The 57671-nt window shown below is 72.3% G+C and carries 36 protein-coding genes (1 of these 36 running past the window's edge); 18 read left to right on the top strand and 18 right to left on the bottom strand.

Features of this window, described 5'->3' with window-relative positions; translation table 11 throughout:
- On the bottom strand, window positions 1-94 hold the start of the coding sequence (locus ABGB05_RS31225) for a helix-turn-helix transcriptional regulator (RefSeq protein WP_347657527.1). 326 nt of this gene lie to the left of the window's left edge; the window shows 94 of its 420 coding nt (coding positions 1-94); its start codon is at window positions 92-94; its stop codon lies off the left edge, out of view.
- A gap of 206 nt (window positions 95-300) precedes the next feature.
- Here ABGB05_RS31225 and ABGB05_RS31220 point away from each other — a divergent pair, with 206 nt between their 5' ends.
- The gene (locus ABGB05_RS31220) at window positions 301-1173 is read left to right on the top strand and encodes an SDR family NAD(P)-dependent oxidoreductase (protein WP_347657526.1); all 873 of its coding nucleotides are present in this window, start codon (window positions 301-303) and stop codon (window positions 1171-1173) included.
- A gap of 460 nt (window positions 1174-1633) precedes the next feature.
- Here the strand turns inward: ABGB05_RS31220 and ABGB05_RS31215 are convergent, their stop codons facing one another.
- The 5 genes from ABGB05_RS31215 to ABGB05_RS31195 form a co-directional block, all read right to left on the bottom strand.
- The gene (locus tag ABGB05_RS31215; protein ID WP_347657525.1) at window positions 1634-3562 is read right to left on the bottom strand and encodes an ABC transporter ATP-binding protein; all 1929 of its coding nucleotides are present in this window, start codon (window positions 3560-3562) and stop codon (window positions 1634-1636) included.
- Entirely contained in the window at window positions 3559-4101 is a 543-nt protein-coding gene (locus ABGB05_RS31210) for a TlpA disulfide reductase family protein (protein WP_347657524.1), read from the bottom strand. The genes ABGB05_RS31215 and ABGB05_RS31210 overlap by 4 nt, the downstream gene beginning before the upstream one ends.
- Before the next feature lie 107 nt (window positions 4102-4208).
- A complete protein-coding gene (locus ABGB05_RS31205; RefSeq protein WP_347657523.1) occupies window positions 4209-4712 on the bottom strand; it encodes a MauE/DoxX family redox-associated membrane protein in 504 nt (167 codons plus the stop codon).
- An 84-nt stretch (window positions 4713-4796) separates the two neighbouring features.
- Window positions 4797-4994: a hypothetical protein gene (locus ABGB05_RS31200; protein ID WP_331213171.1), complete on the bottom strand. Its 198-nt coding sequence runs from the start codon at window positions 4992-4994 to the stop codon at window positions 4797-4799.
- A gap of 137 nt (window positions 4995-5131) precedes the next feature.
- Window positions 5132-5569, bottom strand: a complete 438-nt coding sequence (locus tag ABGB05_RS31195; RefSeq protein ID WP_347657532.1) for a S26 family signal peptidase — start codon at window positions 5567-5569, stop codon at window positions 5132-5134.
- A 353-nt stretch (window positions 5570-5922) separates the two neighbouring features.
- Between ABGB05_RS31195 and ABGB05_RS31190 the strand changes: the two genes are divergently transcribed.
- From ABGB05_RS31190 to ABGB05_RS31180, 3 genes are all read left to right on the top strand, one after another.
- Window positions 5923-6282 (top strand): ribonuclease domain-containing protein, encoded by a 360-nt coding sequence (locus tag ABGB05_RS31190; RefSeq protein WP_347657531.1) that lies wholly within the window; start codon window positions 5923-5925, stop codon window positions 6280-6282.
- Between the two features lie 94 nt (window positions 6283-6376).
- A complete protein-coding gene (locus ABGB05_RS31185) occupies window positions 6377-6790 on the top strand; it encodes a barstar family protein (protein ID WP_347657522.1) in 414 nt (137 codons plus the stop codon).
- A 185-nt stretch (window positions 6791-6975) separates the two neighbouring features.
- Window positions 6976-7482: a hypothetical protein gene (locus tag ABGB05_RS31180; RefSeq protein ID WP_347657521.1), complete on the top strand. Its 507-nt coding sequence runs from the start codon at window positions 6976-6978 to the stop codon at window positions 7480-7482.
- A gap of 57 nt (window positions 7483-7539) precedes the next feature.
- Here the strand turns inward: ABGB05_RS31180 and ABGB05_RS31175 are convergent, their stop codons facing one another.
- Together ABGB05_RS31175 and ABGB05_RS31170 are read right to left on the bottom strand one after the other, a co-directional pair.
- Entirely contained in the window at window positions 7540-7998 is a 459-nt protein-coding gene (locus tag ABGB05_RS31175) for an NUDIX hydrolase (RefSeq protein ID WP_347657520.1), read from the bottom strand.
- Window positions 7995-9173, bottom strand: coding sequence for a hypothetical protein (locus ABGB05_RS31170; RefSeq protein WP_347657519.1), 1179 nt, complete (start codon window positions 9171-9173; stop codon window positions 7995-7997). Before ABGB05_RS31170 ends, ABGB05_RS31175 begins: the two co-directional genes overlap by 4 nt.
- A 195-nt stretch (window positions 9174-9368) precedes the next feature.
- Here ABGB05_RS31170 and ABGB05_RS31165 point away from each other — a divergent pair, with 195 nt between their 5' ends.
- The 4 genes from ABGB05_RS31165 (at window position 9369) to ABGB05_RS31150 (ending at window position 14854) form a co-directional block, all read left to right on the top strand.
- A complete protein-coding gene (locus tag ABGB05_RS31165; RefSeq protein WP_347657518.1) occupies window positions 9369-9947 on the top strand; it encodes a hypothetical protein in 579 nt (192 codons plus the stop codon).
- Window positions 9941-10477 (top strand): hypothetical protein, encoded by a 537-nt coding sequence (locus ABGB05_RS31160; protein ID WP_347657517.1) that lies wholly within the window; start codon window positions 9941-9943, stop codon window positions 10475-10477. The genes ABGB05_RS31165 and ABGB05_RS31160 overlap by 7 nt, the downstream gene beginning before the upstream one ends.
- Before the next feature lies 1 nt (window position 10478).
- Window positions 10479-13166, top strand: coding sequence for a right-handed parallel beta-helix repeat-containing protein (locus ABGB05_RS31155; RefSeq protein WP_347657516.1), 2688 nt, complete (start codon window positions 10479-10481; stop codon window positions 13164-13166).
- A 206-nt stretch (window positions 13167-13372) separates the two neighbouring features.
- The gene (locus ABGB05_RS31150; RefSeq protein WP_347657515.1) at window positions 13373-14854 is read left to right on the top strand and encodes a helix-turn-helix domain-containing protein; all 1482 of its coding nucleotides are present in this window, start codon (window positions 13373-13375) and stop codon (window positions 14852-14854) included.
- Here ABGB05_RS31150 and ABGB05_RS31145 read toward each other — a convergent pair.
- The gene (locus ABGB05_RS31145) at window positions 14793-15110 is read right to left on the bottom strand and encodes a YbaB/EbfC family nucleoid-associated protein (protein ID WP_347657514.1); all 318 of its coding nucleotides are present in this window, start codon (window positions 15108-15110) and stop codon (window positions 14793-14795) included. The two genes, ABGB05_RS31150 and ABGB05_RS31145, sit on opposite strands and share 62 nt — an antisense overlap.
- Before the next feature lie 378 nt (window positions 15111-15488).
- Here ABGB05_RS31145 and ABGB05_RS31140 point away from each other — a divergent pair, with 378 nt between their 5' ends.
- The 5 genes from ABGB05_RS31140 (at window position 15489) to ABGB05_RS31120 (ending at window position 29163) form a co-directional block, all read left to right on the top strand.
- Window positions 15489-16166 carry a response regulator transcription factor gene (locus tag ABGB05_RS31140; RefSeq protein WP_347657513.1) on the top strand — a complete coding sequence of 226 codons (678 nt, stop codon included), beginning with the start codon at window positions 15489-15491 and terminating at the stop codon, window positions 16164-16166.
- Between the two features lie 203 nt (window positions 16167-16369).
- Window positions 16370-16723, top strand: a complete 354-nt coding sequence (locus tag ABGB05_RS31135; protein ID WP_347657512.1) for a WXG100 family type VII secretion target — start codon at window positions 16370-16372, stop codon at window positions 16721-16723.
- Window positions 16724-16773: 50 nt separating this feature from the next.
- Window positions 16774-17088, top strand: a complete 315-nt coding sequence (locus ABGB05_RS31130; RefSeq protein ID WP_347657511.1) for a WXG100 family type VII secretion target — start codon at window positions 16774-16776, stop codon at window positions 17086-17088.
- Complete coding sequence (gene eccD, locus ABGB05_RS31125) at window positions 17066-18460, top strand: type VII secretion integral membrane protein EccD (RefSeq protein WP_347657510.1); 1395 nt, start codon at window positions 17066-17068, stop codon at window positions 18458-18460. The genes ABGB05_RS31130 and eccD overlap by 23 nt, the downstream gene beginning before the upstream one ends.
- 215 nt (window positions 18461-18675) lie before the next feature.
- On the top strand, window positions 18676-29163 hold the full coding sequence (locus ABGB05_RS31120; protein ID WP_347657509.1) for a TcdA/TcdB catalytic glycosyltransferase domain-containing protein: 10488 nt from the start codon (window positions 18676-18678) through the stop codon (window positions 29161-29163).
- Window positions 29164-29245: 82 nt separating this feature from the next.
- Here ABGB05_RS31120 and ABGB05_RS31115 read toward each other — a convergent pair whose 3' ends face one another.
- The 4 genes from ABGB05_RS31115 to ABGB05_RS31100 are packed head-to-tail and all read right to left on the bottom strand — an operon-like array spanning window position 29246 to window position 40489.
- Window positions 29246-35611: a hypothetical protein gene (locus tag ABGB05_RS31115; RefSeq protein WP_347657508.1), complete on the bottom strand. Its 6366-nt coding sequence runs from the start codon at window positions 35609-35611 to the stop codon at window positions 29246-29248.
- A gap of 58 nt (window positions 35612-35669) precedes the next feature.
- Window positions 35670-39695 (bottom strand): type VII secretion protein EccCa, encoded by a 4026-nt coding sequence (gene eccCa / locus ABGB05_RS31110; protein WP_347657507.1) that lies wholly within the window; start codon window positions 39693-39695, stop codon window positions 35670-35672.
- 30 nt (window positions 39696-39725) lie between these two features.
- Window positions 39726-40190, bottom strand: coding sequence for a hypothetical protein (locus ABGB05_RS31105; protein WP_347657506.1), 465 nt, complete (start codon window positions 40188-40190; stop codon window positions 39726-39728).
- Entirely contained in the window at window positions 40187-40489 is a 303-nt protein-coding gene (locus ABGB05_RS31100) for a hypothetical protein (protein WP_347657505.1), read from the bottom strand. Before ABGB05_RS31100 ends, ABGB05_RS31105 begins: the two co-directional genes overlap by 4 nt.
- 227 nt (window positions 40490-40716) lie before the next feature.
- Between ABGB05_RS31100 and ABGB05_RS31095 the strand changes: the two genes are divergently transcribed.
- The 3 genes from ABGB05_RS31095 (at window position 40717) to ABGB05_RS31085 (ending at window position 46055) form a co-directional block, all read left to right on the top strand.
- A complete protein-coding gene (locus tag ABGB05_RS31095) occupies window positions 40717-41460 on the top strand; it encodes a hypothetical protein (RefSeq protein WP_347657504.1) in 744 nt (247 codons plus the stop codon).
- Window positions 41461-41640: 180 nt separating this feature from the next.
- Complete coding sequence (locus tag ABGB05_RS31090; protein ID WP_347657503.1) at window positions 41641-45072, top strand: AAA family ATPase; 3432 nt, start codon at window positions 41641-41643, stop codon at window positions 45070-45072.
- 71 nt (window positions 45073-45143) lie between these two features.
- On the top strand, window positions 45144-46055 hold the full coding sequence (locus ABGB05_RS31085; protein WP_347657530.1) for an alpha/beta hydrolase: 912 nt from the start codon (window positions 45144-45146) through the stop codon (window positions 46053-46055).
- On the opposite strand, the gene fxsT is transcribed toward ABGB05_RS31085, so the two are convergent.
- From fxsT to ABGB05_RS31060, 5 genes are all read right to left on the bottom strand, one after another.
- Window positions 46033-49977 carry an FxSxx-COOH system tetratricopeptide repeat protein gene (gene fxsT / locus ABGB05_RS31080; RefSeq protein WP_347657502.1) on the bottom strand — a complete coding sequence of 1315 codons (3945 nt, stop codon included), beginning with the start codon at window positions 49975-49977 and terminating at the stop codon, window positions 46033-46035. The genes ABGB05_RS31085 and fxsT overlap by 23 nt on opposite strands.
- Before the next feature lie 3 nt (window positions 49978-49980).
- Window positions 49981-51204, bottom strand: coding sequence for a TIR-like protein FxsC (locus tag ABGB05_RS31075; protein ID WP_347657501.1), 1224 nt, complete (start codon window positions 51202-51204; stop codon window positions 49981-49983).
- A gap of 130 nt (window positions 51205-51334) precedes the next feature.
- Window positions 51335-52168 carry an AAC(3) family N-acetyltransferase gene (locus tag ABGB05_RS31070; protein ID WP_347657500.1) on the bottom strand — a complete coding sequence of 278 codons (834 nt, stop codon included), beginning with the start codon at window positions 52166-52168 and terminating at the stop codon, window positions 51335-51337.
- On the bottom strand, window positions 52165-54486 hold the full coding sequence (locus tag ABGB05_RS31065; RefSeq protein ID WP_347657499.1) for an FxsB family cyclophane-forming radical SAM/SPASM peptide maturase: 2322 nt from the start codon (window positions 54484-54486) through the stop codon (window positions 52165-52167). The genes ABGB05_RS31070 and ABGB05_RS31065 overlap by 4 nt, the downstream gene beginning before the upstream one ends.
- Window positions 54487-54513: 27 nt before the next feature.
- Window positions 54514-54687 carry a hypothetical protein gene (locus ABGB05_RS31060; protein ID WP_347657498.1) on the bottom strand — a complete coding sequence of 58 codons (174 nt, stop codon included), beginning with the start codon at window positions 54685-54687 and terminating at the stop codon, window positions 54514-54516.
- A 492-nt stretch (window positions 54688-55179) separates the two neighbouring features.
- Here ABGB05_RS31060 and ABGB05_RS31055 point away from each other — a divergent pair, with 492 nt between their 5' ends.
- On the top strand, window positions 55180-56400 hold the full coding sequence (locus ABGB05_RS31055; RefSeq protein ID WP_347657497.1) for an ROK family transcriptional regulator: 1221 nt from the start codon (window positions 55180-55182) through the stop codon (window positions 56398-56400).
- A gap of 149 nt (window positions 56401-56549) precedes the next feature.
- Window positions 56550-57671 (top strand): VCBS repeat-containing protein (locus ABGB05_RS31050; RefSeq protein ID WP_347657496.1); only part of this gene is annotated, 1122 nt, incomplete at its 3' end.

Below are 57671 nucleotides of genomic sequence, written 5' to 3'. Positions count from 1 at the left end.
GTAGGCCGACGTCGTCCGGCCGGATACGTGCACGACTGGCGCGCAGAAACTCGGCAAGCGGATTGCTCACGCTGGACTCCGGGCGCTTGGACATGAAACCCAATCTACCCCCGGGCCTCGGCGGATACCTGGGACTGTCTTTCCCATGATGAACTTTCCCATGAAGAACCGAACCTGGCCGGCCCGATGAACCACGATGACACTTGGACGCATCAGCAAGCCACCACTTGCCCGGACAGCAACAAAGCCCATTGAGGGCACGGATGTCCGGGCCGGGACTAATGGGAGAGGAAGCCCTCCATGTCGAGAACGATCGTGGTGACCGGTACCGCAACTGGAATGGGCCGGGCCATCGTCGAGAAGTTCGCCTCCGAAGGCTGGAACGTGGTCGCGACGGTCCGCAAGGAGGCCGACCTGACGGTGCACGATGAGTTGGAGCGGGTCAGGACGCTGCTGCTGGACGTCGATGACGAGCAGGCGGCAGGGCCCTTCGCGCAGACCGCGGTGGAGCAGTTCGGACAGGTCGACGTCTTGGTCAACAATGCGGGTTTCTACCAGATGGGGCCGGTGGAGGTGAGCAGCATGGACCAGATCCACCGGCAGTTCCAGACCAACGTGTTCGGACTGATCGCGCTCAGCCGGGCCTTCCTGCCGATCTTCCGCGCCCAGCGCTCCGGAACGATCATCAACATCTCCTCGTTGACCGCCGAGCAGGGTTATCCGTACAGCGCCGTCTACGCCGCCTCCAAGGCAGCCGTGGCGGCGCTCAGCGAGGGGATGAGCCTGGAGGTGGCCGCCTTCGGCATCGCGGTCAAGGCCGTCCTGCCCGGACAGCACTCCACCCGCATTTTCACGAAGATCGACATTGCGCAGGACGTCCCTGCGGACTATCAGGCTGGAATCGATGCGTTCTTCTCCAAGAACGCGCCAACCGGCTCCGACCCGTCGATCACCGCCGACGTCGTGTACCGAGCCGCCGTCGACGGGGACAACACCAAGGTGCGTTACTACTCCGCGCCGGACTCGGCAGCCATTCCCAGGGCCAAGCAGATCCTGGGCACCGACGGCTACTGGGCGGAGTTCCGTAACGCCGTCCTCGCAAAGCCCAGTCCGCTGTTCACCGCGCTGATCCCGGCTCCGGGCGAGCATCCGATCGATTGGCAGATCTCCTGACCACGCGCTGACTCCGCCTGGGGCAGTAGGCGGCTCGATCGCTTGGCCGGTCCCGGCAACCGGGACCGGCCAGCGGCCGTCAGCCATGGCTCCCACAGAGTTGACAAGAGTCGTTGCCTGGTCCGTGTACAACGACTGCGACCGGGCGGCGACCTGGATCGCCTGCGGCGAGCCAGAAGGTGAACTGACTCCCTGAGACCGGACACCTCCTGACTTGGCATCCTGCCGAGGAGGAGGAACCGCTGTGGCTCGAGTGCCCGCAGCAACCCCGCCACGGCGTCCCGGCATTGGGTAAGGGGAGGACAACGACCCGAATCGTTGCCAAACGCATCCGGACTGACCGGGACCCGGCGCGGACTCGCCGGGACGGAGGGGATGCTCGTCGCACGAGCACCCACCGAGCATTCAACCGACCGCAAAGGACAGAAAGGCAACGGCGTCTGACCCATGTTCTCGCAGGTCAAGCGTCCTTTGATGTTGCGCGCCCGAAGGGATTCGTACCCCTAACCTTCTGATCCGAAGCCCGATAGCCCCGGGCCTGGAGGTGGAACAGCCTCGCGTAGCGCCCACCGGCCGCCATCAACGACTCGTGGGAGCCCTGCTCCACAACCCGGCCGCCGTCCAGCACCACGACGAGGTCCGCGTCCCGGACCGTGGAGAGCCGGTGCGAGATGAGCAGGCTGGTACGCCCCTGCCGAAGCGCGCGCAGCCGCAGGTGCACCTGGTGCTCGGCCTCGGCGTCCAGTCCGGCGGTCGGCTCGTCCAGGATCAGCAGGTCCCGTCCGTCGCGCAGCAGTGAACGGGCGACCGCGACCCGCTGCCACTGTCCGCCGGAGAGCGACACGCCGATCCGGGGGTCCTCCGCCGCCGCGTCGTCCAGGAAGATCCGCGACAGCAGGGTGTCGTATCCGGCGGGCAGTGCGGCGAGCGTGGCGTGGCAGCCGGCCGACCGGGCGGCCGCCGTGACGGCCGCCCGGTCGGCGAGCCGTTCCAGGTCTCCGACGCCGATGTTCTCGGCCGCGGACAGGTCGTACCCCATGAAGTCCTGGAACACCACGCTGAGCCGTCTTCGTAGCCCGACCACGTCGAGCTCGCGCAGGTCCGTGCCGTCCCACCGGACGCCGCCCCGGACCGGGTCGTAGAACCGGCACAGCAGCTTGACCAGTGTGCTCTTGCCCGCTCCGTTGAGTCCGACCAGGGCCACCGTCGACCCGGCCGGGATGACCAGGTCGACGCCACGCAGGATCCAGGGCTGGCCGTCCGCGTACCGGAACCACACGTCACGCAACTCGACGCCGTGCCGTAGCGGGCCGGGTTCCACCGCCCCGGCCGGTTCCGGCAAATCCGGTGGCGCACCGACGACCGCCCGGTAGTGGTCGAAGAGCAGCAGTGCGTGGTGCATGCCCGCGCCCTGCGCCACCATGCCGCCGAGCGCGGTCTGCACCCCGGCCACCGCCGCGACGAAGAGCGTGACGTCGCCGACGGTGAGCCGGCCCCCGGCGGCGAGGGTGATCGCCCAGGCCAGCCCGCCGGCGGCCACCGCGGCGGCGAGCAGCGCCAGCGTCGCCTGCCCGAACATCTCCCGGCGATCCATCGTGTTCCGCTCGCGGTTGACGTGCCGCAACTCCCGCAACAGTCTGGCGGTGAAGAATTCGCCGAGGCCGAACAGGCGAATCTCCTTGGCCGCTTCGAGGCTGGTCAGCAGGCGTGCGTAGAACAACTCCCGCCGCTCGGCGTGCCCCAGACGCCAGGCCAGTGCGGCGCGTTGCCGGCTCAGCCGGATCTCCACCCAGGTGGTCGGCGCCGCCGCCACCGCGACCACCAGCACCATCGCCGGTGCGACGGCCAGCAGGGAGCCGAGGAACCCGAGCAGCGTCAGCGCCCCCTGCGCGACGCCGAGCCCGCCGCTGACGCAGTGCGCCGGCCCCAGCCGTCCGGCGCTCTCCGCGAGTTGCAGCCGGTCCCGGAACCGGGGATTCTCCAGTCGGGCCAGCCCGGCGAAGGAGTTCACCGCCGTGTAGAGGCGGCCGGTGACGAGCAGCCGGAGCGCCCGGCTGCTCACCCCGTCGACGTACCCGGTCAGGTGTGGTTGGGCTGCGACGATCGCACCCACCACGCCGAGCGCGGCGGCCAGCATCAGCAGGTCGCCGAGGTGCCGCCCGGCCGCACCGGAGGCGAGCCGGTCCAGCACCAGTTTCGTGAGCCAGGCCAGCGCCACCGGACCAGCACCGGCCAGTAGGGCGAGCAGCACCTTGGCCATGGTGGCCAGCGGCGCCGCCCGCCAGGCCAGCAGCAGGGCGTCGCGCAGATAGCGCCCGGCCGTGGCCGAGCCGAGACGCGCCGACGACGGCCCCGCCTGCCACGCGTCCGGGTCGGTGGTACGGGTCATACCGCCGACAGTTCGGGCAGCCGGTCTACCACACTGCCGCTGGCGCTGATCCGGCCGTCGCCGTCCAGCACGCAGAGCGCCGGATATCCCTGCACCCCGAACGCCCGGTGCAGCGGCCCGTCCTCGACCTCGACCACCACCCGGGCGACCGGTTCGAGGAGGGTCACCAGGTCGTGCACGGTCTCGGGGGTACCGACGGCGACCGCGAGCACCCGTCCGGGGCCGGCCGCCGTCGCCCGCTCGACGAACCGGGGCGCCTGCTCCCGGCACGGGGCACAGCTCGGCGAGAAGAAGCCGACCAGGGCTGTCCCGACCAGGGCGTCCCGGTCGAGCGGCTCGTCCGCGGTGCTCAGGACCGGCTCGAACGGAGCGGGCTGGGCGCCCGGCGCCAGCATGATGTCGGAGTTGGCCGGCCCGGAGGCCAGCGTGTCGAGCCGGCTGGTGTGTTCGCGCAGTCGCCGGATGACGCCGTACGTGAAGATCAGGTTGGCGACGGCGACGATTCCTAACAGGATGTTCGCCACGACGAGATACAGCACGACAGATCTCCCTCGGTGTCGGTCAGGCGGGTGGGTCGGTCAGGCGGGTGGGTCGGTCAGGCGGGTGGGTCGGTCAGGCGGGTGGGTCGGTCAGGCGGGTGGGTCGGTCAGGCCCACAGCTCGACCAGGTCGTCGAAGTGGATGACAAAACTCGCCAGGAGTACGGCGGCCCCCACGGATAGGAGCACGCCGGCGGCGTCGGTCGACGGCGCCGTGCCGGGCGACAGCGCCGCGACCAGGCCGAGCCCGCCGACCAGGAGCAGCAACAGATTGCGTACGACGTGTCGCCGCCCGATGCGCGCCCGGCCCGCGCCGAAGCACCGGCAACGCACGACCAGCCGACGCCGGACGACCAGCACCACCCCGGCGGTCAGTACGCCGAGCAACCCGCCGGCCAGTCCGAAACCCCAGACCGGCGCCACCAGCAGCAGCGGTGGCACCAGCACCTCGGCGGCGGTGAGCAGGACCGCCGCCGGCACGGTACGGCTCACCAGCGGGGCGAGTGACCGGGCGAACTCGTCGAAGGCGGCACGTGACCGAAGTTTGCTCAGCGCCGACCAGGCGAACACCACGGCCAGCAGCATCCCGCAGGCGATCTCCAGGTACGCCATCCCGCCGATCCCCTCGCCTCGGTCCGTGACGCCGGAATCGGCGACGCCGACCGGAGGGCCGGCGCCGCCGATGCGGTGACCGTCTCAGCAGCCGGTCGGCCCGGTGCGGGCCTGGCAGCTGCAGCTGTAGGAGGTGCCGGAGGCGCAGCACCGCTGGTAGTAGAGATAGCTGGACCGGCAGTAGCAGTACTCACCCCACCAACAGGGCTGCGCCTGCGCCTCGACGCGCGGCACGGCCATGGTCACCATCCTGTCGGCGACCCGGCGGACAAGTTTCTTCATCCCCGACCTCCTTCGATGTTGATCTGCCCCCACGCTAGGCACCGGCGATACACCGGCCGTACAGCGCGCGCATAGCGGTCCCGGAGAGGCAGGTCAGCGCCGCCACGGCAGTCAGGTCATGGTGCGTGGCACGGCACTCAGATGCGGCGGAGCACGGCACCGAGGAGGCGGTCGGCGGTCACGTAGCCGTAGTGACGCGAGTCGTAGCTGGCGCCCGGGTTGTCACCGATCGCCACGAGGCGACCCGGTGGCACCACCTCGTCGTCGAGCACCGCCAGCGCCGGCCCCGCCTCACGCGGCACCGGGTCACCCGGCAGCGCGACCGCCCGCTTGATCAGCCACCCTTCGGCCGTGTCCACCCTCCCCGGGTCCGGCAGCGCCGGTCGGGTCGGTGGACGGGAGGGTGCCGGTGTCTCGGCGAAAACCACCAGGTCCCCGGTACGCAGCGCGACCAGCGGGCGACGGCGGACCAGAACCCGGTCGCCCTCGCGCAGCGACGGTTCCATGCTCGGGCCGCGGACCGTCACCACCACGAACCGGCGACGCAGTACGACCACACCGACGACCACAGCCACCGCGACCCCGGCCGCGACGGCGAGTACGCCGAACCACGCCCCGTCCACCATCGGGCACAACTGTAGCCCGCCGGCCGGGACGCGGGCCCGTTTGCGGGGGCACGTCGAGGAGTGCGGCTGGTGGCGCCAACACGCGCCGAATTCATTGCATAGTGCCGATGAATTCGCCGATGGGCACTGACCGAGCGATCGACAAGGCTCCACACTGGAGCCGGACCCGCCCAGGACGCGGGTCCACGCATCTCCCCCGCCGACCGGCTCTGGAGGTCCCGTTGACCGTCTCCGCCCCACTCCCCCACCCCGTCCGGGTCCGTTTCCCCCGGCTCCTGCTCCTGGTCGCGGCCATCGCGACGATGCTCGTCGGACCGGCCGTGGTCGTGCCGACGTACACGAGTTCCGCCTCGGCCGCCGTCTACAGCTCGTGCACCATGGCCCGCTGCGCGGACGCCCGTACGGCGCGCAGCGGCTGGGCGGCCAAGGGGTTCCCCACCGCCCGCAACTGGTACTCCTGGAGCGGCGGGCTCGCCAACTTCGCCGGCGGGCAGTTCTACAACCGTGAGGGGCAACTGCCGGCCGGCGCCACCTACCACGAGTACGACGTCTACCCGCGGACGCAGGGTGCCGCGCGGGACGCGTACCGGATCGTGGTCAACCGGAGCACCGGGGTCACCTGGTTCAGTCCGAACCACTACACCGACTTCTACCGGCTCTGACCTGATCGTCGTGGGTCGGGTGGACCGGCGTCCGCCCGACCCCGACACGGGGGTGACCGGCCCGAGACGACGATTCCGACTGTGGGAGAGCTTCATGCCGGAGGACGACCGCCTGCCTCGGTGGCTGGGGGTGACGACCGTCGCCGCCCTGACGACGGACGCGACGGTGCTGGACGGCGCCGCCTGCCGGACCCGGGCCGGCCTGTACGCGGAATGGGCCCGGGTACTGCACTTCCCCGACCACTTCGGGCACAACTGGGACGCGTTCGCCGACAGCCTCCGCGACACCCTGCCGGTCACCGGTACGACGCTCGTCCTGAGCGACGCCGGACAGCTCCTCGTCGACGAGGCACCCGCCCAGCTCGGTACGCTGCTCGCGATCCTGGACGAGGTGGCCGCCGCGGATCCCTCGTTCCGGGTGGTCCTGCAGACCGCCCCGGTCGGAGCGGCCGACCTGGTCCGGCGGCTCAGTCGCGGTTCTCGTTCACCCAGTTCCGGCCCAGGGTGAACGCCTCGACCGGGGCGCCGGTGCCGGCGCCGGGCGACGCGCCGACAGCCGGCACCGACGGCGGTGATGCCGGGGCGTTGTACGGTACCCAGCACTCCGTCCGCGAACGCTGGTAGGGGAACATGAGCGCCGCTCACCGGCCCACCTTCAAGACATCGATTTTCCTGAGCTACCCCAAACCCTGCATGGACCAGCAACAACGGTTCATCGACCGGCTCTGCGACCACCTGGACAGCCGGGGCTTCGCGCCACGCACCCTGGGCGTCACCGACTACGACATGGACGCACCGCTGAAGGCGATCCGTCGGCTGATGCGCGAGTCGAACGGCTTGATCACGGTCGCCTTCCGCCGGACGTACGTCGAACACGCGGTGGGCAACCATCGGACCGACCTGGCCGGCCGCGAGAGTCACGACCTACGGGAGGTCTGGTTCACGAGCCCGTGGTCGCACATCGAACCCGCCATGGCGTACCAGTTGGGCCTGCCGATCCTGATCCTCAAGGAGAGCAAGGTCGTCGCGGACGGACTTCTCGAACGCGGGGTTGTCGGGACGTACCTGCCGGAGTTCGACGTCGAGGACCCGGCCGAGGAGTATCTCGAGTCGCCGGAGTGGCGACAGCTGATCGGGCAGTGGGAGGGCCAGGTCCGCCAGGTGGTCGACCGCAAGGGCAACCCGCCGCAGCTCTACTGATCCGGGTGCCCTCGGGGCACGGGAGCAGACGGCCACCTTGTGGCGGGCGGTGGCCGGTCAGCCCGGGTCCGACTCGACGTACCGGGTCAGGCCGTCGGCCCGGGCCCGCAGCAGCTCGGTCAGCAGCACCCGTCGCGACGCCGGCAGCAGCGACCGGGCCACCTCCGGCGCGAAGAAGCCGTGCCCGGCCAGTTCGCCGGGGTCCAGTTTGATCGCCGCCTGCCGGTCGGGCGGCAGCAGAGCACCGTCGAAGACGAAGAACAGCGTGCCGTCCGGACCCTCCGCCGTCCAGGCGACGACCAGCAGGGCTCCGATCGGGACGTCGAGCCCGAGCTCCTCCCGTACCTCCCGGACGCAGGCGACCCGGGGTGTCTCGCCGGCGTCGACGCCGCCGCCGGGCAGGTTCCAGAACTCCTTGTACGTCGGATCGACAAGCAGGATCCGGTCGGCGTCGTCGAAGAAGGCCGCCCCGGACACGACCCTCGGCCGGGCGGGCGTACGCCCCGGCCCGGTCACCCTCTCGGATCCCCCGCCGCCTCCCCGTCGGACGCGACCCCACCGTCGGACGCGGCCTCCTCGGACGCGGCGGCGCCGAGCGTCGCGCAGGCCTGCTCCGCGACCCGTTCGAGCTGCTTGGTGGCCTCCACCGAAAGGCCCCGCTCGGTCGCCGTCCAGGAGATCCACGCCCGCGCGACCTCCGGCAGGACGTGTACGACGTCCGGGTCGCCCACCGCCTCGGGCCCGAGGCTGGACAGCCCGAGCACGGCCTGGACCCGGCGGGGACCGAGCTGGAGCGGGTGGCAGGCGGCCTGCTCGACGAAGTGCGCGACCAGCAGGTCGACGGCCCGGGTCGTCGCCCCGGTCCGGGGGAGCCCGGACGCCGCGTCGGAGTCGAGGAAGTTCCGCTTCAGGAGTTCGACCTCGACGTTGCCGGGGAACGGCTCCGGTGGCGCGGCGGCCGGACTCAACGCCCGGGCCCGGGCCAGCGTCAGGGCCCGCATCTTCCGGTACGCCTGCGGCAACGGCCTGAGCTTGTACTCCGGGTTCTCCGACAGCTCGTCCGAGGTGGCGATCGCGTCCTCGATCAGCCGGCGGGCGTACGCCGGGTCGAGCGGTTCGCTGACGATGCCCTCACCGCCGCCGTCGGCGCCGCCGAGGATGCCCCGCAGCGCGTCGACGTCCATGCTGAGGGTCAGCTCCCGGACCATGCCGCCGCCGAGGGTCCGGTCGATCAGCATCAGGATGCCGTGCGGGTCGTCGCCGTCGTAGGAGAAGGCGCAGAGCAGGATCGCCGTCTCACCGAACTCGTCGTGCGCCCACCAGCAGCCGTCGACGCGTACCCGGCCGAGGGTGTCCGTCCAGGACGGCTCCGGCTGCCCCTCGGCGACGAGCCGGTCGGCGTTCAGCCGGGCGAGGTCCCGCTGGGTGTCGACCGGACTCATCGCCTGGAAGGCGCGCAGTGCCGCCACCGCCGTCGGGGTGCGCCGTCGACCCAGTTCCTGGATGACCCTGGCGTCGGACTGCACCGCGACGGCGAGCGGCAGCGAGAGGCCCTCGGCGCTCTCGTGCGCGAGCAGCTGCGTCATCCCCTGTTCGACGGACCAGGGTCCGCCGGACATGATCGAGAAGTTCCACTCCAGGAAGTTGGCGCTGGCGGAGGTACGGATCAGGTCCGGCTCGCTGTCACCCATGTGGCGATTGTCGCAGTCGATCCCCCCGGAAGCGACGACCGTCGCCGTACGCGCCGTCGGGGTATCCGGCCGGCCGGCGGCGTCCCTGAACGGGAACATGCCGGGACATCCGTCCGGTGCGTAGACAGGGTGATGGTGGGTCGGGTCCGTCGAGGACCCGCTGGATCGTGAACTTCAGGGGCGAAGGGAAGACGGATGTCGCAGCCGACCGAGGCGTCGACGGCGGAGAAGGAGACCGGCCCGGCAGCGGCCGCCACGGCGGAGAAGGCAACCGCGACCGGGAAGGCGGGAACCGTGGAGCAGGCATCCGCCACGGCCGAGCAGGTGGGCACCGCGAAGCAGGCGGGCGCCACCGGGGCGCAGCCGGACCGGACGCCCGAGCCCCTGGCCGAACCCTCGCCGGAGGCGTCGCCGGTTGCCCGGCCGCGCAGCGCCCGGGGCGGGTTCGTCGGCGCCTTCACCCGTACCGTCCGCCGCGACCAGCCACGCTCGCCGATGGGCCAGGTGGCGATCAGCGCCCTGATCATCGTGGTGCTCGCGGCCGTGGTGGTGGCCAGCGGGGCACTGCTGCGCGGCGGCGACAAGCAGACCCGGACCGCCGCGGAGTCCAGCGCGGCTCCGTCCCCGTCCGGCACCCGGACGCCCGGCACCACACCGGTGGCCGGCCGACCGGGGGCAGCGGCTCGACCGCCGGTGGCGACTCGACCGGCTCGTCGGCATCCTCCACCGACTCCAACACCAACACCGTCCGGACCACACCCAAGCCGGTGGTGACCTACACCGGCGTCGCCGGCCGGGGCTGCACCAGCCCCGGTACGACGTACACCGAGCACGGCTGGTACACCAACGGCGACGCCGGCTGGTGGACACTCGCCCACGGCAGCTACACCGGCAACGGCTGCAACGGCCAGTTCACCGACATGCCGATGTCCGGCGACGCCAACCGGGACACGGCGGGGCAGGCCATCGTCTGGGGCTTCAAGGTCGGCAGCCGGGCGCAGCAGTGCACGCTGTCGCTCTACGTACCCACCAGCGCCAGCTCGCGCGACGTGGCCGCGACCAACGCGCACTTCGCCGTCGTACACGGCACCACGATCGACAACACCACCTACGTCAACCCGTCCGGCGACAAGTACGTCAACCAGGGCGCCCACCACAGCAGCTGGGTCACGCTCGGCACCTGGCCGGTGCACAACGGCATGATCGGCGTCAAGCTCACCAACCGTGGCAACCCGTACGGTTACCCGATGACGTACCCGCACCTGGCCGGGGGTGCGGTCAAGGCGCGCTGCGTCGCCGAGTGACGTGCGGACGGCCTGGGAGCGGGTGGCGCCCCGCGGTTGGGGCGCGCATCGCAGCATCGGCGCGGCGGTTCGGTCGGCCGCGCCCGGGGCCACGATCTCGGTCCAGCCGGGCGAGTACGTCGAGCGGCTGATCCTGGACAAACCAGTGGTGATCCGGGCCGAGGGCGGCCCGGGCACTGTCCGGCTGACCGGTGCCGGTGGTCCGGCGGTCACCCTGCTCGCCGAGACCGGCGGTCTGCACGGGCTGACCGTCGAGGCGACCGACGGCGCGGTGGCGGTGCTCGCCGAGCGGGGCGCGGTCACCGTGGAGGGCTGCGAGATCCGGGGCACGGTCCAGGTGGTCGGTGACGCCGCTCCGGTGCTGCGGACCTGCCGGGTGACCGACGCCGGAGTGGTCCTCGACGACGTGAGCCGGGCCCGGCTGGTCGACTGTACGGTCACCGGCGCCCCCGGCGTCGGCATCCTGGTCCGGGGCGACGCGGAACCGGAGCTGACCGGCACCCGGGTCAGCCACACCGGCGCCGACGGGCTGGTCTTCGCCGGTGCCGCCCGTGGTCTGGTCGACGACTGCGAGGTGAGCCGACCCGGTGGTGCCGGTCTGGTGCTGCGCGAGCAGGCGGCGCCGACGGTACGCGGCACCCGCGTCCGCGATCCACGTGGCGACGGGATCCGGGTCGAGGGTCCACCGCCGTTGGAACCGGACGGCGACGGCGGGCCGGCGGCGTCGGCCCCGGCCGCGACCGGGGCGAGCACCGGCGGTCCCCTGCTGGAGCGGGTCGAGGTGGCCCGGGCCGCCGGCTTCGGCGTCTGGTTCTCCGGGCGGGTCGGCGCGGTGCTCCGCGACGCCACGGTCACCGACCCCGGACGTACCGGGGTGCTGGTCGCCGACGCCGCCCGGGTCCGGGTCGACGGCGTCACGGTCAGCCACGCCGGGAGTTCCGGCCTCGCCGTACGCGACCGGGCCGAGCTGGCGGCCGACCGGGTCACCGTCGAGCGGGCCGGCGCCAACGGGGTCCTGGTCCGCGACGACGCGAGCGCCCGCCTCACCGACCTGCGGCTCGGCGCCACCCGCTACACGGCGGTGCACGTCGGCGGCCGGGCCGAGGTCGTCGTCACCCGCGCCGAGCTGCACGACACCCCGGAGTTCGGGGTACGCGTGGTCGAACGGGGCCTGGCCGCACTGGACCAGGTACGGATCCGGGCCGCCGAGATGGGCGGTTTCGACGTGGCGGACCGGGGTGACCTGACCGCGACCGGTTGTACGGTCGTCGGCGGCGCGACCGGGTCGACGCTGGCCAGCCGGCACCGCCCACTGCTGCGGGACTGCGAGTTCGCCCGGAACGGGCAGACCGGGGTGCTGGTCGCCGCCGGCACCGGCGCGTTCCTCTCCGGCTGTGTCATCCGGGGCAGCGGCGACGTCGGGCTGCGACTGGCCGACCACGGCACCGCCTGGGTCGACGGGTGCACCATCTCCGACACCGGCGGCACCGGCCTGGTGGTCGGCGCCGGGGCCCGCCCCACGGTCCGGTCCAGTACGGTCTCCGACACCGGAAAGAACGGCATCTACCTGCATGCGGAGGCGCACGGAGCATTCGACGACTGCGTGGTGTCCAGGGCCGGCTACCCTGCGTTGCACGTCGGCGCCGGCGCCGATCCGACGTTCCGGCGGCTCCAGCTGACCGAGACGGCGCGCGGGGTCAGCCTCGACCCCCGGGCCGAGGCGAGCTTCGCGGAGTGCAGCTCCTCCGGGGTCGCCGCGGACGACCTGCCGGCGTCGGCCCGCCCGGCACGCACCGCCGTACTCGTCGGCGCGGCGGCGTCCGGCGGGCCGGTGCCGGGCCCGACCGCCGGCCGGGACATCCCGGCGACGGCCGGCGAGTCGCTGCCGGAGCTGCTGGCCGAGCTCGACGGACTGGTCGGGCTCGCCAGTGTGAAGCAGGACGTGAGCCGGCTCGTGAAGGTCATGCAGATGGTCCGGCAGCGGCAGGAGGCCGGGCTGCAGCCGCCGCCGCTCGGCCGGCACCTCGTCTTCGCCGGCAACCCCGGTACCGGCAAGACCACCGTCGCCCGGCTCTACGGGCGGCTGCTCGCCGCGATCGGACTGCTTGCCTCCGGTCACCTGGTCGAGGCGGACCGCTCCATGCTCGTCGGCGAGTACGTCGGGCACACCGCGCCGCGTACCCAGGCGGTGTTCCGGCGCGCCATCGGCGGGGTCCTCTTCATCGACGAGGCGTACTCGCTGGTGCCGACGGGCCAGGGCGGTGACTTCGGTCAGGAGGCGATCGTCACACTGGTGAAGCTGATGGAGGACCACCGCGACGAGGTGGTGGTGATCGCCGCCGGCTACCCGTCGGACATGGACCGCTTCGTCGCCTCCAACCCGGGTCTCGCCTCCCGGTTCACCCGTACCCTGACCTTCGCCGACTACACGCCCGAGGAGTTGGTCCGGATCGTCGGCCAGCAGGCCCGCGCCCACCAGTACCGGTTGGCGGAGGCCACCGGCGTCGCGCTGCTGGAGCACTTCTCGGCCCTGGAACGGGACGTCCGCTTCGGCAACGGCCGGGCGGCCCGGCAGACGTTCCAGGACATGACGGAACGCCAGGCCCAGCGGGTCGCCGAGGTCGCCGACCCGACCGAGGACGACCTGATGCTGCTCGTCCCGGCGGACCTGCCGGACCGAGTCGCCTGAGGGTGCCGTCAGTCCGCATCGCGGGAGGAGTTAACTGGTCGGAGGCCGTTTCACTGTGCGTTAACTCGCGCGGCCCACGCTCGTCACAAACCCCGGCCATTGTGATTAACCGCCCAGTGGGCTCACTACCGTCGGTGGCCGCGACTACGATGCCTGAGCGGGGTTGGACTGATGGCAGAACATTCGGCAGAGAAACGGCAGCGGTGGTGCTGATCTCCTCCATGTCGACGCGGGACGGGTCGACGCCCTCCCACCAACGGCTACCCGTGGCGGCGGACGCGGAGCTTCCCGCGATGATCACGCCCCGGACGACCTTCGGCAGACTGCTCCGCGAGGCACGACTGCACGCCGGCCTGACCCAGGAGGAACTCTCCCTCCGTTCCGGTCTCGGCGTCCGTACCGTCGGGGACCTGGAACGCGACCGCATCGCGCGGCCACACCGGCGGACCGTCGACGCGTTGGTCGGCGCGCTGGATCTGCGGGGCGCGAAGGCCGAGACGTTCCGGGCCGTGGCCCGGCCGGTCCGCGAACCCCGGACCGGCCCGGACGAAACCCGGTCCCAGCCCGAGCGGGCGGAGTCCTGGGGCCTGCCCGCCGACCTGTGCGACTTCGTGGGCCGGGAGGCGGACCTCGACCGGCTGCTGCTCTGGGCGGAGCGCACCACCGACCTCGGCTCCGCGCCGGTGCTCATCTCCGGCCCGCCCGGCGTCGGCAAGACCTGCTTCGCCGTGCACGCCGGTCACCGGCTCGTGGAGCACTTCCCGGACGGCCAGGTCTTCGTGGACCTGCAGGGTCTGGGCCCCCGGCCGCGTCAGCCCCACGAGACGCTGGGTCTGCTGCTGACCGGTCTCGGCGTCCCCGAGGCCGAACTCCCCACGTCGGTGGAGCACCGGACCGGCCTGTTCCGCGCGCTGTCCCGGGACCGCGCCCTGCTCGTCGTGCTCGACAACGTCGCCGACGAGGCGCAGATCCGGCCGCTGCTCACCGGCGAGGGCCGGGCCCGGTTCGTCGTCACCAGCCGCCGCACCCTGGCCGGGCTGCACGCCGGACAACGAATCCAGCTGAGCCGGTTCAAGCGTGGGGAGGCGCTCACCCTGCTCGGGCTGATCAGCGGCTGGCACCGGCTGGTCGCCCAACCCGACGAGGCGACGCAGGTGGCCCGGTTCTGCGGTCACCTTCCGCTCACCCTGCGCATCGCCGGCAACCGGATGGCCGTACGTCCACAGTGGGCCTTCGGCGATCTCGCCTGGCGGCTGCGCGACGGACGCACCCGGCTGTCCCGGCTGGTCGCCGGCGACCTGGCGGTACGCCCCGTCCTGGAGAGCTCGTACCGGCTGCTGAGCCGGGACGCGCAACGCCTGTTCCGGCGGCTGGCCCTGACCTCGGACGGCATCGCCTCCGTACCGGTCGCGGCGACCCTGCTGGAGTCGGACCCCGACCGCGCCGAGCAGACGGTCGAGGAACTGGTGGACGCGAGCCTGCTCGCCCCGACCTCGTCGCCCTCGCGGTACCGGCTGGAGGATCCGCTCCGGCTGCTGGCCGAGGAACTGCTTCAGGTGCAGGAGCGGGTGACCTTCGTCCCCCGGCTGCTCAGCCAGCTGATGACAACGCCGGGACAGTCCGCCGTCAGCTCAGCTCCTCAATCATCTTCTCCATCGTGCCCGCCATCGGAGCGGTACGACGGGTGAGCAGTTCGGTGGAGCGGTCCTCGCAGTCCCGCACCGCCGCCAGCACCTGATCCGCCAGGCGGGTCGGCTCCTGCTCCATCGCCCCGGGGGCGATGGTGAGGGCGGCGAGCTTGCCGGAGCGCATGGTGGCCCGTACCGCGCCGTCCGGTGAGCTGCCGTACACCTCGACCGCCTCGAACTCCTCGCGGGCGCGCTGCACGTCGCTGCTGAACCGGGCCAGTTGCTCGGTCAACTGGCGGAAGTCGGGCATGGTCATGGACAAGTTGTATCCGCCGGTGACGGCTACCGGACAGTACCCGTTCTGGGACGTCGTGACGGGGCAGACGAGGGCCGGTCCACTCGCTATCGTCGTGGACGAGTTCGGTGAGCGGCCCGGCACATCCCGTACAGCCCGCCACCGACAAGCCGGCGATCCGCCTGCGGCCGGCCGCCCGGAGAGTGGGCGGATTCACCGGCAGATTCGGCAATTTTCGGATTTCCGCCACTGATCCCGCCTGGGCAACCCGGGCTTCTCGATCTTGCATGGGACGGGGGACACCGTTTTGGTGTCCAGCCCGCCGCCGCACCACCCGCCCCGACCGGACGGGCCGCGGCAGCGGCGAGGTGTCGGAGCAGACCCGCGGGGGAAGCAGTCATGAACAGCGTCGACGTCCGACCGGACGACGCGCGGCACAGCGGCGGGGGGCCGCTCCCGCTCGCCGTCGTGTCCGGCAACACCATCATCCGCAGCGGTCTGGCCCACGTGCTGGCCGAGGCGCCCGGGGTGGCGGTGCGGTACGGGGTGGAGAGCGTCACCGCGCTCCCGACCCGGGACGACCCGCCGGCACTTGTCGTCCTCGACCTCTACCCGCAGCGCAGCACCCGGATCGGGGCGAGCTTCTGGGCGCTGCTGCCACCGGGCAGCCGAGCCATCGCCCTGTGCCGGCCGGACGACCCGCCGAACCTGCCCGCCGCGCTGCAGGGCGGGGCACACGCCTTCCTCACCCGGGAGTCGGAGGCGGCCGAACTGCTGCTCGCGGTCGAGACCGTACGCCAGGGCGGCCTGCACGTCTCCGCCGATCTGCTCGGCCACCTGGTCCACCAGACCACTCCGGAGCCGGCCGGTCGGGAGCCCCAGCTGGCCAGCCGGGAGATCGAGACGCTGCGGTGGGTGGCAAAGGGCCTGACGCACGGACAGATCAGCCGCCGGATGGGGCTGACCGAGTCGACCGTCAGCACCTACGTCAAACGGATCCGGACCAAACTCAACGCCGGCAACAAGGCCGAACTGACCCGGCGGGCGATCGAGCTGGGCTACGTCTCAGCCCGGTGAGCAGGCGGCGCGGTGGACCGGCCCGGCGGGTGGTCCCGGCGGGGACATCCGATTGGTAACTCGCGGGGCCGTGGCCACGGTGTGAACCTGGACTGGGTCCGTCGGCCCGCGCCGCGGCAGCGCCCGGGGTCCCGACACCACCCGGGTACGGCCCGACGGTCCCGCGAGCACCAGGAATCGACCGTACTCCATATGGAGCAGCCATGACCATGCCAGGCTTTCGCGTCACACCGGAGATGGTGCACGGCGCCTCGATCAACTGCAGTCAGACCGCCGACCAGGTCTGGCAGCAGCTCGCCGTACTGCGCAACTACGTGGTCGGCCTGGAGGCGACCTGGCACGGCATCGCCCAGGACACCTTCCAGCAGCTGATGACCGACTGGGACATCTACGCCCGGATGATGCACGACGCGCTGACCAACATCAGCCTCGGCCTGCAGGGCAACTACGTGAACTACACCGACACCGAGGCGGAGAACGTCCGCAACCTGCAGCCGGTCAACGGTCAGCTGATGCCGGGTCAGGCCGGCTTCGACCTGCCGCCGGCCCGGTTCTGACCCGCCGATCCGCCCGTCCGTCCACATCGTCGCCCCCGAAGGAGACCCCAATGCCCGGCGGCATCGACTCCCGCGAAATCGCCGTACCCCTGGACCTGGAGCACGCCGGTCCGTACCTGAACAACATGGCCCAGACCATCGAGGACGAGCTGATCAAGCTGCGCAACCAGCTCCAGCCGGTGCTGGACAACTGGGACGGTGAGAACAAGCGGTACTACGAGGGCCTGCAGCAGGAGTGGAACGTCGCCGCCGAGGGACTGCTCGGGCCGGAGGGCGTTCTCGGTCAGATCGCCCGCGCGATGAACATCACCTGGCAGAACTACACCGACTGCGAATGGGCCAATGTCGAAACCTGGAAGCACTGAGGTCCAGCCCCGCTGCCTCGTCACCGTCGTCGGCACCGGCAAACGGGTCGACCTGGCGGTACCCGCCGACGCGCCGATCGCCGAGTACGCCGACCTGCTGGCACGGCTGGTCGGGCAGGACTCCGACGAGGCGCTGCCGCCGACCTGGAGCCTGGCCCCGGTCGGCTCGCCGCCGCTGCCGGTGACCAGCTCGCTGACCGGCGCCGGCATCGTCGACGGCTCCGTGCTCTATCTGCGCGACGTCCTCGACGGCGAGGCGGACGAGCCGGTCGTCCGCAGCGTCTGGGAGGTGGTCTCGGAACTCGGCAAGTCCGGCCGCGGCCCCCGGTGGGACATCCGGGCCCGGGGCCGGGCCGCGATGCTGCTCGGCGCCGGCTGGATGCTCGTCTTCCTCGGCTACCTGGGCGTCGTCGGCCGCAGCCGGTTCCTCGTCGCGATGCTCGCCGCGATTGTCGGAATCGGGCTGGCGATCACCGCCCGGCTGCTGCAGCCGTACCCGAGGGTGCTGCCGCACCACCTGCGGACGCTGCTGGGCTGTGCGGTGGTCCCCTGCATGATCGTGGTGTCGCTGCTGAGTCTCGGTCCGCCGAGCTGGGATGTCCGGCACCTCGTCTACGGGCAGATCGGGACGGTGCTCGGCCTGGTCATCGCCCTCGTCGCGGTGCCCGGGGTGATGCTCGCCGCGGTGACGCTGCTGGTCGTGGCCGCCGGCACGATGACCACACTCGTGATCGCGCTCGGCGCCACCCCGTCCGCCACCGCCGCCACGGCGGTGACCGTCGGCACGCTCTTCCTCGCCGTCGCTCCCCGTACCGCCGGTCTGCTCACCGCCGCCTCGTGGCTGCGGATGTCGTCACCGACGGTGGAACCGGACGCCGACCCGGACCGGCTCGGCGACCGGGTGCTCCGCGCCCAGCGCACCCTGGTGCTGCTGATGGGGGTCACCTCGGCGTACGTCGCGGTGGCGCTGCTCGTGCTGACCCGCGACACCTCGGTCTTCTCGCTCGCCCTGGCCGCGGTGGCCGTGGTGGCGCTGCTCGTCCGGGCGGGCACGTTCGAGTTCACCACCGAGGCGATCGGGCCGGTGGTGGCCGCGATGGCGGGAGCGTTCGGGCTGTTCGCCGCGCTCGCGCACTGGACCGCGACCGAACCGCTGGTGCTGCCGCTGGCGCTGCTCGCCGGCGTGGTGGCGGTCAGCGTCGGGGTGCCGGTGCTGCTGTGGCGCTCCGGTACCGGCGGGGTCGACGACAGCCGCCACCAGCGGTCACCGTTGCGGGCGCTGCTGACGACCTGTCAGCTTCTCCTGCCCCCGCTGCTGCTCGGCGTCTACGACGTCTACGCACTGCTCTGGAACCTCGGCCGCAGCTTCTGACCGACGTCCGGTCCGGGGTCGCCGTCCGGGTGCGCCGCCACGAACGGGGACGCTGTCGCCACGTGACGTACGGGCCCGTCGAGGGCGAGCCGCCGTGCCCGACCCGGGTACGGCGGCTCGCCGTTCTCCCGGGTCCGTGACCGACGACCGCGACCCGCTGTGAAGGGAAAACCGATGAACTGCTTCCGTCCCGCCCCCGGCACGGTGGTGACCCGGTGAGCGAGGGGACCCTGGCACCACCGCCCCCGTCCGGCTCCGGCAGCCCCTCGGCGACCGGCGGTCCGGCCGGGCCGCAGCGGTTGTCGAACCGGTGGGGACGGACCGTCGGGCTCTCCTTCGGCGGGTCGGACAACGACCTGGCCGACCTGGTGGCCCGCTGGATCGCCGACTGCGACCGCGCGTACGCCCGCCACCACGAGGCACCGTCCGACGGCACGGCGCGGTTCCGGGACCTCACCGTGCCGTGGGTGGCGGAGACCCGGACGTTCGCGGTCGTCTCCCCACCGGCAGTCGACGGGGCGACCCTCGCCCGGCTGGTCGCCGACGAGGGCTCCTTCGCCGGCGAGTACGCCGACCCCGACCTGCCGGTCCGGTCCATCGCGGTGATCGGCGGGACCGTCGGGGCCGACTTCGGCACCGCGCTGCGGGCGCGTGGCTTCGACGTCACGGTCTACACGTCGTCGACCACCAGTGGCGTCGTCCCGCAGGGCACCGACGACACGTACCCCCGGGGTGGTTTTGTCGTCGAGGCCGGCGGCCACCTCACCGTCTTCGGCAGCGGGCTGACCCGGTCGCAGGCCGACATCACCACCCGGGAACTCGTCGAGGCGCACCGCCTCGGCTGGCGCTACGCCGGGACCCCGACCGCCGACGGCCGGCCCGTCCCGTTGCTCGACCGGGTCGGCACGCTCGACCTCGTCGACCGGGTCCACACCGCCGCCCGTGACCAGCTCGCCCAGGATCCGACCCGGCTCGACCTGGCCGGACTGACCGGGCTCGCCGGCCGGCACGAGCAGCCGGACATCGTCGTCCGGGTGGTGGTGGAGCGGCTGCGCGCCGCGTCGCTGCTGGACCGGGTACGGGCCGTGACCGACCTGGTCCGCGACGAGGACGGGCGGTGGCGGGCGGCGCCGGTGCCCCCGCACGTGCGACGCACGTACACCGCGGTCGGCCACCACGACGCCGACGGCACCCGTCCGGTGCGGTTCGGCAGCGGACTTCCGCTGCGCTCGGACGACGCCACCCGCCCGCCGGCGCGGCTGACCGTACCGGTCGGCGACCCGCCGGCGGACCCCCGCTCCTCGGTCGACCTGGTCGCCACCGCCTCGTGGCTGGCGGAGACGACCTTCGACCGGTCCCGGTCTCCCGGGGGCCAGCGGCCGCCGGTGGTACGGACCAGCGGGGCGACCGCCCGACCGGTCGTGCTGACCCGGGAATCGCTGCGTGCTCTGGTCGCGGAGAACCTGCGGGTCCTCGGCCTCGGTCCGGAGGAGACCGAACGGCTGACCGGACGGGTGGTCGCCGGCGCGGCGTACGGCGGATCGACCCCGGGCGGCCGGGACGGCGCCGGCCCGGACGGGCAGACCCTCGTCGAGGTGTCGGAGGAGAACGTTCCGCCGGTGACCGGCTTCGGCCGCTGGGCACCGGCGGCCGACCCACCGCCCGGCGTCGCCCCGGAACAGCTGGCGTTGGCGCTGTTCCGCACCGCCGTCCGTGGCGAGCTGACCGCACGCGGGCTGCTGCCGACCCCGACCGGGGCCGACCCTCGGGTGGCGGACCGGGTACGCGCCGAGGCGGTCCGCGCCCACCGGCTGGAGCCGGTGGACCGGCTGCTGCTGACCGAGACGGTACGGGCGTCCGGCAGCGACATCGCCGCCGAGCACGCGGCCCTGCTGGCCGTCGAGTCCGTGGCGGCGACCGCCCCGCCGCCCGGTCACGCCCTCGCGGTGTCCGAACTGCGGTCGGTGGTCAACACGCTACCGGCCACCCCGGACGGCGTACCGACCCCGGCGGACCACCTCGCGGCGGTCGCCGGCCTCGCGGCAGCCCTGCACGGCACCGACTCGGTCGACGGTCTGGCCGCGCCCACCGACAGCGACTCGGTCGCCGGCCTGGCCGCGCCCGGTGACAGCCCGGCCGGAACCGGCGGCTGGGCTCCGGTGGCGTCGCTGGCCGGACTCGCCCACGAGGTGAACCGTCCCAGCCGGCTCGACCCGCTGGACGCTTCCACCGCGACCGGTCCCCGGCTCGCGCTGGTGCTGCTACGGATGCCCGACGGGCAGGACGACCAGGCGCTCGCGCTGGTCGCCACCACCACCGGTGTCCGCTGGGTCGATCCGCTGCGCCGCCGGATCCATTCGGTGGGCGAACTGCCCGCACCGGTACGCGACGCGGTCGGCGCCAGCGCGGTGCTGGTCGACGTCGACGGTCGGATCCAGCCGGGCGGTGACAACTCCTGGTCGACCGGCACACCGGCCGGGAGCGGACCGGAGCCCCACGAGGCCGCGCCGCCACCCGGGACCGCCGCCCCGCTCGGTGGTGGTCTGCTCCGGCTGCTCGACGACCTCGTCGACAGCAGCGGACCGGCGGACCGGGACGCTCTCGTCGCGGCCCGGCAGTTCGGGTACGAGGTGGCGGGTCACCTGCTGGCCGCCCGGACCGGTACGACACCACCGGTCGGGGAGATCCCGGCCCACGCCGCCGCCGACCGGTCGGTCGCCACCACCGTCGAACTGATGACCCTGCTGCACGTGCAGCTCTCCGACGTGCTCGCCGACCAGGCGAACCCGGGCGCGACGGTGCGGTCCGGGACCACCCTGCTCGCCCGGCAACCGATGCTGACCCAGTGGGAGGCGGCCGGCCCGCAACTGCAGGACTTCCTCGTCCAGCACGCGCCGGTGATCCGTGACCTCTTCGCGGCCGGTTTCACCGCCCGGTTCCCGGACTTCGCCGCCGATCTGCGGGCGGAACGTGGGCTGCCGGACGACACCGAGCTGGACCTCTGGACGGTGCCGCTGCTCGACGCACGCACCGGCGTACCCGTCACCACCGCCGGGCAGTTCGTCGCGGAGCTGCTGCACCCGGATCCGACCGCACCGCGGATCACCCCCCGGACGCTCGGCCTGGCCCTCTCCCCCGGCGGCGCCGACCTGGATCTCACCCCGGCCACGCCGGAACCGGAGCCGGAGCCGGATCCCGATCCGCTGCCGAGTCCGGACCGCGACCCGGCGCCGGCACCAACGCCAGCACCGGCCGCTGTTGTCCCCTTCCCCCAATCGGAGGCGGACGGCGACAGCCTCCTGCTGATGATGGAACGCCTGCGCCCCCTGCGGGAGTACGCACAGCGCGCGGCGGAGACGGAGTCCGCTCCCACGGTCGACCTGGTCGTGGTGGCGGCGTCCGGTGCCGCCGACCGGGTCTGGGTCGAGGTCCGGGTTCCGGGCCGGGTCGATCCGGTGAGTCTCGGACCGGATCCGACAACCAGTGGCCTGCTCGACCCCACGCTGCGGGTCGCGGCGACGATCCGGGTCAACCCGGAGCAGTTGACCCGCGCCGTACTGTTCAGCCTCGAACACTCCGACCTCTGGGTGCGTTCGCTACGGGACGGCAACTCGGAGTTCGTCCGGAGGTTCGCCAGGACCGCCGTGGGTCACCCGATCACCGACGCGCCGATGGACGCCACCGTGGGCGAGTTCGTCACGGCAATGCTGGGCCACTCCAGCCGGACCTGGTCGGACGCGACCGACCCGGTCACCACGTTGGAGCGTACGGACGCGGCGGCCCTGGCCTCGGCCGCGTCCTCGCTGGCCGGGCGGACCGACCGGACACGGGTGGACGAGGCCCGGTCGTGGGCGGCCCAGCAGGTGGCGCTCGACCACCAGCGCCCGCTGGTGACCGGGTACGTCGGCACCACCCGACGAGCACAGCTGGACCTGCTCGACTCGTTCACCACCCTGGTCGCGGCGGAACACGTCGCCCGTGGCGAGGGCGCCGCGCGCGACCTGTCACAGCGGCTCGGACGGACGTACGGCACCCTGCGCGGCTTCACCCTGCTGCCCCCGCCGGCCCGACGGTTCGACCTGTCCCGACCCGAGCCGCAGGAGTGGGTGACGAGATTCGTCGAGCTCGCCCGCCCCCTGCAGGAGTACGCCCGGGAGGAGGCCGGCAACCCGACCGCCGACATCGAACTCGTCCTGATGGCCGCGCCGTCCCGGGTGCTCGCCACCGATGCCGCGTTCAGCCCGGGACACGCGGTGGTGGCGATCCGGCTGCCGAACGGGCGACAGGTCGCCCTCGGGTTCTATCCGGACGAGGGCCTGTTCGGCGCGCAGGGCAGGATCAACGACGACACCCGGTACCTGCTCGCCCGGCACGCCCGGGTGCTCGGGGTCCACCACATCACCGCCGGACAGCTCGCCGACGCGTACCTGTTCGCCGTGGCGCGCTCCGGGGAGAACTACCATCTGTTGACCAGCAACTGTGTGGTCTTCGCGACCCGGCTCGTCGGCGCGGCGCTGGGGCGGGACGTCGTCGACCCGACGGTCACCACGCCGGACAACCTGATCGCCACGCTGAGCCCGGACTCGAACTGGTCCTGGGCCGACAGCAGGAGCCCGGACATCGTACGGCTGACCCCGGTGCACCGAGACCAGCTCGACGCCGCCCGCCGTCACCTCGACCTGCTGGGCGAGCGCACCGAGGCGTACGGCGAAGCCCTCGCCTGGGCCGGATTCCAGGTGGCGGTCGACCACCAGCGTCCCCTGGTGACCCACCGACCCACCCCCCGGCAGACAAGTCAGTTCGCGCTGCTCGACGCGTTCACCACGATGGTGGCGGCCGAGTTCCACGCCAGCGGGGGGACCGCCGCCGCCGCGCTCTCCCGCGCACTCGGGCACGCCTACGGCACGCTGCGCGAGCCGACGTCGACCGGAGGCGCCGCCGCGTACGAGGTCGAGGAGCCGGACCTCGGGTCACCGCGTCTGCCGGAGGACTCACCGCGCCTGCCGGAGCAATCGGCGCGCCTGCCGGAGGGCGGGCGGCCGGCCCGGGCGACGCCGCCGTCCGGTCTCGCCCTGACGCCCGACGTCGACGAGGAGCCGCCCGCCGGCGAGGTCCTTTTCAGCGCGGGCAGCGACGTGTTCCGCTCACCGCTCCCGACGTTCGGGGACCGGTCCCGTCTCACCACCGGCCGGGCCGGGCCGGGTGAGCCTGTCCTGCCGCCGGCGAACTTCGGCACCGACCGGCGGCCGACCCCGGCAGCCGCGCTCGGTGGCCCGGCCGAGACGGTGCCGGCTGGGCCGTCGCCGGCCAAGACGGTGCCAGCCGAGACGGTGCCGGCGCTCGGTTGGGGGGCCGCCGGTCCGGTGCTGCCAACCGAGGACGAGCTCACCAGGGCACTCCGCAAGCGCAGCCAGGAGCGCTACGAGCAGCTGTTGGCGCAGGCGCGCGACCTGTATCCGGAGGGGGCGGGCCGGTCGCTGCGGCTCGAGCTGCCGGGCCTGCGCAGCACCGCCTACGTCCTGGACCGGTACGGCCCGGACGAGGCCGCCCGGGTGGCACGCTGGTACGCCACCGGCGAGTCACCGCCCGGAACGGACACGCCCCGGCTGCCGGCGACGCCACCCGTTGTCGACGACGAGTTCCTGACCCGGGTCAACCGGTGGCTCACGGACCACGACCATCCGCCGGTGGACGCGGCCGAGGCGACCGCGCACCTCACCGAACTGCGGCAACAACATCCCCTGCCGAGCAACCCGGTGGGGTTGGCGGAGTGGACCGCGCACCACATCCGCACCGGCACCGTGCCGGGCCTGGACGGTGGCAGCCACGACAGGTCGGCGTCCCTCCCCGCAGGGATGGCCTGGTGGTCGGCGCCCACGCCGTCCGGTGCGGGCACCACGGCCAGCGGGATGGCCGAAGACGCGGGCCCGCCGACGGTAGAGCAGCTCACCCGGTTCCTGGTCGATCGGTACCGGCCGAACGCGCGGGGCGTGGGCGGACCGGCCGGGCCGGCCGGCGACGGTACCGTCGGGTCGATCGGTCCTGACTACTTCGGCACCCGAACCAGCCCGGAGCCGCCGGCGTTCCTGTGGAACTACGACTTCGACGCCTTGAAGTCGCGGCAGCGGGCCGGATTCTTCCGGGCCATCTCGTTGACCAACGGCGGCACCCCGAGGCGGGCTGACGTCGACCCGAGAAACCTGGTCGCCGACCCGGACTCGGTCGTCGGTGAGCCCCGGATTGCCGGGGTACGGGCGGGACGGATCACGGGACGCCGGATACCCCGCATCGTGCACGCGATCTGGTTGGGCGGGCCGTTGACCGGCGAGGGACAGCACGCCCAGTCCCGCCACAACCTCGAACGTGTGGTCGAGGCGTCCGGGGGTTACCAGGTGGTGTTGTGGACCGACGTGCCCCGGGCGCAGATCGAGCGGGCCCGCGGGATGCACCCGCCGCCCCGGCCCGGGACCGTCGAGGCGAATGTCCTGGACATGGTGAACTGGGCCCGAGAGCACGGTATCCAGTTGGTCAACGTGGACGAGGTGTTCGCCGGCCCGAACGCGATGTCGGTCGAGGCGCTCTACCGCAGTGAGATGTCCCGACGTACCGGTGCCGGTTACGGAACCGCCAGTGACCTGCTGCGAATCGAGATCCTGGAGCGGTTCGGCGGTGTCTACACCGATGTCGACAACCAGATCCAGGGTCCGTTGGACCCGATGTTGGAGCATGTGCTGGGCACGCCCGGCGGGTACGGGTTCGCCCGGCTCATCACCCGGGTCAACAACGCGGTGGTGGTCGCCGCCGCCAACACCGGGCTGGGACGGGCGTACGCCGCCTCCGTGTCGGACAACTACACCCGGCCGGCCGGGATCAACAACGTGCTCGACCCGAGTCGAGAAATCCCCGCCAACGTCCTGGCACTCGCCCGGCAGGTGCACAGCCACGGCTACACCCAGGTACGCAACGAGGTGATCCACCGTACCGGCCCGTCCGAGCGGGTGCTCGGGCCGATGGCCCGACAGCTCCGCCTCGACGGTCGGTGGCAGTTGCCGGACCTGGGCGACGAGGACCGGTTCTTCTCGATCGGGCAGGAGCACACCTGGCTCGCGGCGCCGACAGCGCCGCCTCCGGTGGTGGACGCCGCGGCGACCTACGCGCGGATCGCCGACGTCGCCTCGACGCTGGTCGCACAACTGCACAACAATCCCGGCAACCTGAACCTGTCGATGGTGCGTCCGGTGGTGGAGCAGGACGCGAACCCTGCCGTGGTGTGGGACGCGGTGATCGAGTTCATCGCGGGTCGCCGGGAACTGCGTGAGCGGATCACGTCGGTGAGCGACTCCTTCGCCGGTCGCCAGGACCCGATCACCCGGGCGCGGCAGATCACCCCGGTGGTCCTGCCGCCCCGGGCAGCCGCCCTGCTCGGCCAGCTTGTCGACGCCGCCCGCGATCCGCTGGGGCGGGTCAGTCACGAACGGGGCGACGACCGCGTCCGTTGGGTGCGACTGCGGGATCCGTCGACCGCGACCGGGCTGCCGCCGGCGTCCGTACCCACCGGCCAGGGCCGGGGCGGGCGGTCCGGGACGAGCCGATCCGGAGCAGGTTCCTCCGGGGCAGGTTCCTCCGGGACCGGCTCGTCCCGCTCAGGTTCCTCCCGGCCGAACGTCGGCACGTCGTACCGTGGACCCGACCCGTCGCGGTTCGACGGCTCCGGCTCCTATTGGGCCGGTGCGGCCCCGGAGAGCGGGCCGGACCAGGTGGTCCCGTCACGGTTCGCCGACGACAAGACCGTGGGGGCCGCGTACCCGTGGCTGACGGCGGTCAATCCGGACGCGTCGGTCACGAACTGCGTGCTGACCGCGATGGTCACCGACATGAACCTGGTGCCGGGTGAGGAACTGGTCTGGCAGGCGCCGGCCGAGGGGATCATGCCGGAGTCGCACCTGGTCGAATACCAGCGGGACCGGCTGGGCCTGCCGGCCACGGACTCAATCGTGTACCGGACCGCCCTGGAACCGGTGCTGACCGTGATGGGCGCGGCCGAGGTCGGAGCGCGGGGCATCCTGCTGGTACGCCCGCCGACCCCGGCGTCCGCCGGAACGGAAGGAGAGGCTGGGGCCGGCGTCTCGCACGCGTTCAACCTGGTACGGGACGCGCACGGCGTCGTACCCCTCGACGGGCAGCGTGGCGGTCTGGCCCGGATGCCGGCGGAGGTCGGGGAACTGTTCTTCCTCCCGCTGACCCCCGGCATCAACCCGCCACCGGGCTCGACCCGGGTCGACCCGGACCAACTGACGGGTGGGGAGGCCGGGCTCGGCGGCCGTGAGACCGAGGTGCACAGCGGCTACCTGACCTTTCCCGACAACGTCGACCGGCGCCGCCTGCCCTGGCTGGCCCGGCATCCACAGACCGGCATCGAGGTGGTCCTCGACCGGGGCACGTTCCGGTTCCTGCACAACGGTCAGGTCTGGCAGGACGTGCCGGGCCTGACGGAGCAGCAGGTACGGGATACCGAGATTCTGCCGATCATGGAGTTCGTCGACACCAGGCCGTTTCGCATGCTGCCGGGTGAGATGGGCATGGACCGGTGGGACGCGGCCGAGGCCCTCCGCCAGGCGATAAACCAGATCGCCCGCTCGTCCCGCCGTCTTCTTGCCCCGAATTCGCGGGAGTACTCGGTCCGGCTCACCGACCTGCTGCGGGCCGTCGACGGGTGGACGCTGCACGAGCAGGCCCGGCACGCCCACTTCGTTCCCGTACGGCCCGGCAACGTCCCCGACCTGTACGCGCACATGAGCTTCGGCGCCCGGCTCCGGGCCCTGAGGACGATCATCTCCGGGGTGGCCGGGATGACCTGGCTGGAGAACCCGAGGTTTGACGCCGAGTGGGCCGTCGAATTCGCTGAGGAGATCACCAGCGGGCTGCGACAACGGGCGCAGCTCTCCCCGGCCGAGGTACGGGACATCGAGGGACTGCTGGCCCTCGCCGCGATGCAGGTGACCGGGGTGATCCTCAGCACGACGGCCCGGAGCGCCGGGAAACACCACGTGGCACTGGTCGCCCGGCAGCCACTGTGGCGGATCCGCCAGGGGTTGAGCCCGGCGGCGAGCCGGGTGGTCCACGACTACGCCTCGTGGATCCGCGCCGTCTTCGAGCAGCGTTTCGGCGAGCAGTACCCCGACTTCGAGCAGGACCACCGGACCTTCACCGGCCGGCAGGGCGGGCCCGCCATCAGACCACTCAGCGTCGCCGGTGCTGGTAGCTACCTCGACAACGCTCTGCTGCACACCGGCGCGGTCCGCCGGAGTCAGGGCGAGATGCTCGGGGTGAACAGCCAGTTCGACAACCTGGTCGACGGGCTGATCGTGCTCGAGGCGCGGGCGCTGGGCTTGCGTTTCATGGACCTGGGGCCGCTGGAGCGGACGTACTCGGACCTCGAGCGGATCGTCCGGGACGCGCACGTCGAGGCGGCCGGTCTGCCGACCGCCTCTCATGGTTTCCCCCTCGGGCCGGTGTCCCCGGACGGGGTGCCGGTCGGGGCCGACGGTGTCCCGCTTCCGGTGGTGTCGCGGCTCGAACCGGGCGGGAACAACGTGTGGTACGCCGACGGCGCCGAGGTGTTGTGGCGCCAGGTGCCGGAGGCACGGGACGGTTGGGCCCTGCTCACCGATGCCGAGTTGACGCAGTTGGCCGGGCGGCCGTTGCTGGAAGCCGGCCGGGGTGTGCCCCTGCTGGTGCACCCGGCCGGCCAGTTCGTGCGGGTGCCGGTGAGGCAGGCGGAGGGCGCGGTCCGCGAGGTCCTGCTGACCCCCGAGCAACTGGCGACGATGCTGGCGGCGCTGCTGCCGGCCGGCGCGGACGTGACGCTGCTCTCCTGCGCGACCGGGGCACTGCCGGACGGGTTCGCCCGGCGGTTGGCGCAGGCGGGCGGCTGGCACGTGGCGGCCCCGGTGACGGACCTGTTCGTCAGCCTCTCCGACGAGCGGGCCGAACTCTTGACCGTCGGCGGGGAGAGCTGGCTGCTGTTCACCCCGGGCAGCGAACCGTGGGATGTCGTCAACGACGAGCTTCCGCTTCCGGGCGGATCCGGTGGTCACCTCACCCTACGGAGTCCGTACGACGCCACCGTCCGGCATCCGTTCGACGGCATCGGCGCGGTACCGTCCGCCGGCACTCCCCCGACCGCCGCCGGCTCCCGAACCGCCGGCACTCCCCCGACCGCCGCTGCTCCCCCGTCCACCGAGGCCGACCTGCCGGAGACCGTCCGATCGCTGCTGAACGTGGCGCGGAGGCTGCCCGAAGGGGCGTACCGGGCCGGCGGTCAGCCGTTGGTCGACTTCCTCGACGCCCGCTTCATGGAGATCCGTCACCGGGGTCAGCCGGAGATGGAGGGGATGGCGGTCGCCGACTGGTTCGACGAGGCGGTCGCCGGAGGTACGGCCGGCGTCCTCCGCACCGACTCGTGGCGGCGGGTGCAGGTGGCTCTCGAGATTGCCAACGACAGCGGCTTCGTGGTGGTCCTGCCCGACGACACCCATCCGCCGTCCGTGCTCGCCCACGGCGAGGACGGGCAGCTCTGGCAGATCAGCTTCACCCCGGAGGGACCGGTTCCGGTGCCACTGACCATGGACGGGACGCCACCGCCCCGGCAGATCATGGTTTTCAACAGGTGCAGCGAGGTGCTGCTCCTGCCCGGCGGGTAGGCCGACGCCCCCGCAGCGTGCGGCCCGCCGCCGACGAGACGAATCGGCGGCGGGCCAGGGCGCAGCTCCTGCGGCGCGGGGATCAGGTCGCCGACTGCACGTCGGCGCAGTAGTCGAGGACGGCGACCCGGACCGGGTCGGGAAGCTTGGCGGTACCGGCCTCGTCGAACCGGTGGTACACCGGGTCCGCGCCGGGACGTACGTGCACGATCCAGAGCGTGCCGTCCCGCCCCACGTGCACGCCGACCGCATCTCGGCTGGTGTCCTCGAGGCGTACCAGCGCGAAGCCGCCCCGGCCCGCCTGCCCCGCCGCCGCTGCCACGTCCTGCCACGAGGCGACCCGCTGCCAGCCCGGCCCCTCGGCCGCCGAGTCCGCCCGCCAGGCGATGTCCTGCCCGGCATCGCCGCCGCCGGGCAGTCGCGCCCCGGCGGGATACCGCGCGGTGAACAGGTCCGCCAGCAGGTCGTCGCCGCCGCTGTTCGTGATCTCGCCCGTGACCCGGCTGCTGATCCGGTCCAGCATCCGGGTGTCCGCGGTCTCCGACGGCGTGGTTGCGTTCTCCGACGGCGTGGCCGCCGATCCGCCGTCCTGCGGACCGGTCTGCCCGGACACCGACGGATCCGGGCGCCGGGCACCGGCCGGCGGTACGACGTCGGGATCCGGCGGCTGCACAAAACGCGCTCCCAGCCGGGTGCGGCCCAGGAGTTCCACCTCGTAGCCGGTGACAAGCGTGACCGCCCGATCGCCGTACGGCACCTGGATGCGGTACGAGTCGAAGACCAGCAACTGGTGGCCGTCCGGCACCGACCGCGGCCGGTCGGTACTGACCTGTACGGCGCCCTGTCCGACGGTGATGAAACGGGGCAGGTCGGCGGCGGGCAGCAGGGCGTAGCTGCGACCGTAGGCCAGGGTCGCGTCGGGGTGGGACCAGGCTGCGGTGATGACGTCGGTCGCGTACGCCGGATCGTCCGCCAGGCGCCGGTTGGTGGTCAGCGGATCGCCGTGGAGCAGCGGTTCGAGGGACAGCAGCGGTCGCTCCCCACCGACGATCGGCACCCCGACACGATCTTCGTCCACCGGGGACGACGGGGTGTGGTCCGCCGAGCCGACCAGGGAGGACGGCGTTACCGGGTGGGTCCCCTCGGGCGCCCCGGAGCCGCCGGTACCCGTTTCGGGCCCGTCGCCGTCCGCCACATCCCGGGGCTGCTCGACCGTGCCGCTCTCCGCCGGAGCCGGCGGCCGCACCACGGGCTCGGGAAGGTCGTCCCCGGGTCGTCCACCGGCCCGGGGCGGCTTGTCCTCGGTGAAGGTGATCGTGCGCGTCTCCGTCTGGGTCTGCGTCTGCGAGCCCGTCCCCGCCGGCCGCTGGCCGAGCCCACCGCCGCCCCGTGCCGGACCGCCGCCGGAACCGCCCCGTGCCGGTCCACCACCGGAGCCACCCAGTGTCCGCCCGTCACCAGAACCGCCGGACGGGCCGCCTGAGCCCTGTGTCCCGGAACCGTCGGACTGGGTGAACGTCAACCGACCCGACCCCGGGTCGAAAACCAACTGGTCGGACGGGACACGGTCCGGCCCCGCCCCGACCAGCACACCGTCGGCATCCAGGTGCAACTGCGGCGAACCCGTCCCACCCGACGGCGAGAACGTCGTCATTGACACCCCACCGTGGGCGTCGACCCGGACCACCCGCAACGGCTCGGACCTGACCCCGACCGGCCGCAAACCCGTGCCATCGTCCCCCGGCCGGAAGTACGTCAGACCACCCGCCACCGGCTGATCCACCGGCTCCACGGCAGCCGCGTCCTGCGGCCGATCGTTGCGTACCAATCCCCAACGCCCAGCAACCGGGTCACGTACCAGCACCCGGTTCTGGCCCGGATCGACCTCCACCGGCTGCCCGTCCAACCGGTGTCCTCTCGGACCGACCGTCGTCACCCGCTCCACCCTCGACGGGGTGCCGTCAAAACGACCCTCGTACCACCGACCCGCTTCCAACTCGAAATACCGATACCCGGAGCCGGCACCCGCATCCGGTTCAGGCACCCGAACCGGCGGCCGGTCGAACGTCAACAGGTCAACATTGCCGCTCGTGTCGCCTCGCAACACCTGGAACGTCGGCGGCTCCGGCACCGGCTCGGCCAGAGTCCGCCCCCGAGGCACCACCACGTGATAGTTCCGCGACTCCACCCCGGAGGACGCCGGCTGCGCACTCACCGTCGTGACATCCCACCGACCCGTACGCGAGTCGAAAACCGCCACCCGCTCCGTCGGCTCACCCACCGGGCTCCGCCCGCCGCCCTGGCCACTCGCACCCTGACCATTACCGCCGACCGGCTGCACCCGCAGCACCGACTCGTCCGGATGCACCGACGTCCGAGTCTCCACCCCGGTACGCGGATCCACCTCGACATACTCGTAGCCACCCCGGCCACCGGCACCCCGAGACGCGCCAACTCCCTCAGCGGGCCCAGCACCCACGCTCCTTGGCGCCGGATATTTCACCGTCCCCGGCTGCGCGCCGAGCGTGTCACCACCACCCTGCGGGAACCGCTCCCTCGGCACCGACAACGTCACCAGATCACGCTCACCGGTCACCGGATCAACCCGGAACACCTGCCGACCCGGCTCCGACACCGGCCCGGACTCCACCGGCCGCACCCCAACCGCCCCAGCCGACTCCGGCTTCGGCACCACCAGCGCCGAATCGTCCACCGGGGTCGTACCCGCGTTCATCCGCTGCTGCGCCGCCGCCGCCAACTGCTCCCGCGACGGCCGACCACCCACACCGCCACCCTCGACCGGCGACGACACCGGCTCCGGCTTCGGCCCCACCTGCGGCGAGCCGGACTCCGGCAGCGCTGGCTTCGGCTCCGGCGCCGGCCGCTGCGCCGGAGCCGGGACCGTCCGGGTACCAGCGCCGCTATCCGGTCGACCACCGCCGACCATCCCACCGTCGTTCGGCACCGGCTCCGGGCCAACCGGCTTCGGCTCGCCGACCACGTCCTCGGGGCCGCCGCCGTGGGTCCGGTCACCCACCTGCGGAGGCTTGTCCTCGGTGAAAGTGATCGTCCGCGTCTCCGTCTGGGTCTGCGTCTGCGAACCGGTCCCCGTCGGCCGCTGACCAAGCCCACCGCCACCCCGCGCCGGACCACCACCAGAACCACCGGAACCACCGCCCGGACCACCCGGCCTGCCACCGGGACCACCGGAGCCGCCCGGCCCACCGCCGGAACCGCCACCCGAACCGCCGGACCCGCCGCCCGCCTCGTACGGGGTGGGCTCGCGGAACGTCAGATTGCCGGACTTCGGGTCGAAGCTGAGCTGTTCGGGGCGGATGCCGTTCGGGGTGGAGTTGAGCAGTTCGCCGTTGCGGCCCACCCGCAACTGCGGCAGGCTGTCGCCGGACGGGGAAAAGGTGCTGGTCTCGACGCTGCCGTCGCCCCGCACCTTGATGACCGGCAACGGGTCACCCTTGACACCGGCCGGCGTCAACCCGTCCTGCTCCGGAGTCGCCCGGTAGTACGACGAGCCGCCCGGCCGGGCCGGCGCGACCGGTACGTCCGCACCGCCACCGCTCCGGACGGGCGTCCAGAGCCGGGTCTCCGGATCACGCACCAGGACGCCGTGCTCGGTGAGCTTGACCGGTGTCCCGTCCAACCGGTGTGCGTCCGGGACGGTGGTGACCCGCTCGACCTTCGGGGTGCCGAAGTACTCCCCCTCGTGCCATCCGGTCCGGCCGGTGCCGAGTTCCTGGAAGGTGAATCCGTCGGTCCTGCCGTTCGCCACCCGCACCGGGTCACGCCGGTACGTCAGCAGGTCGATGTTGCCGTCGGCGTCCCGGCGCAGCACCTGGAGCCCGGGGGGCGAATCCGTGAGCGGGTTGTCTTTCCCCCCTCCCGGGGACGGGTTGCCCGACCGGTCGGCCGGCGCCGGCCCGGGCGACACGGTGTCCACGTCCCACTGCCGCCGGCCCCAGTCGTACCGCAGCACGCGTTCGTCCGGCGCGCCGACCGGGATCTTCTCGCCGTTCCTGACGACGAAGTTGCGCTGCTCGACACCGCTGGCCGGCTGGACCCGGACAATCCCCTCACTCGGGCCGACCTCGGTCGGGGTGGCGGCACCGGTGTGCGGATCGATCTCGTGGTAGCGGTAGGTGCCGTCGGCTCCCGGCCCGTGACCCGGACGGGAGGACGCGCCCTCCCCGATCCGGGGTGCCGGACGCAGGTCGGTGCCGGGCGCGGCGCCCAGGGTGTTGCCCCGACCGGGCAGCCGCGACAGGGTGACCAGTTCGCGCTCACCGGTGTTGACGTTGGTGCGGAAGACCTGCCGGTCCACTGGCTTGGCGCTGACCACCACGTCGTCCGGTCCGAGCCCGGTGGGGCTGGTCCGGCCGGTGGCCGGGTCGATCTCGTGGAACTCGTAACCCGCGCGGCCGCCCTGGCCCTGCCCGTGGCTCTGGGGCTGGCGGGGCGACGGTCCCTGCGGAAGATTCGGTGCCGGGTGCAGGTCGCTGCCGGGTGTGGCACCCAAGGTTCGGCCGGTGCCCGGGAACGGCTTCTTCCCGATCGTCACGAGGTCCCGGGCGCCGGTCTCCGGGTCGATCCGGATCACCTCGCGCCCGGCCCCGGGCGGCGGCCCGACATGGCCCGGCAACACGACGGGGCCGTCGCCGTCCGTACGCTGGCCGCCGCCGCGACGGTCGTCGTTGCCGGCGGCCTGACCGGTGCCGGGACGGTCCCCGGACCCGGAGCGGGCCGAGACCGCGTTGCCGTCTCCGGTCGACGTCGCCGCCGCCTGCCGGTCACCGAGGTCACGGGCCGGGGGCGGGGTGTCCCGGGTGGGAGGCGAGTTGGCCGGGGCGACGGTGTCCGCCCTCGCGCCACCGGGCTCGGCCCGGACGCCGGTCGACCCGGCGGGCGGGGTGTCACGGATGTTCGGCGCCGGCCGCAGGTCGCTGACCGCGGGCCGGGCGCCCAGCACGTTGCCGGCGTCCGGGGACCTCGGGCCGCCCGGCGGAGTGGCGACAGCATCCGGCCGACCCGCCGGCACCGGCTCGTGCGGCCCGGCCGGCGGAACATCCCGCACGTTCGGCGCCGGATGCAGGTCGCTGACCCCGGGCTTGGCGCCGAGGGTGTTACCGGTGCCCGGGAATCGGGACCCGTCCGGCCGGGCGCTCTGCGCGTTGCCCGCGTCCGGGGACTTCGCGCCGCCCGGCGGAGTGGCGACAGCATCCGGCCGACCCGCCGGCACCGGCTCGTGCGGCCCGGCCGGGGGAACATCCCGCACACCAGGCCCAGCAGGCAAGGCATCCCGCACACCAGGCCCGGCCGGCGAGACGTCACGCACGTTCGGCGCCGGACGCAGGTCGCTGACCTCGGGTCGGGCGCCGAGGGTGTTCCCCTCACCCGGAAACCTCGGGGCGCCCGGGCGGACGTCCCGGGGAACCGACGGCGACTCCACACCGGACGTCGGCCCGCCGGGCCGGACGTTCTCCGTCGGCCTGGCGCTGTACGGCGGCGCCGGGTCGAAGAGCACCGCGTCCCCGTCACCGCGGACCGTGACCGGTCCCCGCCCTTCCAGTTTCGGTCCGCTGAAGAGCCCGTCCCCGGGGAGTTTCACACCGCCCGGGGTGCCGGTGACGTCCGGTACGCCGGTACTGACGTTCTTCGGTCCGGAGACGCTCGTCCCCGTACCGATGGTCTTCGGGCCGCCGATCCCGCCCGGCATGTCGTGCGGCGCGTTCCGGCCCACCGCGCCCAGCCCGAAGATGCCGCCGACGCCGGCACCCACCGCGACGTTGATGATGATGTTCTTCGGGTCCTCGTCCAGGTGCGTGCCGGCGATGTTTCCGGCGAGGTCGTTGAAGACCTTGTCGCTGACGAAGGCGCCGAGCGCGCCGTCGATCGCACCGCCGGCGAAGCCGGCCAGCCGCTGCATCCACACCGCGCCCTGGAACATCCGGACCACCGCCGTGAGCAGCCGGGTGAACGTCGCCATCAGGTTCGCGATGAAGCTGAGCGCCGGGATGAAGGCGACGAAGATCAGGGCGAACATGAAGATGCCCAGGAACATCTCCTTGATCGCCTGGGCTTCCTCCTTCTTCCGCTGCTCCTGGAGCTTGTCGGCGTACCAGTTGATCGACTCGCCGACGTTCCAGACCATCCGTGCGGCGCTGAGGAACGACTGACCGCTCGGGTCCTGCTTCGGGTCGACCAGCATCCGACGCAGCGGTTCGAGCGACTCCAGGGCCTTGTCCCGGGCACCGCCGCTCCAGGTCAGGCTGAGGGTGGGGAACGCCAGGTTGATGTAGTACAGGTAGATCTCGTCGCCGAGGTCGAGCCACTGCTTGGCGTACTCGTAGATCGCCTCGAAGTCCGGTGCGGCGCCCGGGGGATACCGCGCCGGCATCAGTCCGGTCTGCGGGTCCGGTCCCAGATCATCGGGCATCGTGCTCTGCTCCTGGAAGGTCGTTCGCTGCTACGCCGGCCGGAGGTGGGTACTCCGGTCAGGAGAAGGCCAGTTCGTCCTCGGGGTCGATCGCCACCTGGACCAGCACCGGCGGCCGGTTACGCCGGACCAGCAGGCCCCGGCCGGGCGGCTGGAGTCCGGGCCGGACGCCGCCGAGCAGCGGGCCCTCCCGTCCCTCGGCGGAGAACAGCAGCCCGTCGGTACCGAGCTCGGCGACCCTGGCCAGCAGCGAGCCGGACATCATCGTGCGGGACGCCCCGGCCGCACGGTGCGCGGCCACCACGTGGAAGCCGACCTCGCGGGCCTGGACCAGGAACGGGATCAGCGGTGCCAGCGGCGACGACGCCCCGGTGGTGAGCATGTCCAGGTCGTCGACGACCAGGTACAGCTCCGGCCCGCTCCACCAGGACCGCTCCCGCAGTTCCCGGGCGGAGATGGTGCTGGGCGGGCGGCGCTGCGCGAGCCGCTCCGCCAGCTGCGTCGCGTACGCCTCGGCCGCGTGCGGGTCTCCCGCGTACGCGCCGAGGTGCCCGTCCGGTACGGCGCCCAGCAGGCTGCGCCGGTAGTCGACGACCATGAACCGGGCGCGGTCGTCCGGCACCCGCTCGGCCAGCGCCCGCATCCAGGTACGCAGGAACTGCGACTTGCCGGAGCCACTGTCGCCGAAGACGAGGAAGTGCGGCTGTTCCCGGGTCAGGTCCACGGTGACCGGTGCGAGGTCGACCTCGTCCAGGCCGATCGCGCCCGCCCCGGGGCCGGCGACGGCGGTCAGCTCGGCGACGGTGAGCCGCTCCGGCAGCATCCGTACGGCCGGTGCGGTGGCGCCGCGCCAGCCACCGGCCAGCCGGGCGACCAGCTTCGCCTGCGCCTCGGAGAGTTCCTCGACCACCTCGGCACCGCCACCCGCGTCCAGTGTCGGCAGTGCCGCCTGGAAGAAGACCCCGGGCGCGATGACCCCCCGTCCCGGTACCGCGCCGGTGAGCTGCCGGGAGAAGGCCCGGCCGAGCTCCGACTCGTACGGGTCGTTGAGCCGCAGCTCCATCCGTCCGCCGATGCTGTCCCGCAGGTTGGCCCGGATCTCGACCCAGCGGTTGGCGGACAGGACCAGGTGTACGCCGACGCCGAGTCCCCGGGCCGCGAGTTCCACCACCAGCGGATCGGCCTCCTCGATCTCGCCCCGCACCGCGGACCAGTTGTCGATGACCACGAAGAGGTCGGCGCCCCGGGTCCCCGGCGGCAGGTTCCGGGCGTCCCGGCGGCGCCGGAACTCGGCCGCCGAGCCGATCCCCTCGGCCCGGAACAGCTCCTCACGCTCGGTCACCAGCCGCATCGCCTCGGCCAGCAGTCGACGTACCCGGGTCGGTTCCAGCCGGGACGCGGCGCCGGTCACGTGCGGGGCGGCGGCGAGCGGCAGCAGTCCGCCGCCGCCGTAGTCGATGATGGAGACCTGCAGTTCGTCGGGGGTGCCGGTGAGCATCGCCGACATCACCAGGGTGCGCAGCAGCACACTCTTGCCGGACTGCGGCGCGCCGACCACGGCGACGTTGCCGTCCTTGCCGGACAGGTCGATCACCATCGGGTCCTGCCGCTGGTCGAGCGGCAGGTCGAGGACGGCGACCGGGAACCTCAACCCGCCCGGCCACTGCCACAGTTCGGCGGTCAGGCCGCGGTCCGGGTCCTCGCCGACCGGGCCGAGCAGGCTGCCCAGGTCGACCACCGGCGGCAGTGGTGGCAGCCACACCTGGTGCACCGGCTGGTCGAGCCGGGAGAGCCGTTCGACGGCGACCTGCAGTTCGGTACGGGTGTTCAGGTCGACGGTCCGCGTGGGTCGGACCTCGGTCGGCGCGGAGGCGGTCAGCGCCGCCGAGCGGAGGGTGAACGGCACCAGCTGGACCTGTCGCCGGTTCTCCTCGTCCGGGTCCGGGGCGCCGAGGTACGGGCCGGAGACGTGCGCGACCCGGAACCGGGTGTAGACGGTCTCGTCGACCTTGAGGTAGGCGGAGCCCGGCACCGGCGGCAGGTGGTACGCGTCCGGGGTGCCGATCACCGCCCGGCTCTCGGCCGCGGAGAAGGTACGCAGGCAGAGCCGGTACGACAGGTGTGACTGCAGGCCGCGCAGCCGGCTCTCCTCCAGCCGCTGGGTGGCGAGCAGCAGGTGCATGCCGAGTGACCGGCCGACCCGGCCGATCTGGACGAAGAGTTCGATGAAGTCGGGCCGGCCGGAGAGCAGTTCACCGAACTCGTCGACGATGATCAGCAGGTACGGCAGCGGTTCGAGCGGCCGGCCGTTGACGTCGGTGCCGCCGGCGGCCTGCCGGATCTGGTACTCCCGGACCGAGTCGACGTTGCCGGCGTCACGCAGCAGCCGCTGGCGGCGTTGCTGCTCGCCCTGCAGCGCGACGCGTACCCGGTCGACCATCGCCAGGTCGTCGGCGAGGTTGGTGATCAGGCCGGAGACGTGCGGCAGTTCGGTGACCCCGGCGAAGGTGGCGCCGCCCTTGAAGTCGATCAGTACGAAGCTGACCAGTTCCGGGCTGTGCCGGGCGGCCAGCCCGGTGACCAGGGTGCGGAGCAGTTCGCTCTTGCCGGAGCCGGTGGCGCCGACCACCAGCCCGTGCGGGCCCATGCCGCGCTGGGCCGACTCCTTGAGGTCGAGCAGGACCGGTTCGCCGTCGCCGTCGACGCCGAGCGGCACCCGCAGCATGTCCGGGTCGGCCGGGAGCACCCGGCCGCGTCGCGGGTCGAGTTGGCCGACGTCGGTCACCCCGAGCATCTCGGGCAGGGTGGTGATCCGGGACAGTACCGGTTCCCGGTCCTCGGTGAGCCGCAGCGGGGCCAGCCGGCGGGCGATCGCCTCACACAGTTCCGGCGGGCTCAGGTCGGCCCGGGCGGACTCGATGACCGCGTACCGTTCCGGGTTCGGCCCGCTGAGTTCCAGGCCGCCGTCGGCGGCGACGGTCGCCCGACCGTCGACCCGGGTCGGTTCGGCGGCCTGCGAGCCGGCCAGGCAGAGTACGGTGATGCCGAGGTCCGGTCCGGCGTCGGTCCAGAGCGACTCGAGGATCGGGGTACGGACCCAGGGTGCGTCCGGGCGGTAGCCGTCCAGCACCAGGACGAGTCGGCGGGCAAGGTTGCCGGGCGCGTAGGTGCGCCGGTTGCGGGCCTCCTCCCGGGCCCGGTCCCGTTCCCGTTCCAGGTGGTCGGCGAGCAGGTCGAAGTCCTCGGCGACCAGGGACGTCACGCCCGCCGCCGAGGCGGCGCCGGGCTCGTGGGTGTGCGGCAGCCACTTCGCCCAGTCCCAGCCGTCCGCGCCGCCGGTGTGCACGACGATGCTGACGTCCTCCGGGGCGTGCAGCGCGGCGATCTGGGCCACCACCGACCGGGCCAGCGCCCGGGTCGCCGGGCCGGTGCCGACAATGCTGACCACGCCGCACCGGGCGAGGTCGATCCAGGCCGGTTGTCCGCCGACGGTCCGGTGGTCGGCCACCACCGTCTCGGCCTCGGTGACGAGGGTGCGGTCGTACTCGGCCATCGGGTCCATCCGGCCGCCGGACTCGACCCCGCTGCCGAGGGGTCCGGCGCCGACGCCGAACCGCACCCGCAGGAAGTCGGGGTCGGCGGGGCGGCGTTCCCAGGTGCGGCGGCCGGCGCCGACCAGGGCCAGCAGCCGACGCGGGCTGGGCTGGTGGACCACGGCCGAGCGGCGGGTCGCGGCCGCCAGGGCCCGTGCCGATCCGCGTACGTCGTCCAGGATCTCCAGGTAACGCTCGCGCTGCCGGCGCTGGTTCGCCTCGGCCGCGTGTTTCATCTGCCACCGCATGCCGACCGTGGCGACGACCGAGAGCACCACGAACCCGATGCCCAGCATGATCAACAACGGGCGCTGGTACGAGATGAGGTAACCGGCCATGGCGACCGTGGAGAGCAGCGGCAGCATCATGGTCAGCCAGGCGTTCGACGCCTGGGCCCGGGTCACCGGCGGTGGGGTCGGCACCGTGATCCGGTCCTTGGGTGCCTCGGGGTAGGCCAGTCGGGCCGGCCGGTGGAACGGGATCCGGGTCATGTCAGGGTGCCGTCTCTCGATGGTTGTCGGTCAGACTTCACTGATCGGCGGGGTGTGGTCGCCGCCGCCGGCGGTGTCGCCCGGATCCTGGCCGGCGAGCATCTTGTTCAGCAGGTCGATGTACTTCTGCCACAGGTCGACGATCTGCGACTCGGCGACGCTCATGTTCAGCGCCGCGCCCTGCAGCCCGCCCGCGATGCGGTTGAGTACGCCGAGTTCCGGTTGCTGCTTGGTGCCGAACAGCGACCTGGCGCAGGCCTGCCACCGGTCGTTGATGTCCTGCGCCTCCCGCTGGCTCGAACCGGCCCAGTTCAGCTCGATCGACTCCAGCGCGTTGGTGATCCGGTCCAGCGCGTCGACGAGTTCGTCGACGTACCCGGGGATGGTGTTCTTGCCGATCGCCCAGACCCCGGCCAGGTCCATCACCAGGTCGGCGTCGCCGGAGCTGTAGGTGGTGCCGGTGGGGACCGGGGCGCCACCGGTGGGGCTGGTCATCCCGCCCCCTGGTGCTTCGGGTTGGTGTTGTTGAGGTTCGCCACCGCCTGGACCTCGACCTCGTGGTAGTTGTGGTACGTCTGCCGCATCCGCCGCAGGATCTCGGCGAGCAGCCCGTTCAGGTCGGCCGCGTCGGCGTCGTACTCCCGTACCAGGTCGGCGAAGGTGGCGCCGGCCGGCGAACGCCACTCGTCCTGGGCGGCGACGAAGGCGCCACGCAGCTCTCCGAGGACTCCCTCGACCCGCCGGTTCTGGGCGGCGACCGTCTCGATCGCCTCGCCGAAGACACGCATCATCACCCTGAATTCCTGCAGTGACACTTCCCTCGGCACGGCCGACTTCCTTAGCTGGTTTCGGGGTACGGGCGTGGTGGCAGAGCAACCCGGTCTGACGATAGGAATCCGGTCGGACGCCCGGACAGTCACTTTCCAGGGACCCCGGCCGGTAGCCGATGAGGGACTCGGCACCGCCACCGACGCGCGACGGATACTGGGCCGGGAGCGAGCACGAGGAGTGGCGAAGACACATGCCGAGGTACCGGTCGGCCTACGACCCCAACCCGCTGCCGGACCCGGGGGACGGCACGCCGGACGCGTCGAGCCCGCCCAACGTCGCGCCCGCCAAGTCGCTGCGGGTGAACTGGACGGGCCCACAGCCGTTGCACACCGTCGTCCCGGACGCCAAGGGCGGCGGTGCTGCCGGAGGCGATGCTTCCGGAGGCGGTGACGGCAGCGGCGACGGGCCGGGCACCCCGGGCCAGTCGGGCTCCGGCGACCCGGGGGCCGACCAACCGGACCAGCAGAAACTGCTGTCGAGCGGGCCGGAGTGGGAGTCGGTGCACGTCCGCCCCGAGGATCTGCTGGCGCACGAACAGACCGTGCTGGACCGGGCCAGGTCGCTGGCGGACCGGTTCAACGCGCTGGTGGCCGACTCCGAGGCGAAGCTGGGCGCCGACTTCTGGGGCGCCGAGGAGGGCGTGAACCAGATCCAACGCCACGTCCCCGGCGCCGACCGGACCCAGTCCGACATCCGCGGCGCCATCGAGAACACGCCGCACTACACGTACACCTCGTCGGCGTTGAGCACCCAGAAGTTCCTGGAGGCGCTCCGGATGAACCAACGCGGTGCCCTCCAGCACGCGGCCGACGCGATCACCATGTCGGGCGGTTACATCGAGTTGCTGAACGTCACCGCCGACGCGTACGCCTCGGCCGACCAGTACTCCGTCTTCCCGGACAAGTCGTCGATCTCCGGCGGTCAGGGCAGCTGACCGGCCGGCGGTGACGGCCGTACGGGCGGGGGGTCACCGCCGCACGCCCGGCGGGGCGACGGCTCCCGGGACGACCGGGAAAAGCGACAAAGACTACCGACAGGACAGGACTGATAGCATTCCGCGACTGGGATTCGTATGCTTTGCAGGGATTCAGGTTCCCGCGGCGGAAGGGGCGGCATGCCGCGCCGTTCGAGTCTCAGCTACCGTGCCGCGCTGCGCCTCCTGGCTCCGGGCAGCACGACCCTCACCGACATCGACCAGACGATCACCGGCGGGATCCTGGCCGCCGGAGCGCTGTCCCACCCCGCCGCCCTCACCCTGCTCGGCCCGAAGAACTCCCTGCTGCAGTGGGTCCGCGAGGTCAGCGACAACCAGGCCGGCCGGATCCGCGCCTCGGGCGGAAAGTCGTACTACGAACTGCTCGAGGCGAGCCACACCGTACTGGCGCTCTCGGCGTTCTTCGACGCGTTCCGCGACGAGGTGGGTCCCGGGTTCGACCGGCTCGAGCTGACCGACGCGGAGAAGCTCGCCGCGCTGCCCCGGGACCGCAACCGGCACACCCTGCCGCACGAGATCGAGAGTGGACACTTCCCGCTGCCCTCGTCGGTCCGCGGCCTCGACGAGACACGCCGCCAGGTCGGCGCCGCCTACGTCGCCCTCTACGACTCGACCATCGCCTTCTGCGAGGGCCTCGCCGCCTGGTCGGAGGTCCGGCACGGGCTCGACCTCACCTCGTTGCGGACCAGGGTGGTCGACCGCAGTGTGCGGTACTACGAGGACCGCTTCGACCGCCTCGCCACCGACCTTCCGGAGTTCGGCTTCCGGACGATGCGGCAGGCGCTCGAGCACAACCTGACCGACCACCGCACCCTGACCGCACGGGTGACGGACCGGCTCGACGCCCTGGAGGCGCTCTACCGGAACCTGGCCGAACTGGTCGCACCGGTCCCGGCCGAGCGACCGGACCCGCTGCGCGAGACCCTCGATCGGGTGGCGGGGTGGATGAGCGGGGTCTTCCGGCAACCGCTGCTGCACATCAAGGACATCGACTTCCACCTGCGACTGCCCACCGTGGAGGGCGGCTTCATCAGCCCGGACTTCCGGATCGCCGAGTACGGCAAGCACGCCGCGCCGGAACGGGACATCTGGTGGAACGACCAGCCGAGGAGTACCGACCTGGTCGGCTTCCTCACCGACTACCTGACCGACCCGGCGAGCCTGCACCGGCCCCTGCTGGTGCTGGGTCAGCCGGGGGCCGGCAAGACCCTGCTCACCAAAGTCATCGCGGCCCGTCTCCCGGCCACCCGGTTCACCTCGATCGTCGTACCGTTGCGCCGGATCATCACCGACGCCTCCCCGGCGGAGCAGATCGAGTCCGCGATCGAGCAGCTCCTGGACGAACGGATCCGCTGGGCGGACCTCCGCCGGGCCACCGAGTCCACCACCGTGGTGGTGATCTTCGACGGTTTCGACGAACTCGTCCAGGCCACCGGCACGGCGCACTCGCAGTACATCGACCGGGTGGCCGAGTTCCAGGAGGCCCAGTGGGAACTGGGCGCCTCGGTCATCCCGATCATCACCTCCCGGATGCTGGTGATGGACCGGGCGAGCGTGCCGCACGGCACCGTCCTGATCCGGCTGGAGGATCTCACCGACGCGCAGATCACGACCTGGGTCAAGGCGGTCAACAAGGCCAACGAGAAACGGGACGGGTTCCGCCGGCTCTCGGCCCGGGAGCTGATGTCCCACAACGAACTGGCCCGGCAACCGCTCCTGCTCACCCTGCTGGCCATCTACTACAACGAGCACAGCGTCAACCGACGCCCGGACCGGGGCATCTCCCGCTCCGACCTGTTCACCGGCCTGCTCACCGCGTTCATCCGCCGCCAGATCGCCGAGAAGGCCCCGCAGTCGCTGCCGCAGACCGAGCGGGAACTCCGCGAGCGCCGGCTGCGTCGGGACCTGGCCGTCACCGCGTTCGCCATGTTCAACCGCAACCGGGAGGTGGTGAACCGCGCCGACCTTCGCGCCGACCTGGACTGCTTCGCCTCCCGGACCACCGGCGGCGCCCGCTTCGAGTTCGGCGAGGTGCTCGGCCCGGAGCAGCTCGTCACCGCCGCCTTCTTCGTGGTGTACGGCCCGGACGACCTGCAGGGCGAGGACGCCCGGCGCACCTACGAGTTCCTGCACGGCACGATCGGCGACTTCCTGATCGCCGAACACGTCATCGGGTCCCTGCGGGAACTCGCCGACCTGCGCGGCCGGATGTACACCGGCCCCGGCTTCGGCGCCCAGCTGGACACCGGCCAGTTCAGCGCCCTGCTCTCCCACCAGCCCCTGGTGAAGCGGGAGGCCGTGGTCGTGTTCGCCAGGGAACTCGCCGCCCGTCACCCGGACGAACGGGACGCCGTCGTCGACACCATCGCCGCCCTGCTGGCCGAGGCCCGGCAGCGCAGCAACCTCGCGGGCGTGGAGGGCTACCGCCCCTCCCCGCACGACCCCGTCCGGCTGCTCGCCGCCTACACCGCCAACCTGGTGAGCCTGGCCGCGCTGGTCTGTGCGGACGGCGTCCCCCACACCGACCTGATGGACGAGCAGACCTGGATCTCGACGGTACGGCTGTGGCGTGCCGGGCTGGACGAGAAGGGCCAGCTGGCGATGATCGGCTCGCTGACCCGGGACGGCAAGGGCCTGATCGTGGCGGAACGTCGGGCGCAGCGCGGCGAGACGGTGAGCATCGTCGCCGAGGAGGCCCGGCTGCTCGGTGACGTCACGACGTACGGCCAGCTCCAGGCGGGCGCGAGGACCTGGCGCGGCCAGACCCCGGACAGCTTCGACAGCGCCCGGTTCCACGCCGACGTGGTCTCGCTGGCCACCCGACGCTGGCCGGTGCCGTCACTGCCCCGACTGACGCTGTACGACGAGCGCAGCTACCGCCGGCTGCTGGAGCGGGCGGTCGAGCGGCCGGAGACGGTCTCCAGCACCAGCGCCACGCTGCTGCTGGAGTGTCTCACCGAGGACGGCGCACAACTGCCCCGCGAGGTGCTCAGTGGACTCACCCGGATCGCGGTCACCCGGCTGCCCCGGTCCGTCACCGCCCCGCCCGAGCTGATCCTCGCCTGCCCCTACCTGATCGACGAGTTCCCCGAACTGCTCGACTCGGTGGGCACCCCGGAAGACCACGCCGTACTGCACGCGCTCATCCTCCGCCGGGGACTCGACCGGCTGCCCGGCAGATACGTACCCCGGGTCCGGGCGGTCCTCGCCGACCTGGAGGAGCGGCTCGACGAGCTGCCGTTGGACGACGGTGTGGTCTGCGCCGAGATGGCGGAACACTTCGCGAACGCCCGGGTCGGCAACCGGACCGCGCTGTGGCTGCTGGTGGCGCTGAGCGAGTACGCCGACCTCGCATGGCGGGAGATCCCGCCGGAGACGATGCTCCGGCTGCTCTCACACCGCCGTGCGGACGAGTTCCTCGACGAGGCACGCCTGCGCCAGCTTCTCGTCGGCTATCTGCGGACGCACGGCCGTACGCCGACCGTCGCCACCCTGCCGGCCGCCCTCGACACCCTGCGCGATCTGGTGGGGACGCCGGAGGACACCACCTGATGAGGTTCCGGTCAAGGCTGCCCGGGCCGCCACCACCCGCTCCCAGCCGTTCGGAGGCCTGAGTGTCGCACCTGCCGACCCGCCACGAGCACGTCGTCCGTACCGGAAGGAGGAGCCTCACCGTCGCCGTCGCCGGCGCGGAACGCGGCTGGCCGGTCTTCCTGATGCACGGCACCCCGGGCAGCCGCAGCGGCCCGCAACCGAGACCGAGTGTGCTCTACCGGCTCGGCGTCCGGCTGATCTCGTACGACCGTCCCGGCTACGGCGGGTCCAGCCGGTCCCCGGGTCGGTGCGTGGCCGACGCCGCCACCGACGTCGCGGCAATCGCCGACAGTCTCGGCATCGACCAGTTCTCGGTGGTCGGCCGGTCCGGTGGCGGCCCGCACGCCCTCGCCTGCGCGGCCCTGCTGCCGGAACGGGTACGACGGACCGCGGTGCTGGTCGGCCTGGCGCCGTCCGACGCGCCAGGGCTGGACTGGTTCGGCGGGATGACCGACGCCAACACCCGGGACTACGGTAACGCCGGGCAGGACGTGATGCGGCTGGCCGAGCAGTTGCGGCTGCGGGCCGAACGGGTGCTCGACGACCCGGGTTCGCTGCTCGCGCTGCTGCGGGAGCAGATGACCGAGGCGGACCGCCGGGTGGTGGCCGGGGTCTCCATCCGCCGGCAGTTGACCGACGCCTACGCGGAGGCGCTGCGCACCGGCCCAGACGGCTGGATCGACGACGTACTCGCGTTGCGGGCCGGTTGGGGCTTCACGCTGGCGGAGATCCGGATGCCGGTACGGCTGTGGCACGGCGCCGACGACAACTTCGCACCGGCCAGCCACACCCGCTGGCTGGCCCGGCAGATCCCCGGCGCGCAGGCGCAGGTGCAACGGCACACCGCCCACTTCGGCGCGGTCGAGGTGCTGCCGGAGATCCTCGCCTGGCTGATCCGCCCGTCGGACCGCCCGCCGATCAGATTGGATGCGGGTCGATGAGCCGCCGCTGGAGTTTGCCCTCGCGGACCGCCTCCACCGAGGGATGCTCCTCGCCCAGCCGGTCGGCGAGGTCGCGGGCGATGGTGTCGAGCAGCCGCCGCCGGCCGCCCGGCTCGAGCCGCTCCATCAGCAGCACCAGGTTCGCCCGGCACCGCAACATGCTCGGGTGATCCGGGCCGAGCACCCGTTCGAGGCCCTCCGAGGCACGTCGCAGCAGGTCGACCGCCGCCCGGTCGGCGGCCGCCCGGCCCTCCGGCGGGTCCGGCTGCTCGGCGATGGAGATCGCCTGGTTCATCCAGCCGGAGAGCGGATACGGGTGCCCGCTGCCGAGCACCTCGGCCAGTTCCTCCGCCGAGGCGCCGGCGAGCTGCCGGGCTCCGGCGAGGTCACCGGCCCGACGGGCGACCATCGCGAGGTTGAGCTGGCAGACCAGGGTCAGCGGGTGCCGGGCGCCCAGGTTGCGGTGGTAGATGCGCTGGACCTCGGTGAGCTCCCGGCCGGCGCGCTCGTACAGGTCGACGGTGAGCAGGTTGATCGACAGGCTCAGCCGGCAGGTGAGGGTCTCCGGGTTGTCCGGCCCGAACCGCTCGGTCAGCAGCTCGTACGCGGCGTCGAGCAATTTCCCCGCCTCGGCGGCGTGCCCGGCGGAACGGAGTGACACGGCAAGGTTCGCCTGGCTGCGCAGGGTGAGCAGGTGTTCGGGGCCGCGGGTCTGCAGGAAGTCCCGGTAGACGCTCCTCAGCCGGGCGATCGACTGCTCGTAGTCGCCGGCGTCCCGCAGGTCGATGCCGACGTAGGCGGAGGAGGCCAGGGTGTCCGGGTGGTTCTCGCCGAGGATCGCCCGGCGGCCGGCGAACACCAGCTCGTCGTTCTTGCGGGCCTCCCGCAGGCCCCCCATCAGCCGCTGGGTGCTGGCCAGGTTGTTGAGGGCGGCCAGCGTACGCGGATGTTCCTCGCCGAAGTTGCGCTTCCACGCGTTGAACGTCCCCTCGTCGAGGCGCAGCGCGTCGTTGTAGAGCCCCTGTCCACGCAGGTCGCGGGCCAGCCCGCCGGCGGTCATCAGAGTGTGCGGGTGGTCCTCGCCGAGCAGTTCCCGCTGGGCGGCGAGGACCCGCTCGTCGAGTTCCCGGGACTTCCCGAACGACCCCAGGAAGCTGAGGATGTTGCCCAGATTGAACTGCAGGTGCAGCAACTGTCGGCGCAGGTCGCCGCGGGCCCGCTCGTCGGTCTCCTCGGCCAGCATCTGTTCCCAGGTCGCCGCGACCTCCTGCCCGAGCTGCCGGCCGATCTCCAGGTCGCCGCGCAGTTGCAGGTAGCGGACCCGGTCGATGAGCAGGGCCCGTACCTCCACCTCACGGCTCAGCGACGCCCTCGACGTCTCCAGGTGCGGCCAGATCAGCCGGAACCTCGGCCATCCCTCGGGGTCGTCGACCTCGCCCTCCGGGCGGGCCGCGGCCAGGACCAGGTGCACCTGGCGCCGGGCCTCGTCGAGCTGGGCCGGGGTCATCCGGGACCGGACGGCGTGCTGCAGCAGGCGGTGCATGAGCACCAGGCCGCCACGACCGCGCTCGGCACCCGTCGGGCTCTCGGCGCGCAGGTCGACCCGGATCAACGCGAGCCGGTTCGCCTGCTGCACCAGCTGCTGGCGGACCAGCCGCTCCTTGGCCTGCGGGTGGAACGGCACCAGGGCCTCGGCGAACTCGTCGCTGTAGACGAGGTCGGCGGAGATCTCGGGGGCGAACACCGAGCAGAGTTGCAGCACCCGGTAGGCCGCCGGGTTCTTCTCCCGCAGGTGGTTGAGGGACAGCTCCCAGGTGGCCTCCACCGACACGTTGCTGTGCGGCTCCATCACCACCCCGGGACCGAACCGGGCGATCTCCGCCAGGTACTCGTCGACCGAGTGCCCGGTGTCGGCCAGCCAGGCCGCCGCCGCGGCGACCGCGATCGGCAGGTCGCCGAGCAGAGCGGCGATCCTGTCGGCCTGGTCCGCCCGGACGGTCGGTACCCGCTCGGTGAGGTGCTGGATGCTCTCCGCGCGCTTGAACACGTCGACCTGCACGGTGGTGGCCCGCTCGCCCCACTGCAGGTTCCGCGACGTGATCAGGACGTGGCCCCGGCCCTCCGGCACGTAGGGCAGGACGCCCTCGACCTCCTCGGCGTTGTCCATGATGAGCAGCCACCGCAGGTCGGTGTGCCGGAGTGCCTGCAGCACCGCCCGGGCGTTCTCCCGGTTGGAGTCGGACAGCGCGATGCCGAGCGACGGGGCCAGGTCACCGAGCGCGGACTCGATGAACGGCACCTGGTCGGCGTCGATCCACCACACCGCGTCGTAGGCGGCGCGGTAGCGGTGGGCGTACTCCAGCGCCAGTTGGCTCTTGCCGATGCCGCCCATGCCCTGCAGGGCGACCGGGCTGGGCCCGGCCAGCACCACCTTCGGGCTACTGCGCAGCAGCGTACGCAGTTCCCGCAGGTCCGCCTCGCGCCCGGTGAAGCGCTGGTTGCGGCCGGGTACCTCGAAAACGGCGTTGTCCCGGCCGGGGAACCGCGGGCCGGTCGGCAGTTCGGCGTCGGGCACCGTGCCCTCCCGGCCGACCAGGCGGAGGATCCGCGTGGTCGCCGCCTGGGCGTCGAGCCCGGCGACCGAGACCGTGTGCGAGGCCGGGACGTTGGCCAGCCGACGGACGTCGGCGACGTAGACGATCAGCGGGAGCCGGTCGGGAGACCGGTCCGGGTTGGCGAGGGCGGCCTCCTCGGTCGCGTTGGCCTCGGAGACGATGGTCAGCTCCCGGGCGGCCCGGACGGTGCCGTCGTCGGTGGCGGCGAACCACGGGTCGATCACCGTGACGTCGGCCGAGGCGAGCACGTGGCCGATCCACTCCGCCCACACCCGGTCGTACGGCGCGTGCCGCAGCGCGATCTCGTTGTCGACCGAGGTGGAGGAGCGGGTGAACCGGGCGGTGATCCGTTCCCGCACGGCGGTGCTGATCGGCGGCAGCGCCCGCACCTCGCCCCGGGTGATCTCGCGGGCCAGTCCCTCGTACGCCGAGAGCAGCGAGCCGTTGGTGCCGGGCTGGTCGGCGAAGGTGGCGAGCAGTTCCTCGTACGCGTAGAACGCCTGGTACGGCACCTGCATGCGGGCCCAGTACCCGTCACGTTCGGATTCGGTCATGCCGCTGGGCAGGCCGGCGAACCGCTGCCGGGCGACCGCCCGGCCGGTGTCCGCCTTCACCTTCTCCGCCGGGTCGATCCGCATCGGCACCGGCAGGACCCGGATCCGCCGCGAGCCGTAGCGGTGTTCGACCAGCCGGGCGACCTTGGCCGCCCCGGTGATCCCCTGCTCGCTGAGGGTGAAGCAGGTGACCAGGATGTCCGGCAGCTGGATGGTGCAGATGTCCGCGACGTCGGAGAAGCCGGTCCGGCTGTCGATCAGGACGTAGTCGTAGTGCCGTTTCATGTCGACCCGGAGGGCGTCGAAGAAGTGGCCGCCGCCCTGCCGCTCGTAGAACTCGTCCCAGTTCATGCCGGCCAGCGCGCCGGCGTAGTCGTTGTTCTGCTGACCGGCGGGGAGGAAGTCGAGGGTTCCGCCCTCCGGGAAGTTCGACCAGTTGAGCGAGAAGGAGTACTTGTGCACCCGGGCGTACTGCTCATGCCAGCGGTCGTCGGTCTTGTCCGCCTTGGTGGCGGTGGCCCACTCGTACTCCCGGATCAGGTCGATGACGCCGCCGGTGCTGTCGAGCGCGTCGCGGTCGATGAACGGGGCGAAGAAGCGGGAGAGTCCGGGGGATTCGAGGTCCCAGTCGACGGCCAGCACCCGCTTGCCGTTCGCGGCCAGGATCCAGGCGACGTTGGCCAACGCCATGGTGCGACCGGTGCCACCCTTGTACGAGTAGAACGTGACGATCTGTCCCTCAGCCTGCGTCATCTGTCACTCCGTCCGTCCTGACCTCGGCTGGTCGTCGGATACGTCCGGCGGCAGGCGGCTGTCCCACAGTCGCGGTCTGCTGATCGGCCGTCCCGGCGGCGGATAGGCGGGCCTCTCGTCCAGATAACGGCGTCGCATCCGCTGGACCAGGTTGTGGATCCCGGAACGCCAGTCGTCGTGGGTCGTGAAGATCGACGGGCTCGCGGCGTCCGGCAGCAGACCGACCGCCCGTTCGAGCAGCGGCGGCCCGTCTGGGCGGCGGCGCCGGACCGACTCGTCCGCGATGAACACCACCCCGACCCACCGCCGCAGGCAGTCGGCGGCCGCGCGGACGACCTCCCGTCCGCTCTCCGTCTCCACCACCTGGGGATCGATCAGGAGCACCCCCGGACAGCCCTCGAACAGACCGGTGTCCGGTAGGAAGTCCCGTACCTCGACCGGCATCCGCAGGCGTTGTACGGCGGTACTCACGTCGTCGACCACCGGCGGGCGACCGTCGAACGGCCGCCACCGGTCCGCGCGTGCCCCGACGTACCCGTTGAGGTGGGCCGGGTCGGCCCCGACCAGGGCCTGCTCCGGCGCGATGACCACGGCCAGGAACGGCACCTCGCTCGGGCGGGACGTCGGCACCTCGGCCGGCTCCCGGGCGGGTTCGACCGGCTGCAACGGGTGGTGCTCGGCGGTGTCGACGATGTGCTGGGCCAGCCGGTTCAGCATGTCCTTGTACGCGGCCTGGAAGCTCTGCAGTCGACAGAGCGCGCTCATGCCGTTGACGGCGTAGACGTCCACCCCGGCGGCCAACACCAGGGCCCGGGCCTGGTCGGCGGCGTGGACGGCGGCCGGCGACGGGGTCCACAGGACGGGCAGGATGTTGTCGCCGTCGATCGGGCGGCCGGCACGGACCAACCGTTGCCGGAACCACTCCCGTTCCTTGCGCGAATCCTCGCGGTTCAGGTAGTCCGGCGAGTACAGGGCCACGAAGACCTCGGCCTCGGCCAGCGCGATCCGTTTCTGCTCGGGGCGGTCCTCCAGTCGCCGTACCGTGAAGTCGGCGAAACCCTGCCGGCGCAGGCGGGTCCCCGGCCGCCCGTCGATCGCCAGGTTCAGGTCGTGGTAGAAGCGACGGACCCAGTGGTCACCGAGCGTACGGTCGTCCTGGCGCGGCGCGGCGACGTAGCTCAGATAGAAGTACCTGGAGCCGGGGGCGGGGGTTGCTTCATGACTCATGCCGACGCGACCACCCGGCGCAGGGTGCACTCGACCGCCAACCAGTAACCGATCACCCGACGCTCTCCAGCCGACACCACACGAAACGTATCGACCAGCCTAGAGACGTAATCAGGACGTGACCAGACCCTTACCGGATGGCGTTGTCGTCCAGCCAGGCGACGGCGGTCCGTACCGCCTCCGGAATGGGCAGCAACCGGGCGACGGCGTCGCCGACCGTTCCCCGGCGGGTGAAGGCCGCCCGGTCGAGTTCGTGGCCGATCTCGGCGAACGGCGTCGCGTCCAGGTGCGGGGCGTGGAAGTCGCACCGCTCCCGCCGCCCGTCGCGGAGCACGTAGCAGCGGTAGGCGCGGATCGGTGGCGGACGACGCAGCCGGTACTCGGCGAGGTGCAGCGCCGTGCACGACTCGTACCCGACCCCCAGCAGGAGGGTCTTGGCACCGGCCGCCTCCAGCGCGGCCAGCGGGGACCGCTCGCCGAGATGGCTGTCGAGGTCGTGGACCCGCATCAGGTCCCGGGCCCGGGGCCCCCAGGCGCTGAACGAGGTCTGCGGGTGGTGGCTGCGTACCGCGTCCGGCAGCCGCCGGACGTGCTCGGCGAGCCGCCCCACCCCGAACGACGGGGTGGTCGCCGGGTCGAAGCCGGGCATGGTGTCCTCGTACGCCCGACGTTCGTCGTCGGTCATCCCCTGGGTCGCCGCACGGTGGGCGGCACTGCTGACCGAGTTGTCGGGCGTCTGGGCCGGCACCACCAGGGTGCCGTGCGGTCCCAGCGCCGTCCGGATGGCCGCGACCAGGGCCGGCACCCCGCCGACGACCGACCCGACCCGTCGGGCCGCGGCGTGCACGAGTACGACGTCGCCGGGCGCGAGACCGAGTGACCGCAGCTCGGCGGCCAGGGTCTCCGGCCGGTGTGCGACCAGGGTGTCCCGCGGACCGGGTGCGAGGGCGGGGGCGGGGGTCACGACGGCCCCCCGACCAGCGAGTCGGCGACCTGCCGCAGCAGCCGGGCGCCGTTCGGGGTGAGGACGTCCGCCTTCTCGAGGGCGACTACCGCGTCGGCCGTCCAGTCGTGGTACCGCCGGTGGACCGGGTACGCGCCCTCGACGCCCCGGTCGGCGCGTACCCGCCAGACGGCGGCCACCGCCGCGTGGGCGTAGATCCCGTGCAGGACGGCCTCGGCGGGTCGCGGGTCAGGCCGCCAGCCGACGACGATCTTCACCGGATTCGCCGCGTCGACAAGGTCGTAGATGTCCAGAAAGGCATTCATCTTGTTGTGCTGGAACTCGTGGACCAGCAGGACCGCGAGCGAGGACGGATCCGTTTCCGTCGCGGCGACCCCGCCGAAGGCCTGTCGCGCCGTCGACGCCTCGCTCACCCCCGCACCGGTCAGTCGCAGCGGTACGACCGCCCGCAGACCCACCCGCAGCTCCCCGGCGTACCCCGGGACCTCGTCCGCGGCCACCCGCCACGCCGCGTCGAAGGCGGCGGTCCACCGGGCGGCGTCGGCGTCGCCGAGCCGCTCGCTCGCCGGCAGCCGGTGGCAGGCACGGTGCGGGTCCCCGTCCTCGAGCAGCACCGTCCGGTCGTCGACCGCCATCACGCGGGTCGGCTGCCAACCGGGCGCGCTCCCGACTGTTCCCGGTCGGACAACCACAGTCGTGTCGGCCGCGGTGACCAGGAGGGAGTCGGGTGTCACCCGGACCTCGGCGGTACCGTCACCGGCGCCGGGCAGCAGCACCGTGCCGAGCGTGGGCAGGTGCGCCCGGCCGGCGCGCACCGGCACCGTCAGCCGTGCCGGGGTCCCGCTGGCGACCGCGGCGGCGACGGCGACGGCGCCCAGGTAGCCCGGCCCGTGCCAGGCCCCCGTGCCCGTGCCGGCCAGGCACTCGACCGCCCACGACCGCACGTACGGATGGGTCACGACGCGGTTGACGGCCTCCGGCACGGCATGGTCGAGTTCGGCCAGCAGGTCCCACGCGTCGGCCTCCGGTCCACCGCGCGGCAGACTGTCGGCAACGCCGCGTAGCAGTCCACGGACGATGGCGGTCTGCGTCTCCACCAGTCGGCGGACCACGTCCGGGTCGCCGGCCGGGGCGACGGCGGCGCCGAAGAGGTCGGACGCCGACGGCTCCCGGTCGGACGCCGGTAGCGTGACGTCCGGCCCGGCCGACGTGGCGGGCGGCGCCTTCTCTGTCTCGTTCACGTGCACGATCAGCTCTTTCAGGTCGGCACAGTAGACGCTCGGGTTCGCGAAGTGCCCATCGCCGTACCGGTGGGCGAAGAGGCCGCCCCCGCACTGGGCGACGACCGGACACGCGCGGCAGGTGACGCCGAGGCCGGCCAGCCCGGACCGCCGGCGGGCGAGTTCCGGCGTCGCGGCGACCTCGTCCGCCGAATGGGTGAAGACGGTCATCCCGGTGGCCGGCGCACCGTCGTACGCGACCTTGAGCGAGTCCGCCTGCTCCCACTCGCCGTCGGTCTCGACCACGACCAGGTCGACCGGGTCGAGGCCGAGCCACTCGGTGCCGCTCGGACCGCTCCGGGCGGTGGAGAGCAGCGAGTCGAAGAGCCGGATCGGCACCGGCCGGCCGTCGGCGACCCAGCGGTCGTGGACGGCGGAGAGCCAACCGGCGTACGGCGTGCCGTCGCCCTCCGGTCGCCAGGGCGGATGCTCCCAGGTGGCGTGCGGCAGGAGGAAGTCGATCCGGGGCGGCTCCTGGTCGAGCAGTGCCTCGTACACCCGGACCGGGTCGGCCCGGACGTCGACGGTGCACAACAGACCCGAGTAGAGACCTCGATAGCGTGGCCGGCGCAGCAGCGCCAGCCCGGTCAACACCCGGTCGTGGCTGCTGGCCCCGTTGCGGAAGCGCCGGTGCAGGTCGTTGGCCGTACGGTCGCCGTCCAGCGACACCCCGACCCGGACGTCGAACTCGGCGAGCAGGTCGGCGAAGCGTTCCGAGAGCAGGACGCCGTTCGTCTGCATGCCGACGTGCAGCCGGGTGACCGGGCTGACCACCCGCCGTAGTTCGGTCAGCAGCTCGCGCATCCGGCTGGGGCCGAGCAGCAGCGGCTCACCGCCGTGCAGGATGACCGAGACCGCCGGCAGGTTGTGTGCTCCGGCGTGCTCGGCGACCCGGCCCGCGGCGGCCCGGAGCACCTCGGGTGTCATCCGGACCGGGCGGCGACGCCAGCTCTGGTCAGCATGTTCGTAGACATAGCAGTGGTCACACGCCAGATCACATCTGGAGTGGACCTTGAAGACGAACTCGGTCAGTGCCATCTCGGCCGGTCCGGACGCCGTTGTCGGTCAGATGAACGACGAGAACCGGGCCGTCGGAACCTTGGTCTCGTCCAGGTGGGTGCCCACCACCCGCCGTACGATCGCGGAGACGTCCGCGGCGGCGAGTTGATCAAGGGGAGCCGCGCGGAGCGTGCCCAGTGGAACCTGGGGCGCATCCTGGCGCACGGGTGCGGTCTTCATGAATCGTCCTTAATATCCGCGGGCTGCGCCAGGCGAAGACCCGAAGCGACGGCTAACCGTAGTGCCTCCGCGAAGGTTTTACATCAGCCTCCCGGAGCGACACGCCACTCATAAGACTGAAAGCGTCGGTGGCGACGACGGCGCTCAGCACGGCAGCGCCGACCGAGGACCGGAGCGTCAGGGTGGAACGAGGCCGGTTCGGTCCAACATCATGAATCCTCCTGTCCCCTACGACGCCGCGTTGACCTGCGAGAATTCGCCGACCGAGGCGGGGCGTGTCTTCATGATGCACCCTCTTACCGCCATCAGCGCACATGTAGGCCATTGTCAGTATTTTGCTAGCGATGCCGACCCGGGACGTGCTGTGCCGGACCGGCCAGCCCGGCGCCCGCGGCAGAGTCCTCACATCCCGTACGCGCAGGCGTGGCTCGCGGGTCCGGGCGACAACTATCCTTCTCGGATCGGTACCCGCGACTCGACGAGGTCCACGTGATGCTCAGGGGTCTGGCCTCAGACGGGCGTCTGCCGGGCGACAGCCGACGCAGGAACCTCGGGGCGCTGCTCCGCCGGGTCCACACCCGTGGCGCGGTGTCGCGTGCGGACCTGACCGAGTGGCTGGGCGTGAACCGCAGCACGGTCATGGCCCTGACCGCCGAACTCGCGGCGCTGGGACTGGTCCGGGAGGATCCCGCGGCGCTCACCGGACGTGCCGGGCGGCCCTCCCGGCTGGTCCGCCCCGCCTCCGACCGGGTCTACGTGCTGGCCTTCGACATCGCGGTGGACCGGTTGGTGGCCGCCCGGGTCGGGCTCGGCGGGGTGATCCTGGAACGTCGGGCGGCCCGACGGGCCCGTGCCGGCGCCGACCTGGACACCGTGGTACGGGTTCTGGCGGGGTTCGGCCGGCAACTGCAGCGCGCGGCGTCACCCCGAGCCGTCTGCGTGGGTGTCGGCGCGTCGTACTGCGGCATGATCCGGCCCGGCGACGGCATGGTGCGGTTCGGACCGGACATGGGGTGGGTCGACCAGGCGTTCGGCCAGGAGCTGGGACGACGGCTCGACCTCGACCTGCCCGTCCTGGTCGGCAACGAGGCCCACCTGGGCGCGTTGGCCGAGCACCAGCGTGGGGTGGGCGTCGGGGTCCAGAATCTGGTGTACCTGCACGGCGACGTGGGCGTCGGCGGCGGCACCATCGTCGGCGGGGAGTTGCTCGGCGGCGACGGCGGGTACGGGTCCGAGATCGGGCACATGCTTGTCAATCCGTACGACGGCCGACCGTGCGGATGCGGCTCCCGGGGCTGCCTGGAGGCGGAGGTCGGGGAGCGTGCGCTGCTCGACGCGGCCGGGCGGCCGGCCGATCAGATCGGACGGGAGGCGGTTCGGGAGGTGGTGGACGCCGCGGACCGCGGTGACCCTGCCGCCCGGGCGGCGCTGCGCACCATCGGTGACTGGTTGGGTATCGGGGTGGCCAACGTGATCAATCTGTTCAACCCGGGCATGGTCGTCTTCGGCGGCATGCTGCGGGACATCTACCTCGGCGCGGCGGCCCAGGTACGGGAGCGGATCGCGACGAACGTCCTGCCCGTCTCGCGGGAACGGGCGCAGCTGCGGATCTCCGCGCTCGGCGACGACACCACCCTGGTCGGTGCCGCCGAACTCGGCTTCTCCCGCCTGTTCACCGACCCGATCGGCAGCTACCCCGGTCCCCAACGCTGACATCGACGCCGTACCGGTCAGGTACAGCTTTCGTCCTGTCGGCCATGCTTCAGCCTCCCTCCAGGGAGGTGCGCCAGCCTCTACCGCACGAGCCCGTTCAGTGGGACCGGGCCCCTGGTTGGAGGTTGTCTGCGAATGGATCACCACCGGTGAACGCCCGACTGTTCAAGGGACCGCTGCTCTGCGTCACGGTCGTCCTGACCATGACCGCCCTGGTCGGCGCCGCCCCGGCGTTCGGCGCCGAAGTCGCGAAACAGCCGGACCTGCCCCCGGCACTCGCTCCGATGACCGCGATGTACGAGACCGTCGCCTGCGATCCCGGCGGCCCCACCGCAGCTGATGCGGCGCTGGCCACCCGATTGAACTCGCAGCTGCAGTCCGACATGCGGGGCTACATGAGCGCGTACCGCGTCTCCTGCGCGCGGGAGGTGGTCGAGGCGGTACGAGCCCGAGGCCTTGCCTCGCGCGCCGGTGTCATCGCGATCGCCACCGTGATCGTCGAGACCCATCTGCAGAACATCAGCGAGATGGTCGACCACACGAGTCTCGGTCTGTTCCAACAGCAGGAGTGGTGGGGTACCCGGGCTCAGCGGCTGAACCCGACCTACGCCACGAACGCCTTCCTCAACGCCATGGAGGACGAGTACCCGAACGGCTCCTGGGCCACCGCCCCGATCGGCGAGGTCTGCCAGGCGGTGCAGGTGTCGGCCTATCCCAGCAGGTACCAGGTGCAGGCGTCGGACGCGCAGATCATCGTCAACGCGCTCTGGGATGCCACGGCCCCCCGGCTGGAGGACATTCCGATCTCCGGTGACTGGAACGGCGACGGCACCGACACCGTCGGCGTCTTCCGCCCCAGCAACTCCACCTGGTACCTCCGCGACACCAACAGCGGAGACGCCACCACCATCTTCAAGTTCGGCCACGGCGCCTCCGGCGACATCCCCGTAGCCGGCGACTGGAACAACGACGGCAAAGACACCGTCGGCGTCTTCCGCCCCAGCAACTCCACCTGGTACCTCACCAACACCACCACCACCCTCCACCACGAATTCAAGTTCGGCCACGGCGCCTCTGGCGACATCCCCGTAGCCGGCGACTGGAACAACGACGGCAAAGACACCGTCGGCGTCTTCCGCCCCAACAACTCCACCTGGTACCTCACCAACACCACCACCACCCTCCACCACCAATTCATCTACGGCCACGGCGCCTCCGGCGACATCCCCGTAGCCGGCGACTGGAACAACGACGGCACCGACACCGTCGGC

Origin of the sequence: Plantactinospora sp. B5E13 (genome assembly GCF_039871775.1) — a bacterium.
In the GTDB taxonomy this organism is placed as follows: Bacteria; Actinomycetota; Actinomycetes; order Mycobacteriales; family Micromonosporaceae; genus Plantactinospora.
The sequence above is the reverse complement of the archived record's forward strand: the minus strand, read 5'-3'. Positions and strand labels throughout refer to the sequence as shown.

What these genes read in the sequence shown, in the direction of transcription:
- ABGB05_RS31220 (WP_347657526.1), top strand. Translation starts at nt 301, where the DNA reads ATGTCGAGAACGATCGTGGTGACCGGTACCGCAACTGGAATGGGCCGG.
- ABGB05_RS31215 (WP_347657525.1), bottom strand. Translation starts at nt 3,562, where the DNA reads ATGACCCGTACCACCGACCCGGACGCGTGGCAGGCGGGGCCGTCGTCG.
- ABGB05_RS31205 (WP_347657523.1), bottom strand. Translation starts at nt 4,712, where the DNA reads ATGGCGTACCTGGAGATCGCCTGCGGGATGCTGCTGGCCGTGGTGTTC.
- ABGB05_RS31200 (WP_331213171.1), bottom strand. Translation starts at nt 4,994, where the DNA reads ATGAAGAAACTTGTCCGCCGGGTCGCCGACAGGATGGTGACCATGGCC.
- ABGB05_RS31190 (WP_347657531.1), top strand. Translation starts at nt 5,923, where the DNA reads ATGCTCGTCGGACCGGCCGTGGTCGTGCCGACGTACACGAGTTCCGCC.
- ABGB05_RS31185 (WP_347657522.1), top strand. Translation starts at nt 6,377, where the DNA reads ATGCCGGAGGACGACCGCCTGCCTCGGTGGCTGGGGGTGACGACCGTC.
- ABGB05_RS31180 (WP_347657521.1), top strand. Translation starts at nt 6,976, where the DNA reads ATGGACCAGCAACAACGGTTCATCGACCGGCTCTGCGACCACCTGGAC.
- ABGB05_RS31170 (WP_347657519.1), bottom strand. Translation starts at nt 9,173, where the DNA reads ATGGGTGACAGCGAGCCGGACCTGATCCGTACCTCCGCCAGCGCCAAC.
- ABGB05_RS31165 (WP_347657518.1), top strand. Translation starts at nt 9,369, where the DNA reads ATGTCGCAGCCGACCGAGGCGTCGACGGCGGAGAAGGAGACCGGCCCG.
- ABGB05_RS31145 (WP_347657514.1), bottom strand. Translation starts at nt 15,110, where the DNA reads ATGACCATGCCCGACTTCCGCCAGTTGACCGAGCAACTGGCCCGGTTC.
- ABGB05_RS31140 (WP_347657513.1), top strand. Translation starts at nt 15,489, where the DNA reads ATGAACAGCGTCGACGTCCGACCGGACGACGCGCGGCACAGCGGCGGG.
- ABGB05_RS31135 (WP_347657512.1), top strand. Translation starts at nt 16,370, where the DNA reads ATGACCATGCCAGGCTTTCGCGTCACACCGGAGATGGTGCACGGCGCC.
- ABGB05_RS31130 (WP_347657511.1), top strand. Translation starts at nt 16,774, where the DNA reads ATGCCCGGCGGCATCGACTCCCGCGAAATCGCCGTACCCCTGGACCTG.
- eccD (WP_347657510.1), top strand. Translation starts at nt 17,066, where the DNA reads ATGTCGAAACCTGGAAGCACTGAGGTCCAGCCCCGCTGCCTCGTCACC.
- ABGB05_RS31115 (WP_347657508.1), bottom strand. Translation starts at nt 35,611, where the DNA reads ATGCCCGATGATCTGGGACCGGACCCGCAGACCGGACTGATGCCGGCG.
- eccCa (WP_347657507.1), bottom strand. Translation starts at nt 39,695, where the DNA reads ATGACCCGGATCCCGTTCCACCGGCCGGCCCGACTGGCCTACCCCGAG.
- ABGB05_RS31105 (WP_347657506.1), bottom strand. Translation starts at nt 40,190, where the DNA reads ATGACCAGCCCCACCGGTGGCGCCCCGGTCCCCACCGGCACCACCTAC.
- ABGB05_RS31095 (WP_347657504.1), top strand. Translation starts at nt 40,717, where the DNA reads ATGCCGAGGTACCGGTCGGCCTACGACCCCAACCCGCTGCCGGACCCG.
- ABGB05_RS31090 (WP_347657503.1), top strand. Translation starts at nt 41,641, where the DNA reads ATGCCGCGCCGTTCGAGTCTCAGCTACCGTGCCGCGCTGCGCCTCCTG.
- fxsT (WP_347657502.1), bottom strand. Translation starts at nt 49,977, where the DNA reads ATGACGCAGGCTGAGGGACAGATCGTCACGTTCTACTCGTACAAGGGT.
- ABGB05_RS31075 (WP_347657501.1), bottom strand. Translation starts at nt 51,204, where the DNA reads ATGAGTCATGAAGCAACCCCCGCCCCCGGCTCCAGGTACTTCTATCTG.
- ABGB05_RS31065 (WP_347657499.1), bottom strand. Translation starts at nt 54,486, where the DNA reads ATGGCACTGACCGAGTTCGTCTTCAAGGTCCACTCCAGATGTGATCTG.
- ABGB05_RS31060 (WP_347657498.1), bottom strand. Translation starts at nt 54,687, where the DNA reads ATGAAGACCGCACCCGTGCGCCAGGATGCGCCCCAGGTTCCACTGGGC.
- ABGB05_RS31055 (WP_347657497.1), top strand. Translation starts at nt 55,180, where the DNA reads ATGCTCAGGGGTCTGGCCTCAGACGGGCGTCTGCCGGGCGACAGCCGA.